We start from the raw sequence: 57,671 nt of genomic DNA, 5'->3' as shown, positions 1-57,671 counted from the left end.
TTTAACTTTATGTTGAGCCCACATTGGAATGACCATTAATATTACGAAATATATAATCATTGATATTAAAGACATTAAACTCACTCTCCTTTATTTTCATTTTACTGTCAAATTTATCTTTAATCAAATGTTTTAACTTTCAACCACTTTTGTAATTTTAAAAATAAAATATACGATATGATAGTGAGACTATAAGCCAACACCCCTACTTCAATTAAATGTTTGGCGATAAAATTATAGTATGGATATTGTCCGTATATGTAATCTATTACGTCATTGACAGTCACCCATATGAAAGTCATCAATCCAGCCAACTTAGATATTTTAAAACGAGGATAAAAATAGATAGCTTCTAACATCATAATTGCGTGAGATATGAGCAACATAAGTCCGTTTATAGCAACATCATTCATTTTTATGAACATCAAAATATTCATAATTACAGCCCAACTACCATATTTAAATAGAGTTATAAAAGCTAAAGCGTCAATCAGTGCATTACGCTTATTAAATAGTATGAGTAATAATGATAAACATAAAAATAATGTAGCAGTGGGACTATCTGGAACAAATAATATAAAATAATTTGGCGTGTTAGCTAATTGACTACTATACCAATGATAACCGTATATCGTACCAAATATATTGCAAACTAAAATAAAAGAAATCAACCATTTTTGATAAAGTGAAGTTTCCCAAAGCCATTGATTCATCTTAGTATGGGCTACCTATCATTTAAAGTTGATTGAATATCTTTTGATTTTAACACATTAAGTATTTGTGTGAGTTGATAAAAATAATCAGGTTCATTCATTTGTAAACTTAAATCAATATTATTTTGTAAGGTTTGAATAATAGTTGTTTGTTTTCTTTTATCCATAGAAATTGAATACAAGTCTTGTACATAAGATGAATAACTAGGTGAATGAATGAGCTGCATTAATATTAAATCATCTAAGCGAGGTTCTCGCGCGTGACAATGAGCAAAATGTATTTGTATATCTAATCTTAATGTATGATTTGCAATATAATTAAAAATTTGATTTGTATTAATATAAGCTTTATTATCCTTGCTCAATTGAATTGCAGAAGCAGTTGTATCCACTTCTGCAATTTCTAAGGTATAATGATTATTGATTTTACTATTTACGAAATGTACATTATTTAGCTTATCTTGATTTGCCTTTAAATAATTTAATACCCACACAGTAATTCTTGATTTAAAACGATAGTTAAACAGAATATATTCTATAAAATTTTGTTTGATACGAATAAGAGAATCATTCATTTAAGTCACCAACTTACATTTGCAATCTCATTGACTCATCATGCCAATTTTCATTGCTTGGATCAATTTCTAATAATTGATTTAAAATCAAAAGTGCTTTTTCTTTCTGACCAATTTCTAATAAATAGAAGTAATAATCGCTTAAAAATTCAACTTGAGTTTGTAATGTTGGATATGCTAATTCAAAGAAATGTTGCGCTTCTTTATCTCGTTCTTCTTGACCGTATGCATATGCTAAATGCCACATGAAAATAGGATCTAAATCTTCTTCGTCTACATAAGTCAACAATTGTATAATTGATTCATAGTCTTCTTCATTACGATATAAATCACTTAAAATCAACAATGGTTCATGATATGCATTATCGACCTCTAAGGCTTGTTTTAACAATTCTACACCTTCATTTGCATCTCCATGCTCTATTTCTAAGCTACCTGTAGAAACCATTAATTCTTTGTGAAACTGACTTAAACGTAATCCTTCCTTACCAGTTTCTATAGCATCAGGATAATTTTTTTCATTTTCAAATAGAGATTGAAGATAAAAATATCCTTGTATAAAATCAGGATCTTTTGAAAGTAATGTTTGCATAATTTTAATTGCTTCTTGCGTTAAATCGTTTTTTTCATAGGCAATTGATTTTTTAAAGTAATCTTCAGAATTCATCTCTTCTTCACTAATTTCATCAAATAAGCTAATAGCATCTGAATAATTACCACTTTGTAAACTACAATCTGCCATTCGCGAGAAAAGATTTACTCCATTCACTTCATATTCACCTGTTTCCAATACTGTTTCATACTCTCTTGTAGCTCGTAAGTATTGCCCATCGTAGTATAATAGCTCTGCTAAGGCGAAGTGAATAATTGGATCATTAGGTTCAAGATCTAATGCTTCTTGCAATTTGTCAATTGCTACTTCTAACATATTAATTTGTTGATATAAATCGGCTTCAAGCATCAATTTTTCGGTAGATGGTTCTACTTGTGCTAAATATTCAAGTGCTTCGTCAGTTTGATTTTCAGACATGAGACCTTCGATAAAGTAAATGAGTAACTCACTTTCATCTGGGTATTTATGATACAACGTTCTAAAAACTTCTAACCCTTGAGGTGTAAGACCGAAATTATATAAAGTTTCACCAAGTATAAATAGCGCATCATCATTGTTTGAACTCAATGCCTCATTTACTCGAGAATCTAAGTTTTCTATTTTTTGTAGATTGATATCGTCTATAAGTTTATAGATATCTTCCATTTTTTATTTTCCCTCATTTTCTAAAAGCTTTAGTTTAGGTAAAAAACCTGGGAAGGAAACATTAACAGCGTCAAATTGCTCTATTTTGAGTGGTTCTGAACTAAGTAGTGAAGCTACAGCTAACATCATTCCTATGCGATGATCTGTTTGACTATCTACAGTTGCATTTGATCTAAACTCTGATGGATGTATAATAAGTCCATCATGTGTGGGTTGTAAATTAAAACCAAGTAAATTTAGCATGTCTGCAGTAGTATCTATACGATTTGTTTCCTTCACTTTTAATTCTTCGGCGTCTTTGATAATACAAGAATTTGAAGCTTGTGTGCAAAGTAATGCAATAACTGGCAATTCATCGATAGCTCTTGGAACTAAGTCGCCTTTAATTGTAACAGCATTCAAGTTCGGTGTATATGTTACATGTATTGATGCAGTTGGTTCTGCACCTTTGCTTACATTACTTAATTCAATGTTTCCTCCCATTTGTTTAACGATGTCTATGATACCTGAACGAGTGGGATTAATGCCAACATTATGAATTGTAATGTCACTACCGGGCGTAATTAGAGCTGCGACTATGAAAAATGCAGCAGATGAGATATCTCCTGGAACATGAAAATCTCTAGGCTGTATACGTTCAATTGCATAAGGTATGGTTTGGATTGTGTTACCTTGAATTGATATAGGAATATTAAAGTGTTCAAACAATGTTTCTGTATGATTTCTACTAACATCAATTTCTGTAAGTGTCGTTGCTTCTTTTGAAAATAGGCTAGCAAGTAAAATAGCACTTTTAACTTGTGCACTTGCAACTTCCATTTGATAATTTATACCTTTAATGGTTGAAGGCTTAATAATAAGCGGTGTGTAATTATTATCAATTCCAGATATATTAGCGTTCATTTTCAGCAGAGGTTTCATCACTCTATCCATGGGTCTTTTGCCTATAGATACATCACCAGATAACACACTTTCAATACCTAATCCGCTTAAAAGACCAGCAAGTAATCGTGTAGTAGTACCAGAATTACCAGTATAGAGAACTTGGTGTGGTGTTGTGAAATTTCGATATCCTGGTGAATTGATTATGATAGAATTGTCCTGCTCTTCAATTGTTACACCCAATTGTTTAAAGATATCCATAGTACGTCGACAATCTTCTCCCAATAATGGTTCATAAATGGTTGATATACCTTTAGCTAATGAAGCTAACATAATAGCGCGGTGTGTCATCGATTTATCACCAGGTACTTCTATTTCACCTTTGAGTGGTCCATTAATATTAATTATTTCACTGTTATTCATTTGATTCACCTACTTAAAATAAGATTGTAATTCCTCGAAAGCTGATAAAAGCTTATCCTTATCAACATGAGTGACAACTGGTTTCCCTAAATTTTTAAGTAAGACCATTTGAATACCATTGTAATCATTTTTTTTATCTAGAAGCATAAAATGGTATGTATCTTCAAAATGAAGTTGTTTGATGATAGATAATGGATATTTAAGTTTTTTCATATAATTAATATAGTGTTGAATGTTATAATTTGACTCGAATAAGTGATTCGCAACAATAAATTGATAAAGAATACCAATCATAACTGCATGACCATGAGGAATTTTATGCTCATATTCAATTGCATGACCAAATGTATGACCAAGATTAAGAAACTTTCTTTTACCTTTTTCTTTCTCATCTTCAACAACAATATTTAGTTTTGTTTTTATACCCTCAAATAAATAATAATCTAGATTTTTTAACGCTTGTAAATTTTTATTTGAGGAAAAATTAGATTCGATATTTTTTGTTGAATCCTCGCCGTTTAATAAAGCGTGCTTATAGACCTCAGCATACCCACTTAGTATTTCAGAATATGGAAGAGTTTCTAAAAAATCTAAATCATAAATGACAGCTTTGGGTCGATAAAAAGCACCAATTAAATTTTTACCATGCTCAGAATTAATTCCAACTTTACCACCTACACTTGAATCGTGGGCTAAAATAGTTGTCGGTACTTGGACAAATGATACGCCTCTAAGTAAAGTTGCAGCAATAAACCCTGCGAAATCTCCTGTAGCACCACCACCAATGGCAACAATACACGTTTGACGTGTTAATTGATGGCTTAGTAAATATTCAATAGTACGATGATAATGTTCGAATGATTTTGACGTTTCTCCAGAAGGGATTACGATACATTTAGCATCAAGTTTTTGAGCCAAAGCTTCAAGTTTATCTACAAATAAATTATAGACTTGCTTATCGATAATGAAAAAACGTTGTTCTTCATTTTTAATATATCTTTCTAAAGAGTTAATTGCGTGATGTTCAACGATAATGGGATAATTATCACTTGCATATGATGTTTTAAGTTCCATGCTTTCACCTCAATCATTCTAGGGTAATTAAAATTCTATATTGAGTTGTCGACGCTCTTTAATTTGTGCTATGAGTTGGTCCATGTGGTTAGATTGAAACTCTTCGAGTACTGCTTTTGCTAATTCAAAAGCGACAACGTGTTCACATACTACGCTAGCTGCGGGCACTGCACAACTATCTGAGCGTTCAATAGTAGCTTTGAAGTCTTCTTTACTGTTAATATCAACTGAGTTTAGTGGCTTATATAAAGTAGGGATAGGCTTCATCACACCATTAACAATGATAGGCATCCCATTACTCATGCCTCCTTCAAATCCACCTAAGTGATTTGTAGCTCTAAAATAGCCTAAATCTTGATTATAATGAATTTCATCTTGAATTTCGCTACCAGGTTTTTCAGCTGCTTTAAATCCTTCACCAAAACTTACACCTTTGAATGCGTTGATACTCACAACACCCTGTGCAATGCGTCCATCTAATTTACGGTCATAATGTACATAACTTCCCACACCAATAGGCATGTTTTCAGCCATTACTTGAACTACGCCCCCGATTGAATCTCCGTCTTTTTTCGCTTCATCTATTTTATCTCTCATTTGTTGCGCAATATTTTCGTCAACTACACGTACATCATTTTTATCTACATTATTTTTGAACATATCTACATCATATAAACCTTTGTCTTTAATACCACCAATTTCGACTACACGGCTGTATAAGTGGATATCTAATTGTTCTAAAAGAATTTTTGAAACAGCACCCACAGCAACTCTTGCTGCTGTTTCTCTAGCAGATGAACGCTCGAGCACATTTCTTAAATCACGATGATTATATTTCATACCGCCTACAAGATCAGCATGGCCTGGTCTAGGTTTTGTAATGGTACGTTTCATATTTTCTCTTTCTTCATCGCTAATTGGTGCGACGCCCATTATTTTTCTCCAATGAGTGAAATCGTCGTTAGTAATTACTAAAGTTATTGGACTTCCCAAAGAAAAGCCATTTCTGACGCCTGACACAATTTCTATAGTATCTTTTTCAATTTGCATACGACGACCCCGACCATATCCCCCTTGACGTTTAAACATTTCCTTATTAATATCTTCAGCCGTAATTTCTAAATTAGCTGGAACACCTTCAATGATGACTGTAAGTTGTGGTCCATGTGATTCACCGGATGTGAGGTATCTCATGATCGCACGCCCCTTTCTATTCTTCAATACATTAAATTGTAATATGTTTAATATATTATCATATTCAATCAAACAACATAAGTCAGTTAGATAAACAAGAAGATTTTTATTTTAGCAGTGATAAATATTTTAGAAAGAATAGCACCAAGATGATTGTTATGTCGTAGTGATATTATATAAATTAAAAATCAGTCTACTGAAAAAATCAAAAGAGCTAAATCATTAGATACATGAATGAAATACTAAAAATACGTCATTACTTAATAATGAATACTCAATTGTCAAAAGATAAAAATTGCTACATAATCGAACTTTTTATGGTGTTACATCGTTTAATCCCTAGATAAAAAATTAAAAAGACTAATTCAATAAGTATTATTTTAAGCAAATGGCATTTGGTTAATCATAAAAAATGCCTGAGACACAAATGTGCGTCACAGACATTAACGGATAAAATGAATTTCATTATTTGATATTTTTATTATTCGTATAACCAATCTTCTCTAGGTTCTTTATAATCAGCAATTTCACTACTTGTAAACCATAATTTAACTTCACGTTGTGCTGATTCTGTTGAATCCGAACCATGTATAATATTACGACCTAGATTTAAACCATAGTCGCCTCGAATTGTACCAGGAGCTGCTTCACTTGGATTTGTACTTCCAATAATTTTACGAGATACAGCTACAGCATTTTCACCTTCTACTACCATAGCAAAAACGGGTGCAGAAGTAATGAATGAAATTAACTTGTCGTAGAACGGTTTTCCTTCATGTTCACTATAATGCTTTTCAGCTAGTTCCATAGGCACTTGCATAAACTTACCGCCAACAAGCTTAAGACCTTTCTTTTCAATGCGAGATATAATCTCACCAATTAAATTTCTTTGGACAGCGTCCGGTTTAATCATCAAAAATGTGCGTTCCACTTCGTGTGTCCCCCTGTGCATGTGTTTCATTCATTTTTATAAGTATGTAAAAAACTTAAAACATTGCAAGCTATAAAAATATCCTGCTACTTAGTATGGTAACAGGATAATGAAGCGCTTTCAACTTTTGTCACAAAACTTACTTATTTCGACTTCCCATTTTTTTAATGAGCTTTCTAAATAGTTCTTTATTAGGACCATCCTCTAATTCATCGATTAAATGGATTGCTTTATTTAAATACTTTTCACTTATTTGTTTTGACTGTTCTATGCTTTCGGACTGTCTAATTATTGTTATACAAGTTTCGAAAGCATGTTGAGGACTGTCAGGATTAAGTTGTGAAACTTTATCTTTAAAAGTCTTATTTTTTCGCATTTCTAATAGTACAGGTAATGTAATATGACCATTCATAAGATCACTACCAACCGGTTTACCAAGTTTCTTTTCAGAACTGGTAAAATCTAGCACATCATCTATAATTTGGAAACTCATACCTATATAATGTCCGATCATTTTTAATTTACGAATAACGTCATTTGACGCATTAGAAGTAATCGCACCAACTTGTGTAGACAGTTGAATAAGAAGTGCTGTTTTACGGTTGATACGACGTAAATAATTAGTAATTGTTTGATTGCTATTAAATTGATCTTGAAATTGGAATAGTTCTCCTCTACACACATCAACAATTGATTTAGAAATGGTCGTATGGACACGAGTATCACTGATTTCAGATAGATGCTTGAGTCCCATAGCAAGTAAGAAATTTCCTGTTAAAATAGCTGTACTTTGGTCCCATTTTTTTGAAATAGTGAGTCGACCTCTACGTTTATCACTTTTATCTATCACATCATCGTGGACTAAGGTAGCCATGTGAATTAATTCTAAAGCTACTGCTACACGATACGTGTCTTCTGAAGGTTTGTTGTTAGAGCCAAATTGACCACTTAAAATAACAAAAGCGGGTCTAACTCTTTTTCCACCTGAAGATAGTAAATGGAATGAGGCGTCTTGTAATGTTTGATCAGAACTTATAATTGCTTCTTCAAGTCGCTTTTCTACTTTCTTTATTTCGTTGTTAATGTTTAACTTTGCCACGTTAATCACCTTTGCTAGAACTGTTTTCTTTATAGCCAAGGTGCATTGCAGCAACGCCACCTGTAAAGCTACGTACAATGATATCGTTAAAACCTGCTTCAAAGAATAGGCCTTTCAATGTTTGTTTGTCAGGAAAATTAAATGTTGATTGTTGCAACCACTCATATTCCTCTTTAGACTTAGCAAACATCTTACCGAAAATTGGCATCACAAATTTAAAGTATAAACTATAGATTTGTTTGAATAATGGCAATGTCGGTTGGCTTGTTTCAAGACATACCACCATGCCTCCTGGTTTTAAAACTCGATGCATTTCTTTGAGTGCTGACAAATAATCCGGTACATTGCGTAAGCCAAAACCAATAGTAACATAATCAAATGAGTTATCATCAAATGGTAAATTCATAGCATCACCATGAACAAGCTGGATATTGTCCAATGAAGCAGTTTTCTGTTTACCTACCTCAAGCATATTTTCACTAAAATCAAGACCAGTTACTTGACCTTTTGAGCCTACTGCTTCGCTTAATGCAATAGTCCAATCAGCGGTACCACAACACACATCTAAAGCTTTACTACCTTTTTGTACATTCATAGTACTCATAACATGTTTTCTCCATACTTTATGTTGTTCGAAACTTATGATGTTGTTGAGTCGATCGTATTTTTGAGAAATATTTTGGAATACTGTATGAACTTGTTCTTTTTTAGCTTGATTTTCAGCCATTTTCATTACCTCTTCTTTTTATAACTTTTGCTAATTTCTTGAATATATTTATCTATTTCATGTCTGTTAAACTTACCCAGATACTCAGGATGGTAATCTTTATATTTAGAAGTCAATTCAGTGAATAATTTGATTTTATCAACAGAACTTCCAAAATGGTTAATTGTAAGATATGGAAATAGTATTTCGATATCTAGAATCGCATCTTTCAATTCTTCATCAGTGAGATCATTTTGATTAATTGATGATTTATCCTCATTGATTTTAACAATGGCCTTGCTCATTGTAAGTTGAAAAGTGGAATCTTGAATATTTGCTAATAGAGTATAGAAATGAGCACTTAATAGGTCCCCTATTAATATTGCTTTCTTAGATAGATGATTATCACCGATAGCATCCAAATGACGCATAGATGTATCAATTGTGAGGCAAGCAATCTTAGCTTCATCTGGGATAGAGTACATATCTAATAATTGACTTAAAGAGCTATTGATTTCAATAGACTCATACTCATTAATGCCCTTAAGCAGTTGTTCTACATGTTTGTTCAGTTTGCTTATTGTCGTTTCCATGTTCACACCTCACGATATTATCATTAACAATATTAACATTATATGTAAAAAAATAAAATCTATTGGATTAAGTCTTTTAAAATAAATAGTTATTCTATGCAAGTGGCTTGCGATTTGAGGAATAAAACTCATTTTACCAAAGATCTAGTAATTACTAATATGATAATAATTACTAGATGGCTTTATATAAATTTTTTAACTAGATGATTACTAGCTAGTATAGCTAGATAAACGAGCTTAATTAAATAGTAAATGAGTATATCAACCCAAACTCATTCCTAAATATATATGTAATTGATTGAAATGACGTAATTTATCAAATTTTAAGACTAAGACAGTCGATAATTTAAATATTTTAATATTGATACAAGTTATGAAGTGTTGAATCTACTTAAAAATAAAATACATAGAGCGATAGACCATTGATCTATAAGTTAAAAAGAAAAAGCCCTCAAAGGGGCTTTTTTAAGTAAATTATTTTACAGCATCTTTTAATGCTTTACCAGCTTTAAATGCTGGTACTTTACTTGCAGGGATGTCAATTTCTTTACCTGTTTGAGGGTTACGACCTTTACGAGCAGCGCGTTCACGTACTTCAAAGTTACCGAAACCGATTAATTGTACTTTTTCACCTTTAGCAAGTGAGTTTTGGATAGATTCAAATACAGCATCTACTGCTGAACCAGCTTCTTTTTTAGTTAAGTCAGCTTGTTCTGCAACTGCATTGATTAAATCAGTTTTATTCATTATGAATTCACCTCCTGAGGTTTTATAATGATATTCATTATATCATTATGTTTTGACTTTAACACAAGGGTTACTGTCATCGCAACGATTTATGCAATAGAAACGTTGGTTTTATGCGATTTATGACGAATTTTTTTAATATTCGCTCATAAAAAGTAATATTACACTATCTATTCTGCTTTTTTGTCTCTTTCCATAAGTGTTCTGACACTTTTACTTACAGGGACATCTTCAAATAAAACTTCATATAGTGCGTTGGTGATAGGCATTTCTACTCCTTCTTGTTGAGCAAGATGATATACTGACTTAGTTGTATAAATACCTTCAACTACCATTTTCATCTCTTTTAAAGCTTCTTCTGCTGTTTTGCCTTGCCCTAATTTAAATCCAAGTGTGTAATTTCGTGAATGTGTGGACGTACAAGTTACGATCAAGTCACCTATGCCACCTAGACCTAAGAAAGTCATTGGATCTGCTCCAAGTTTCTCACCAAGTCGACTGATTTCGGCTAAACCTCGTGTCATTAAAGCAGCCTTGGCATTATCACCGTAACCCATGCCGGCAACGATACCACTAGCTATAGCTATAATATTTTTTAAAGCACCACCTAGTTCTACACCTACTAAATCATTATTTGTGTAAACACGTAAATAGTCGTTCATAAATAAATCTTGAATAAGTTTGCTCACATTATTATCTTTAGATGATGCAGCTACAGTTGTAGGTTGTTTGATAACAACTTCTTCAGCATGACTTGGACCTGATAAGACACCGATTCCTCCATTATGTTCTGGCAAGATAGAATCCTCAATCATTTCAGATACGCGCTTAAATGTACCGTTTTCAATGCCTTTAGCAACATGAATAAAAGTCTTTTTAGATGTGAGTAATTGATCGATATCTTTTGATACTTCTCTTATTGCTTTTGTAGGTAGAGCCATAAGATAGATATCTGAAAATTGCACTGCGCTATTTAAATCTGCAGTTGCTTTTATAGATGAATCTAATTTAGCATCTTTAAGATAACTTTTGTTCATATGATGTGTGTTAAGTTCATCTACATTCTCTACATTTTTGCCCCACATTAAAACATCATGACCATTTTGAGCTAATACATTAGCTAATGCAGTACCAAAACTACCCATACCAAAAACTGTAATTTTTCTCATTATTGAATTCCCCTTTGTTTTTAATTTCTTTTTCTTGGAATAATATGAATAGGTGTTCCTTCAAAACCAAAAGCATTACGAATTTGGTTTTCTAAATATCTCCTATAAGAAAAATGCATTAATTCGACATCATTAACAAATACTACAAATGTCGGTGGTTCAATTGCAACCTGAGTTGTATAGAATACGTTAAGTCTTCTACCTTTGTCAGTAGGTGTTGGATTCATTGAGATGGCATCAGTAACAACTTCATTAAGTGTCGAACTTTGGACACGCTTTTTATGATTTTCACTGGCTTGATTGATATAAGGGAATAATGTTTTTAATCTTAGCCCTTCTTTTGCTGATACGAACGCAATTTGAGCATAATCTAAAAATTGAAATTCATTTCTAACATCATCAGTGAATTTTTTCATTGTCTTACTATCTTTTTCGACTGTATCCCATTTATTTACTACAATAACAATAGCTTTACCTTCCTCATGTGCATAGCCAGCTACACGTTTATCTTGTTCAATTATACCTTGTTCAGCATCAATAACTACTAATACTACTTCTGAACGCTCAATCGCTTTTAATGCACGTAATACAGAATATTTTTCAGTCGATTCATACACCTTACCCTTTTTTCTCATTCCAGCAGTATCAATCAATACATAATCTTGTCCATCATAAGAGTATTCGGTATCAATGGCATCTCGAGTTGTACCAGCAACATTAGACACAATAACACGTTCTTCGCCTAAAATAGCATTGACCAAGCTAGATTTACCAACATTAGGTCTACCTATGATGGAAAGACGTATCGTATCTTCGTCATAAGGATCTTCTGATTCTTTATTAAAGTTTTCAACGACAGCATCTAGTAAATCCCCAAGTCCTAATCCATGTGAACCAGAAATAGGATATGGATCTCCAAAGCCTAAAGAATAGAAATCATAGATATCATTACGCATTTCAAGATTATCAACTTTATTCACAGCTAATACAACAGGTTTCTTAGATTTATAAAGCATTTGTGCGACCATTTCATCACTTTGTGTAAGTCCTTCTCTAACATTGACCATAAAAATGATGACATCTGCTTCTTCAATTGCTATTTCTGCCTGTGCACGGATTTGAGTTTGAAAAGGAGCATCTCCAATTTCAATACCACCTGTATCAATGATGTTAAATTCATGAGTCAACCACTCGCCAGATGAATAAATACGATCACGAGTAACGCCTGGTGTATCTTCTACGATAGAAACACGTTCGCCGACAACTCTATTAAAAATTGTAGATTTCCCCACGTTTGGTTTTCCTACAATTGCTACTATAGGTTTAGTCATAGGATAAACTTCCTCTCTTTTTTAATCTACATAATTTTATCACAAGAGCAGATTTATTCAAAACTTGAATATGTTTATTTTACATGTTCGAAAAGATATATTTTGTACAGTATATCGTTTAAAAAAAGACTCCAATTATTACACGTAAATTTGATTTTAAGCTTACGCGTAAATTGGAGTCATTATATTTTATATCGCAAATGATTTTAGTTTAATTAAAATTTAAGATCTTTAAATTTGTCACCAAAAACGTCGCCTAATGTTGGTTTATCTTCATCATTATCATCTTCAAGATATGATTGAGTTGTGGATGCGTCACTTTCAATGACATTCTCTTTTGGTAATGTTGCTTTGATTGATAATGAAATTCTTTCATTATCTTCATCGATACCTAATATTTTTACATTAACTTGTTGTCCGGGTTCTAATACTTCGTTAGGAGAACCGATATGTTTATGATCGATTTCAGAAATATGCACTAAACCTTGGACGGATGGAGCAATTTCTACGAATGCACCAAAGTTCGCCAAACGTACTACAGTACCTTCAATAACATCATCTTCGTGAAATTTCCCTTTAATGTTTTCAAATGGTGTTGGTAAAGTGTCTTTAATAGATAAAGAAATACGTTCAGAATCTTTTTCTACAGATTTAACTTTAACTTTGACTGCTTCACCGACTGACACAACTTCTTCTGGTGTTTGAACATGTTCATGAGATAATTCAGATACATGAACTAAACCATCTACACCACCAATATCAATGAAAGCACCAAAGTTAGTTAATCGAGCAACTTTACCATCAATAACATCGCCTTCATTTAAAGAATCTAATATTGAAGCTTTTTTAGCATCGTTTTCTAACTGTTCCACAGCTTTACGGCTTAAAATGACTCTATTATTTTCAGGATCAAGTTCCTCCACTTTAATACGGATTGTTTGACCATCGAATACAGAAAAGTCTTCAATGAAATCAGTTGAAATTAGAGAAGCAGGTACAAACCCTCTTTGACCAACGTCAACGACTAAACCACCTTTAACTACTTCAGTAACTTCAGCTTCAATCACTTCATCGTTATTTAGTTTTTCTTGTAAATATTCATAAGATTTTTCAGTTTCAAGTTGTCTTTTTGATAAAATGTATGCCCCAGTATCGTTTTCTTCATCGAACTCGATTTTAGTGACGTACGCTTCAATTTCATCACCGACTTTTACAACTTCACTAGGGTTTTCGATATGATGTGTTGAAAGCTGGCTAATAGGAATAATTCCATTAAATTTGCCACCATTAATATGCACAACAACTTGTTTATCCTCTACTTGTTGAACTTCACCAGTGACTTTGTCACCTTCTTTAATATCATTAATCATTGATTCATTGAATTCTTCAGTCATCTTGTATGCCTCCTTATACACTACATAATTATAACATCTTATAAACAAGTAAAATTGTCAAGAGATACCACTTTATATGAATAGGTTGCATCTATCTTTAATTTATAACAAAAGTTTAACAGAGCACCTAGTTAAGTGATGGTCAATTTAGTTTGTAGTATATTTAATAACATTGTTATTTTTATTGTAACATAAATTTCATGGCAATTAATCCAAAGCTCATAATAATATGAGGAATAAAATTGAAAAAGATATATCAGAATTGGTAATAAACATTGTATTACTACTCTATCGAGGAGACTTGGTTAAAAATAAGATTATTTACATAGTTCTCAATGGTCAAAAATAAAAGCCAGAGACAGAGCGTCCGTGGCTTTTGTATAAATCAACACTAATAATTTTAATATGTTCTAGTCATTGATTATAAATTCTACTACACTTAAATGTTTACAATAAACAATATTAGGATTTTAATTTTAACATTTAAAGTAGAGACAATATTTCATTTGTTACCTCTTCTATAGATTTACCAGTAGTATCAAGTGTAATAGCATCTTCGGCTTTTTGTAATGGCGAAATTTCACGATTCATATCATAGTGATCTCGTGCTTCAATTTCGTCTTTTAATTGTTCTAAATTTGATTCAATGCCACGTTGTTCATTCTCTTTTTGTCGTCGTTCAGCGCGTTCAGCAACAGATGCAATCATATAAACTTTTAATTCGGCATCTGGTAATACAACTGTACCAATATCTCGGCCATCCATAACGATACCTTTTTTAGCAGCTAATTCTTTTTGTATTTTCACTGCAAAGGAACGCACTGGTTCTTTAGAAGCAACATAAGATACGTGATGTGTTACATCATTTTCTCTTAAATAATCAGTGACGTCTTGATTGTCTAGTATGATTCTTTGCCCTTTTGCTTCATCATAAGTAAGCTCAAGTTTAGTGTTATTAATTAGATAATCAAAATTTTCGGGTTTGCCATTTTGTAAATATTTATATGTAATGGCACGATACATTGCTCCTGTATCAACATATATCATAGATAGACAACTGGCTACACGTTTAGCAATAGTACTCTTACCTGCAGCAGCTGGGCCATCTAGTGCAATATTAATTGAACTCATTATTTGATAACCTTCCTTGTTGTTTTATAGATATTATTTTATCATAAAAAAGTAAAGAATAAATAGGAGGAATACGTAATGAAACGTCTACTTGTCATACACACTGGTGGCACAATAAGTATGTCACAAGATCAAACTAATAAAGTGATAACGAATGAAGAAAATCCAATATCTCAACATCAAAATATCATTAGTCAATATGCAAAGGTTGACGAAATCAATCTTCTAAATATACCCTCGCCGCATATGACAATTTCGAATGTTGTGCGATTAAGAGACAAAATCATTACATATTCTAAAGAAAATATATATGATGGATTTGTTATTACTCATGGAACAGATACACTTGAGGAAACAGCTTTTTTAATAGATTTATTAATTGATATTCAAGAGCCCATAGTAATTACTGGAGCAATGAGATCATCCAATGAAATTGGTTCCGATGGTCTCTATAATTTTATTTCTGCTATAAGGGTTGCTACTTCATCTGAGGCTAATCATAAAGGTGTAATGGTTGTATTTAATGATGAGATTCATACTGCTCGTAATGTGACAAAGACACATACTTCGAATATAAATACATTTCAAAGTCCTAATCAGGGGCCTCTAGGTGTACTTACCAAGAATCGAGTACAATTTTATCATCATCCCTACAGACAAACTACCTATCAATATATCGATGTAAATTTACGTGTTCCACTTGTAAAAGCATACATGGGTATGGAAGATGATGTACTATCATTTTATGCACAACAGCACGTTGATGGTATAGTCATCGAAGCACTAGGACAAGGTAATCTTCCAAAAAGTTGTCTTAATGGACTACAGCAATGTCTAAAGAATAAGATTCCTCTAGTTCTCGTATCTAGATCATTCAATGGCATTGTTAGTCCTGTATATGCTTATGAAGGTGGTGGCGCAGATTTAAAAAATAATGATGTTATTTTTTCGAATGGTTTAAATGGACCAAAGGCAAGGCTAAAATTACTAGTTGGTTTGAGTCAGGATATGAATCATAATCAATTAGAGCGATATTTCGAAGAGTAATTAAAAAGAGTGGGACAAAAATTCGTATCGAGTTCATTGTCACACTCCGATTTCTATTAGTTGCGTGCATTGTCTATGAAATTTCTTTAGTGCAATTATACTCTAATTAAGGATTACCTATCATTAATATGTGCATTTTAATTGAGTCATTGATTACCAATACATTAAGAAAGCTTGGGACATTGTTTAGTATCCCAAGCTTTTTGTAGGCTCTATGTTTCAAGTGGTGTTTGTTTTTTTGTCAAAATGCTTTGTGTAATGACACCACCATGGTATTTACCATTTTCGATAAAAATAGTATTTGCATCATTACCCGCAGCAATAACACCAGCTATATAACAATTTTCGACGTTTGTTTCAAATGTTTCTCGATTATAAACAGGAGCAGTACCATATTCATTGGTATGGATATCTATACCTATCGTTTTTAAGAAATCGTAATCTGGATGATAACCAATCATAGCAAAAACGTAGTCATTATCAATTTCTATAAGTTGACCATCTTTTTCATAAGTCACTGAATGATCGGTAATTTTGGTTACTGTCGCATTAAATTCCATCGTTATTTTTTCATGATTGACTAATGATTCGAAATTAGGTAATATCCATGGTTTAATTGCTTTAGGATACTGTTCACCACGATATAAAACAGTTACATTAGCACCAGCTTTTTCTAATTCTAACGCAGCATCAACAGCAGAGTTTTTGCCTCCAATAATAACAACATTTTGATTAAAATACGGATGTGCTTCTTTAAAGTAATGGAATACTTTAGGTAATTCTGCCCCTTCCGCTTCTAAAGTATTATGTTGACCATAATAACCCGTAGCAACAGTTAAATATTTACATTCATATACACCTTTTGTGGTTGTAATTGCAAATTTATTATTTATTTTTTTAACTGTTAAAACTTCTTCGAACGGATGTATGTTAAGTTGATGATGTTTAACGACTTCCCTATAGTATACAAGCGCTTGATTGCGTCTTGGCTTACTATCTTCAACAATAAAAGGAATATCTCCGATACTTAATTTATCACTTGATGAGAAAAAAGTCTGATGTGTTGGATAATTATAGATTGATTCAACAACATTACCTTTTTCAATTACTAATGTTTCAATACCTTTTTTCTTTTGTTCAATTGCTGCGCTTAATCCACATGGACCGCCACCTATAATGATGCTTTCAATAGTTTGCATACTTATCCTCCTTTAATCACCAAATAATTATATCAGTTATTCACTATTTTAGCTAAGACCTGAATTTTGAATTAAATAAAAATATAGCCCCAATATTGGTGTTTGTCACCAATACTGGGACTATTAATCATGTTATTGAGGAATAACTAGTGTTTGACCATTATGAATATTATTACTGCTTAATCCATTCGCACGTTTAATTTTATCTACGTTAGCTTGAGTTCCTTCTCCATAATATTGTATGGCGATACGATATAAGTTTTCTTGACCGTATACTGTATGTGATTGTTGTCCTTGAGTTGTCTGTTGATTATTGCTATTTTGATTTGCATTATCTTGTTGATTTTGGTTTGTATAATTTGAGTTATTATTAGATACATTATCGTTATTATTAGTTGAAGTAGCGTTAGGATTTGAGGAACTATTATCAGAGTCATCATTAGTGTTCTTATCAGAATCATCATTAGCATTCTTATCAGAATCAGATTTTTTGTCTTTTTTACTATCGTGATTTTTGTCTTTGTTATCTCCGGATTGCTCACCATCTTTTTTATCTGAGTCTTTCTTACTTTGATTCGCTATTTTTTGGTCATCACTTTTACTGTCGTTGTGATTATTTAGAGCCATACCACCGAATATTGCTATTGCACCTAGAATAAGAATGGCTGCTATGAGTGGTAACAAGATTTTCATGAAACCACCTTTTTTCTTATCATCTGAGTGATTATTGTACTGATTGTTTTGACTAGAATTTTTTTCCTCATTATGATGTTTATTTTGTTTGTTATGATGCGCAGCACCAGCCGCACCAACTCCTGCAGCTGCGCCAGCACCGACTGCTGCTTTCTTGCCTTTTTTAGATTGCTTTTTGTCATCATTTTTAACAGATTTTTCGTCATTCTCATGATTTGACTGTTTAGAATCTTGTTTATCTTTTTTATTATGATGGTGTTTGGATGTTTCTGCTGCACCAGCAACACCAGCTGCACCAGCTATTCCAGCTCCTGTAGCTACTTTTTTATCTTTGTTTGTTGAAGATTTTGATTGCGTACTTTCTGATTTATCCTTTTGTTGTTGAGCTTTAGGGCCGGGTCTATTTTGTGTTGATTTTGATTTATGTTCTGAAGACTCAGATTTTCCATTTACAATAGCTGCATCTTTTCCATCTATCATTCTACTATCTTGTGATTGTTTTTCAATTTTATTTTGCTGTTGCGAATTATCATGTTGTTGCTGTAACTGTGCTTCGTCATAACGGTCATCTAATGAACCTTCTGTAGTTTTAGCGTCACTATTTTTTTGATGCTTGTCGTCTTGATGTTTGCTTTGATTTGTAGCTGTCTCTCTGCGTCTTTTTCGTCGTTGTGCATTTCTTGGTGGAAATTGCTGATTTGAGTTATTAGATACACTGTTTTGAGAGTCTACTTCTTTATTATTTTCATTTGTTTTATCATCTTCTTTTAAATCTCTTTGATGCTCGTCTGGATTAATAGATTGACGATTCTTTTCAAAATCATCTTTAAAATTATTATTAGACACAACTATCATCCCTTCTATTTTGATTAATTACTCTATACCCAAGTTAAAATTAAATATGTAAAATAATTAAAAGTATTTAACACTGCTTAATTGGGTCTACATATTGATTATAGCTTGTTAAATTTCAGTAAGTAAAGCGATAGCTAGGTTTCGAACAAATTATATAATTTTTCATTAAAACTTAGTTTTCTTTTCACCTTTTTACGATTCAATATCTGAATAGATTCTAAGCTTGAATCTTGATCACAACATTGTTTTGGACTTTGAGGATGTTCACCAAAAAATTCCAGCAAGTATTTGCGTCTACATTGATCTAAATTTGTATACCCCATCATTCTCATATAACCTAGTCGCTTACGTTGATATGATTGATGAAATATATCTTTAAGTTGGCTAAATGTGAATTGTAAGTTTAAAGTACTTAAAATTTTTTCCTTTTCATCTGGTAAGTGGTTTCCCATCTCAAACATTGTGATATCGTCATCAGTGATCATATCAGTGAATAGTAATGTTTCTAGAATAAAACTATCATCAGGTTGAAATAAGCTAATGGCTTGACTTTGTTTACCATCTCTACCAGCACGACCAATTTCTTGTAAATAGTTAGATGGTGAAGATGATAAATGAAAATGTATGACTGTACGAATATCTTTTTTATTTATTCCCATTCCAAAAGCACTTGTTGCTACTATAACTGGTATGTCATTATTAAAAAACTGTTGTTGAACTGTTTGGCGTTCCTGATAACTTAAATCTCCATGATATATACCTGTTAGATATCCTGAATCATAAATCATTTGGGCTAGTTCTAAACATCTTTTTTTAGAAGAAACATATATAATTGTAGGCCCAGAATTAGATAAAAATGGTAACAGCCATTCAATCTTCCCCTCATCATCATTAAAATTAAAGTGCTGTAGGCTAATATTTTTTCGATTCATACTTTTTTGAACTACATTTAATTTGAGTGATAAAATGTGAGATAAATCAGTTTCTAATTGAGGTGGTGCTGTAGCTGTTAGTGCTAACACTGTTGCTGAATTAAAATGATGAATAATTTTACCAACTAAAGCATAGTGAGGTCTAAAATCATACCCCCACTCTGATAAACAGTGTGCTTCATCTAATACTATTAATCCAAAGTTGATATGAGCGATGTACTTAAAATTATGAGGTTGCAATATATATTCTGGACTTAAATAAATAAATCGACTTTTACTTAGCCGTTTAATATTGTCTCTTTTTTCTACTTCGTCCATGCCAGAATGGATACATGCAACATGTGTTTCACCTTTTAACTTCATTTGCATTACTTGATCATCCATAAGTGAAATGAGTGGTGATATAATTAATGTTGGTTTTTCTAATATATATGTTGGGAGTTGATAACATAAACTTTTACCACTACCAGTTGGTAAAATTCCAAGTGTATGCCTTCCATGAAGGACGCTATCAATAATTTCTTCTTGCCCCTCTTTAAATTCATCAAAACCAAACCATTTCTTTAAATTATCTTTCAGCAATTAAGTCACCTCTTTCTATTCCTACTATAACTAACTTAATTTGAAAGTAAGTCCAATCAGTAAAATGTTCTTTATGAAATTTTAATCGTTTACCTCGATGATTTTGATAGTAGTTTATAAATTCGAGAATATCTTTTTTATTTATAAATAATGTATAGTCAATCAGATAACCCTTAATATACATTTCTAGAACATGATCTTCAATTGTGTTAAGTTTTACATTTTGTAGTTGAGCAATTTCTTTTAAATTGAGCCCAGATTTTAACTTTTGATAGCTTAAGTATGTATTTGTTTGTAATGGTGAAAGAATGATAGCTTGAGAAAGTATTGGATATTTCGTTGAATCTTTTAATTGATTCAATAAGGCAATCAGTTCATTCATTTCTCGTTCAAATAGTTCTGATTGTGGTATACCCTCAATTAAACTTATTTGTTGTCTAGTATACATAGATTCCTCATATCCTTGTAAATAATAATGAAGAAATGTATGGTTGGCTTTATTATTTAAATTCTCAAATAATAAATATATTTCGTCTATAGTTTTTGATACTTGATTTGATTCAATGACCTGTTGATAAATTTGTTTGACCCTTTGTTGAACATAGGTATTTTGAACAATTGGAATAAATGTATTTGACTCCTTGCGTTTATGAGATAACGTTTGTATAAGTAATTGTATGCAACTAAACGTTTGAGTGAGACTATCATAAGTGTATTGTGGATGTATTTTTACTTGAATTGATTTTTCAAAATCATCCTTTTGGAGTATAAATTGCTCAAAAGTTGAATACTTCAAATTAGGTAAACTATGATATAATGACAAAAGTTGTTGGCTTGACGCATCAAAAAACGTTTGGTGTGACTTCTTGCCTATTAAAATATTATAGATACTTTTATTGGTTTTGTAGTTAAATGCATGACTCATGGCATATGATAGTATATTGTACAAATTAAACCCTCACTCTATAAAACGAATAAATTGAAATGTAATCTATCGATGTCTACAATTGTATTTACAATACTAGTGTAGCATTTTTATCAAAGGAGGCGAATAAATATGGCAAAATATACAATCGTTGATATGGATACATGTATAGCATGCGGTGCTTGCGGTGCAGCTGCTCCAGATATATATGATTACGATGATGAAGGTATTGCATACGTAATTCTCGACGATAACCAAGGTACTGCTGAAGTGCCTGAAGAGTTATATGAAGATATGGAAGATGCACTAGAAGGTTGTCCTACTGACTCAATCAAAATTGAAGACGAACCATTTGATGGTGACGCACTGAAGTTTGAATAATATATGATTCTTAGAATACATAAAAATTAATCTAAATAATTTATTACTATTTATAGTATATCAATTTGTATGAGAATTAATTGTTAAGTTAACTAGCTATAAACAATAAAATAATAAGCTATTAGATGAATTGATCCCCAAATGAATTGTTTAATATGATTCATTTGGGGTTGTTTATTAGTAATTATTGATAACATTTTATATGGCTCATTAAAATCAGTGTTCTATTTGATAAGAAGTTTAAAATCATAATATCTTAAAGCGTTACGCTCACTATTGTTAAATTGTTTATGAGTTACATTTTCTTTATATCTTTAGAAACAACATAAAGACAATGTCCACTTTTGAATATGAACATTGTCTTTATAATAGATAAATCAAAAAAGTTTAAAATGTTTTTTATTTAATGATATGTCTTAGTCTTCTAAATAACAACACAAATATAATGGAAATGATTATGCCTTTAATTAAATTAAAAGGTATGACTCCAGACACAATAACAATTTTTACGTTATTAAGCACATCACCTAAATTAAATATCATTCCATATAATGGAAGTAACACAAAATAATTTAAAATGCTCAAAACAATAGTCATAACGATTGTACCTGTAATTAATCCATAAATTAAAGAACGATTATTTCTTCTTTTTCTATAAACATAGTATGATGATAGCAAAAAACTGACGCCTGCTATAAAGTTAGCTACTGGTCCAACAGGATCCCCTATATTGAATAGAAAATTTAATATATTTTTGATGAGTGCAACGATAATCCCAGCAATAGGACTTAAGAGGAATGTTGCTAATAATGTCGGAACATCACTAAAATCGAGAGTTAGATACGGTGGAATAAATGGCAATGGAAACTTGATGAAAGTTAACACAAACGCTACCGCACTTAACATACTAATTGTAATCAAACGTTTGTTTTGTTGCATATATAATTTTCTCCTTCCATTCATCTTACTTAGAAAAGGAGGAAATTTGTACAACAAAAAACCTCCATCTTCTCCCATCCAGACTATACTGTCGGCTTCAGACTTTCACTGAATCAAGACAAAGCAAAAATTAATACGTTGTCGTCGCAGGCTTAAATTACTGCCGGTTGGGAATTACACCCTACCCCGAAGATGAATATATCAATTTTATTTTAAATTTATATTACATGATTAATTTTAAAAACTCAATATTTCTGCTTACTGTTAAAATAATTTTTAGACTTTAATAACAAAATATGAAGTCAATATATAACTTGGATTTAAGTTTTAACACATAAAATATTTACCAATAAATAGACTTTATTGATTCTGGAATGATATCTTTAAACTTGTAGAAGTTATTCAAATAAAATGATAATTAAATTTATGTTCAATTTAGTTATCAACTGAATATATACAAAATACGCCTGAGACATCACTCTGTGTCTCAGGCGTATTTCATATATTAATTTTGATGAGTAGCATTATAATTTCTCTGTTTTCAAAATGATTATTAAAACAGACAATTTATGAAACTTTTCGATTTCTAACTAATTTGCTTTGATTTAGGTAGTCTAATAATAAATGAAGTACCTTTGCCTAATTCGCTCTCAACATCAATACGTCCACCGTGTTCTTCAATAATCATTTTACAAATGAAAAGACCTAACCCAGTGCCTTGCTTACCTCTTTTTCGAGCAGCGTCTACTTTATAAAAACGGTCAAATACTTGTTTCAGATGTTCCGGCGCTATACCAGTACCTGTATCAGTTATTGTTAAAATATTGAAATCTGAATCTTCATCAATAGAAATCTTTATAGAATCACCAGCTTGCGTATATCTTGTTGCATTATCAATTAAATTAGTTAATACTTGGTCCATTCTATCCATATCATAGTTCCATAATTGTTCTTCATTATTAGAATCAAACGTCATTGTTAAACCTAACTCTTCACTTTGCATGCGATATTTAGACTCCATTTTATCAAGAAGATGCTGAATAGGTTGTAATTCCTTCTCAACTGATAATCCTTCAGCATCCATACGAGCTACATTTAGTAACTCATTGACTAAACGATTAAGTCTCTTAGATTCATCTAAAACGATTGCTAATGAGTCACGTATTTCATCTGGTTCGGTAACTATACCGTCTACTATGGACTCAGTGTAACCCTGTAATAAAGAGATTGGCGTACGTAATTCATGTGATACATTTGCTATAAAATCTTTTTTCATTTGATCAAGATTATGTTCGTTTGTCATATCACGGATGACCATGACAATACCACTTCTACCATTCGTTTGAATTCTATCTATATAACTGGAGATAAATACATAGTATCTTGTATTAATTTCTAATTCTAAATACTCATTCTCTTGTGATTCAAATGTTGCTTCAATTTGCTGTTCAATAGATTCTTTTGAAAAATCATCAATGTGACGCATAATATCATCAGCCATCTTGTTCGACAATATGATTTCACGTTGATTATTAATACCTAGAACGCCTTCTACCATAGAGTTTAATAATGTATCTCTTATATTCTTAGATGAAGAAATTGCTTTGATATGCTCTTGAATTTCAACGTTCATGTTGTTAAATGCACGTGATAAATCACCTATTTCATCTTTAGTAGCGACAGTTGAAATTTGACTATAATCCCCTTCAGAAACTTTTTGTGCTTGAGTTTTTAATTGACGTAAGGGTTTTGTTATTCTATTAGATAAAAAGAATGCAAATATTGTGCTTGCTATAGTAAATATAATAGCGGTTATTAAGATAATAATTGTAATAGCATTATTTGTATCTTCGATAGATTTCAAATCTTTATATATAAAAACACCACTATAATGGCTCTGAGCACCCTTTTGAGCTTTCATTGGGTATCCTAACAAAAGATAAGATTGAGAATTACCTTTATTTTTTATTGTAATATTTTGGGTTTCATACTCACCTTCTTTAAACACTTTTTTAAATTTAGTACTCTTTTTTATTTCATTGAACATTTGTTTTTTAGTGTCTTTATATGATGAGTCTGGTTTCTCGCTCATGTCGTTCATAATAATGAGACCACCCGGTCCATCAATGAGTGTTTGGCTATTTTGGATAGCTAACGTTTTGTTATGAGACTTCTCAACAAGTGAACTAATTCTTTTGGCATCTTCTTTAATTGCATATTCTGTTTCTTGCGTAAAGTAATATTGTATAAAAGTGATTAATGAAACACTTAATAAAATTAAAACTGTCGCTACTATTAAAATAATAGTTAACCACAGTTTTATAACAACACTATTTAGTCGGTTCATCACTAGGTTTTACCTCAAATTTATAACCGACACCCCACACAGTTTGTATCATTTGTGCAGCATCACTTGATACTCGATTTAACTTTTCTCTAAGTCTTTTGACATGAGTATCTACTGTACGCAAGTCCCCATAAAATTCGTAATGCCAAACCTCTTTAAGTAACTGTTCTCGATCAAATACTTTATTTGGAGTTTTAGCTAAATAGATGAGTAATTCATACTCTTTAGGTGTTAGATTCACTTGTTGATTATCCGCAAGGACCCGATGAGCGTCATTATCAATCACAAGATGACTAAATTCAATAATATCGCGTGCGTGCGGTTCGCTTTGCTCAGTGTTTGCAGTTTGTGTGCGTCTTAATAACGCCTTTACTCTCAATACTACTTCTCTTGGTGAGAAAGGCTTCACAATATAATCATCTGCTCCCGATTCAAATCCTTCAACACGATTTGTTTCTTCACCTTTTGCAGTAAGCATGATGATAGGTGTATCTTTATGTTCTCTAAGTTTAGAGGCAACTTCAATTCCATCCATTTCAGGAAGCATTAAATCTAAGAGGATGCACGCATAGTTGTTTTCAAGAGCAAGCTCGTAGGCTTCTTTACCATCTCTTGCTTCATGAATTTCAAAAGATTCTCTTTCTAAATATAATTTAAGTAATCTTCTAATTCTATCTTCATCATCAACGATTAAAATTTCGTTAGTCATACTTTTTACTACCTCCTACACTTGCTGTTAAATACATTTGTCATTATATCTTAAATACATTTGTCATTATATCATAGGTTAACGATGTTGAGTGACTCAAAGGTTAACCTTGTGAAAAAAATATCAATCTAAATGGTGATTACATCTTTTTAGTGTTTATTTACCGTTTTCAGCCAAATGTCTTAATGTTTTTACTTCATGTGGTGTAAGAACTCTTCCTTCACCGGCGTTCAAACCTTTTAAATCTATGGGACCAAATTGAATTCTTGCTAACTTATTAACTTGATGACCGAAATACTCAAACATACGTCTAACTTGTCTATTTCGCCCTTCACTAATTGTAATTTCAACTAAAGTCGTATTTTTCTCTTTATCTTGCTTTTTTATTTTAACTTGTGCTGGTTGTGTATATCCATCTTCTAATTCTATTCCTTTTTCAAGTTGCTTAATTTCCTCTCTCATTAAATAACCTTTTAATTTAGCGACGTATTTCTTTTTAATGTGATATCGAGGATGTGTCATCAAATTAGTAAATTCTCCATCATTAGTTAATAATAAAACTCCAGATGTGTCATAATCTAATCGTCCAACCGGATAAATACGTGATTCTAGATCATCAAAGTAATCCGTAACCACCCTACGTCCACGATCATCAGAAACACTCGTAATGACTTGAGTTGGTTTATAAAACAAAATATAAATTTTGTCTTCTTGTTCGATTTTAATACCATCAACTTCAACTAAATCTGATGGCATCACTTTGGACCCTAATTCTGTTACAGTTTGCCCATTGACTTTAACTCGTCCTTCAGTGATAAGTACTTCTGCTTTTCGACGAGATGTATACCCGCTTTTAGCGATTCTTTTTTGTAATCTTTCTTTTTCTTTACTCATTTGACTCTCCTTTTTGGTTAACTAAATTACTAAAGAATTCATCCATTTCTGCCTCATCTTCTTCTGTAGTAGGTAATGCATCTAAGTTTTCGATTCCAAACACATTTAGAAATAAATCTGTGGTTAGTAAATGATGGCTTCTAGAATGATCAACATCTTTTGCTTCTACTAATCCTCTAGCAATTAAAGTTTTTACAGCTCCATCCGAATTAATTCCTCTAATCATTTCTATATCTCCACGTGTCAGCGGTTGATTATATGCAATAATAGAGAGTGTTTCCATTGCTGCTTGGGATAATTTCATTTTAGACTTTTCTTTGACTAATTGTTCTATATATGTAGAAGTTTCTTTTTTTGTTGTAAGTACATAAGTTGACCCATATCTTTGAATTGTTAAGCCATGTGAATGATATCTACTAACTAAATCTTCTAATTGATTGAGGTTGATGTCTAATATGTCAATAATTTGTTTTTGCTCTAATCCTTCATCGCCGGAGGTATATAGTAATGCCTCAAGTATTGCAATATTATCCAATGCTATAGTTCACTCCTCTTATTATGTCAATATCATCAAATTGTTTTGTTTGTTTGATATTAACTATTCCTGATTTTGACATTTCTAAAATTGCCAAAAAATGAGTAACAACTTGTTCGACCGGTTCATGAAATGTAAATAAACTGAAAAAGTTAAACGATTCATGTTGTTTTAATCGTTCGGTAACCTGGGCTGTCGCTTGTTGAATCGTAAATGTTTCTTTTTTAATTTCTACAGATTTAGGAGTGTTAAGTTCAACCCGATTTTTAACTCTTTGATAAGCTACAATCAATTCAGTTAAATCAATCGTTTGATTAGGATCCCACGATTCATTTGTCTCTAAATGAGTAAGGTCCGTCGGATGTTTAGTAAAATAAAGATCGCGTTCTTCTTTCATAGTATTTAATATTTCAGTATATTCTTTATAGTTTTGATACTCAATAAGTCTTCCTACTAAGTCCTCACGAGGATCCTCTTCTATATCTTCTTCGATGCTCGATTGAGGCAATAGTAATTTACTTTTAATCATTAATAATTCTGATGCCATTACTAAATATTCACTAGCAACATTAATTTCTAGCTGATTCATCGCATGAACATATTGCATGTACTGTTCAGTTAAGGCTTTCATAGGGATATCATAAATATCAATTTCATATTTTTGAATTAGATGCAATAATAAGTCTAATGGACCATTAAATGCATCGAGTTTTACTTCATACATTACATCTACCTCTATATCAAATTGCGTCGTTAATGCATATTTCACTAAATTATTATAGCATGAATACATATAACTTTTAAATTATGGGTGAAATCTAATGGAACAATCATTAATGGATTATTATTATCAGTTTCATAAGCATCAACATTACTTTCTATGTCATGATATTTTAGAAGATGCTTGGAAATCACAAAATACTTTTTCAAAACATGATGCAGTGGTAAGTCTGATTTTGTTTGCAACAGCTAATTATCACTATCGACGTGGGAATTTAAAAGGCGCATTAAAATCTTTTGAAAAAGCGTTATTAACTATTAACCACGCTAAAGATGCGACTCAATTACACCTTAATATCAATGAATTTGAAGAACTTATTATGAAAAGGATTGAAGCAGTTAAATTACAAAAACACTTTACTCCGTTACAATTACCTATTGAACCAGAGTTTCGGACACTTATTAAACGTAAATATCCGGATTATTTATTTACTTCTCAAATAATTAAGGAACCTTATATTGTTGATCATCATATTAAACGTGACAGAACTGAAGTGATAAAAAATAGAGAACGTGCTTTATTCCATAGACAGTATCGAAATAAAAGTAATAAAAAAGACCAGTAGATTTATGGTTGGCTATTAAACATAAATTTACTGGTTACAAATTCCTATATTACTAAGCTCTTGGATGAAACTGCGTATACATTTTTCTGATTTGTGATTTGGATACATGTGTATAAAGTTGGGTTGTAGAAATGTCAGAGTGACCTAGCATTTCTTGTACCGCTCTTAAATCTGCACCATTTTCTAAGAGATGTGTTGCAAAAGAATGCCGTAATGTATGTGGTGTAAGCGTCTTATTGATATTAGCTTTCAAACCATATTGTTTAATGATTTTCCAAATGCCTTGTCTTGATAAAGATTTTCCGTGCATGTTAAGGAATAGCGCTTGGGTTGTGGTTTGTTTGAGTAATTGAGGTCTTACGGTTTCGATATACGTAGTTAAATATTCGATGACGGTATCTCCTAAGGGGACAATTCTTTCCTTGTTCCCTTTCCCGAACACTCGTACAAATCCCATCATTAAGTTTACGTCTTCAACATCCAATTGAATAATTTCAGTTACACGCATACCTGTGGCGTATAAAAGTTCCAACATCGTACGATCACGATATCCATTATTCTTGGCTAAATCAGGCGTTTCCAGTAATGCTATTACTTCGTCTATTTCAAGCACATCTGGCAGTTTCTTTTCATATTTGGGCGTTTCTATTAAAACAGTTGGGTCTTTGGCAGCATATTTTTCGCGTAATGCAAACTGATGAAAGCTTCTAATTGTAGAAATAAACCTTGCGAGAGATTTTGAAGATTGCCCCATATCTATAAGGTGGCCAAGACACTCTTGGATAATTTGTCTATCAATAAAATCGATATGTGAAATCTTGTTATCTTCAAGATAATCTTTATATTTTTTTAAATCTCTTCGATACGCCCCTATAGTATTGTTACTTAATCCTTTTTCAATTTGAATAAAATTTAAATATTCGTCAATGATATTATTCATGTTAGCACCCCTATTGAAGCGGTAACTTGTCTGTTGGCTAAGTTATTGCTTATTTTTGGCTTGGCATTCAGAACATACACCGTGAAACGTTAAACGGTGATCTAAAATCTTAAAATTAAACTCATTTTCAACACGATTTTCAACCTCAGGTAATAAGTCTTCTTCAATTTCTTCGACTTTACCACATTCCATACAAACAAGATGATGATGGAAATGCTTGGCACCTTCTTTTCTTAAATCAAAACGAGCTACACCATCACCAAAATTTATTTTATCTAGCACTTTTATTTCAGCTAGCAATTCTAAAGTTCTATAAACGGTTGCTAACCCTATTTCTGGAGCCTTATCTTTGACTTTTAAGTACACATCTTCTGCGCTAAGATGATCTTTCTCATTTTCAATTAATACTCTAACAGTTGCCTCTCTTTGTGGAGTCAATTTATATGATGATTGTTGTAATTGCTGCTTCACGCGATTTAATCGTTCTTCCACGGAAGCCTCACTCCTCTACTAAGAATTATAATCATTTTAATTTAATCCATGGTTCATTTAATAAAATACCAATATTGTCGGTAAAAAGCAAGAAGATTTGCTTATTATTTAGAATGATTATAATTTAATAATAGATGTTGCAACGCAATGATTGTTTTGGCATCCTCAATTTTATTATCTTTTAGCAATGAATCTATTTGATTTAAAGGTACTTTTTGAAGCTCGACAAATTCATCAGCATCTAAATTGGTTTCTCCAATCGTTAATTGGTCTGTAAAGTATATAGAAAGTTTTTCACTTGAAAATCCAGGAGACCCGTACATATTAGTGACAAATTGCAAATCTGAAGCAATATATCCTGTTTCTTCTTGTAGTTCTCTAATAGCCGCTTCTTTACGATCTTCACCCTGTTCTAATTTACCTGCAGGAATTTCCAAAAGTGGTTGATCTGCAGCCTTACGAAATTGTTTAACTAATAAAACTTCATTTTCAGGTGTTATTGCACACACTGCTACCGCACCATGATGAAACACAAGTTCACGTTTAGAAGTACTGCCATCGGGTAATTCAACATCATGTACTTCTAAATCAATAATACTACCATTGTAAATAACCGTTCTATCGATTGTTTTTTCGTTTAATCTCATATTTAAACACGTTCCTTTTAATTGTTTTTATAAATTGATAAACTGAATTCGTCAGTTAAAGTGTATCGAAAGGAGACTGGACATGCAAAAAAATATTCTAAAAAGTGGCATCGAAATTTCTGAACTTGGGTTAGGTTGCATGAGTTTAGGCACAGATTATAAAAAAGCCCAACCTATTATTGAAAGTGCAATTGATAATGGTATTACGTATTTTGATACTGCAGATATTTACGATCAAGGAGTTAATGAAGAAATTGTTGGTAAAGCATTAAAAAAATATCAAAATCGTGATGACATCGTTATCGGAACTAAAGTTGGAAATCGATTAACTGACGATGGACATATGACGTGGGATCCTTCGAAAAAACATATTAAAGAAAGTGTTAAAGGATCTTTGAAACGATTAGGATTAAACCATTTAGACTTATATCAATTACATGGCGGAACAATAGACGATCCTCTGGACGAAACTATTAGTGCATTTGATGAATTAAAGCAAGAAGGATATATTCGTGCATATGGAATTTCATCTATACGCCCTAACGTGATAGACTATTATCTTAAAAATAGTCAAATTGAAACACTTATGTCCCAGTTTAATTTAATAGATAATCGTCCTGAAAGTCTTATTAATGATGTTCATGATAAGCAAGTTAAAATTCTAGCACGTGGCCCTGTATTTAAAGGTTTATTAACTTCAAAAAGTGTTGATGTTATAGATGAAAAATTTGAAAACGGTGTGTTAGATTACACTCAAGACGAATTGGGTAGCACGATTGCTTCTATTAAAGAATTGGAAAGTAATTTAACCGCGTTATCATTTAAATATTTAACTTCTCATGATGCTATGGGGTCAATTATTGTAGGAGCTAGTAACGTTGAACAACTTGAAGAGAATGTCCGCAATTATTATAAAGAAATCAGTTTAGATCAAATCAAATCCGCACGTAATAGAGTAAAAGATATTGAATATACACAACATTTGAAATAAAAGGATATTAACCAACTTTTTAAATACCTAAATGACTATACTTAAATAAAGAGATCCAACAGATAAAACGGTTAAATGACGTCTGTAGGATTTCTTTATTTTAAGGCAATACTAATACCAAAAATCATATTGACAACGTTGATAAAATCCCAAGATGAGGTTTTGAAAGATCATTTGTAAAAATGTCCATTCAGTCAATGTTGTTTTTTTCCTTAAACTTTATTTTTAAATAGTTTTGGACAAAATTTTTCTAGTGTACGTGGACATAATTGATAAAATTTAAGCATTATTTGCATCCATGATGGTTGATTAATTTCAATTTTATTTAGTATTATTCCTTCCACTATTCGCTTGGCAAGTTGTTGTGGTTGCATCATCATGTGTCTATAATTTTTAAAATACTTAAGAGTAGGATTTGCGTTTTTATGGAATGGTGTATCTATTGGACCGAGCTGTGCATTGAGTACTTTTAATTCCGGTTGTTCTAATCTCAATGCATTAAGCACGGCGCTAAACCCTGCTTTCGATGCACCGTAATGGGCCGCATTAGCCTGAGAAACTAAAGCAGCTTGACTAGATATACCAACGATATATGCTGCTTTTACTAATTGGGGTTGAATCACTTTGTATAACAAATTAAAATTTGTAAGATTAACCTCGTAAGTTTCTAATATTTCACGAGTTGAATGTTCATTTATAGACTTAAAATATCCGACACCTGAACTATAGATGAAACCATTTATAGGTGTGGTTAAAAACGCTTGTAATGATTCAATATCTTTTCGTTGCATTAAATCACATTTAATCACATTGATATGTTCAGGTTTAAAATAGTTTTCTTTGATTCGATTGAACTTATCGATATTTCTTGCAAGTATAGTAACATGGGCGCCTCTTTGAAGTAATTCATTGGTTATTGCATACCCTAACCCACTCGTTGCTCCAGTTATAATAAAGTGTTTACCTATCACGTCGCTCCTCCTTTATGTATATTTTAATAACAAGCTTAATAAAGTGTGATAGCATTCAATTTTATTTGTGTGTAATATTACTTAACTATGATATATGATACTATATATGCATAACTTTAAGTCAATGAATAGTATTCAAAATTGAAGGAGTTGAGATGAATATGAAACTTGTATTTTATGGCGCTGGTAATATGGCGCAGGCAATTTTTACTGGAATTATTAATTCCAACAATTTAAATGCAAATGATATTTATTTAACTAATAAATCCAATGAACAAGCATTAAAAAGCTTTGCAGAAAAATTAGGGGTTAATTATAGTTATGATGATGAAGCATTACTCAAAGATGCCGATTATGTATTTTTAGGTACAAAGCCCCATGATTTTGAAAATTTAGCTAATCGTATTAGAGAACACATTACTAATGATAATAGGTTTATTTCTATAATGGCAGGTTTATCTATTGATTATATTCGTCAGCAACTTAATACCAATAATCCATTAGCTCGTATTATGCCAAATACAAATGCTCAAGTTGGACATTCGGTTACTGGAATAAGTTTTTCAAATAATTTTGATCCTAAATCTAAAAATGAAGTGGATGAATTAATCAATGCATTTGGATCAGTTATAGAAGTCTCCGAAGAACATCTACATCAAGTTACTGCAATTACAGGAAGTGGGCCGGCATTTTTATATCATGTATTTGAACAATATGTAAAAGCAGGTACTGAATTAGGTTTAGAACGAAATCAAGTCGAAGAATCTATACGCAATTTAATTATTGGAACAAGTAAAATGATTGAGCGTTCAGATTTAAGTATGTCTCAATTAAGAAAAAATATTACATCTAAAGGTGGTACTACACAAGCTGGACTTGATGCACTATCTCAATATGATATTGTGTCGATGTTTGAAGATTGTTTAGGTGCAGCTGTGAATAGAAGTATGGAATTATCACATAAAGAAGATGAATAAATAAAAACGCTTTTCTCCTAAGATAGTATTCTGAGAGAAAAGCGTTTTATTATATTTTGAAGGTATCGAAATCTTTAACGAAATAAAAATTTGGAGAAGTTTGATTAAGGGATAACTCATTGTATATTGATGTAACTTCATCAATGTTATATCTGTTACTGATATGAGTGATAAGACTTTTATTTACATTGGCTTGCTTAATTAGATTAAATACATCGTCTATATGACTATGATGGTAATTATTAGCAAGTTTCTTATCTCCTTCAATGTAAGTTGCTTCATGAATCATTAAATCAGAGTTGTTTGCTAATTTATATTCATTTTCACACGGTTTTGTATCACCAAATATACTGATAATTGGACCAGGTTTAGCTTTACCTTTAAAATCATCTGAATTGTAAATTAATCCTTTATATTCGAACGTTTCTTGTAATTTGACTTCCTGATATTTTGGACCAGGTTCTAGTCCAATATCTCTCAAGGCATCTACATTGATTGTACCAGGCGTGATTGGGGCTTCAATACGATATCCGAATGAAGGAATGCCATGGTTAAGCATTTCAGCTTGTACAGTAAAACCATTGTGGTGATACGCTAATTGTTGATTGATTTCGATATAGGTAATCGAATAATTCAAATGCGATTCAGAAAGTTGTAAAGATGTTTCGATGTAATTTTGAATCCCTTTAGGCCCTATAATAGTAAGGGGTTTATTTTCTCCACCTTGAAACGAACGACTTGTTAGTAGTCCAGGGAGACCAAAAATATGATCACCATGCATATGTGTTATAAAAATATGATCTATCTTCCCTAACTTAATAGAATGTCTTAAAATTTGATGTTGTGTTCCCTCGCCCACATCAAATAACCATATCGAATTTGAATATGGTTCTAGATTTAAAGCAATGGATTGTGTATTTCTCTCTTTCGTCGGTAACCCAGCACTTGTACCGAAAAATGTAACTTCCATGCTTCATCCTCCTCTTCTTAACTCATTTTATCATACGTAAGAATAATTTCTAAATCAAGAAATAAAATATAATTATAAACTATTATCGCATAATCATTTTTGATATTATTTTATTAAGCGCAAACTTGTGTCTCATATTTGTTAAAGTTGATTTTTAAGTCATAAAGCATTTTTCAATTTATTTTACTTAACTTTAAGCAAATATAATGACCTTACGTTGTGATTATCATATAATAAATTAATCTAGTATGTTTTGATATGAATTAAAATTACATTCTTATCAAATGAAATCCATAAGCATATTTAACTATGTGATTGATTTACTTTTAATACTACGCAATAAAAGTATCGTAACTAAAATTATGTTTAATCATAAAGTATATCATCTTTTATTATATTTATTTAAGAATTGAGGTTTTAATCTTGAGTACTAAACAAAAACACATTCCTTGTTTGATTACAATATTCGGTGCCACAGGAGATTTGAGTCATAGAAAGCTATTTCCTTCTATATTCCATTTATATCAACAAGATAATTTAGATGAACATATTGCTATTATTGGTATAGGACGTCGCGACTATAATAACGAACAATTTCGCGACCAAGTTAAAGCGTCAATTCAAACTTATGTTAAAGATACAGATAGAATTGATGAGTTTATGACGCATGTTTTTTATCATAAAACTGACGTGAGTGATAAAGATAGTTATCAGTCATTACTTCAATTTAGTGAGCGACTAGATTCAGAATTTGCTTTAGGTGGAAATCGTCTGTTTTACTTAGCGATGGCACCACAATTTTTTGGAGTGATCTCAGATTACCTTAAATCTTCTGGTCTTACTCAAACTAAGGGCTTTAAACGCTTAGTTATAGAGAAACCATTTGGCAGTGATCTTAAATCTGCTGAATCATTAAATAATCAAATAAGACGTTCGTTTAAAGAAGAAGAAATATATCGGATAGATCACTATCTTGGCAAAGATATGGTGCAAAATATAGAAGTATTACGATTCGCAAACGCAATGTTTGAACCTTTATGGAATAATAAATACATTTCAAATATTCAAGTTACATCATCAGAAGTATTAGGTGTCGAAGATCGTGGTGGGTATTATGAATCTAGTGGTGCACTTAAAGACATGGTACAAAATCACATGCTACAGATGGTTGCTTTACTTGCAATGGAAGCACCGATAAGTTTGAACAGTGAAGATATACGTGCAGAAAAAGTCAAAGTACTTAAATCTCTTAGACAATTAAAACCAGAAGAAGTTAAAAAGAATTTCGTGCGTGGTCAATATGATCAAGGCACTATAGATGGTAAACAGGTTAAGTCATATCGAGAAGAAGATCGTGTAGCAAAGGATTCGGTTACACCTACATTTGTATCGGGTAAATTAACAATTGACAACTTTAGATGGGCTGGAGTTCCTTTCTATATTAGAACAGGTAAACGCATGAAATCAAAAACGATACAAGTCGTAGTAGAATTTAAAGAAGTACCTATGAATTTATATTATGAAACTGACAATTTACTAGATTCCAATTTGCTAGTCATTAATATTCAACCAAATGAAGGAATTTCATTGCATTTAAATGCTAAAAAGAACATTCAAGGAATTGATACTGAGCCCGTGCAATTATCATACGCAATGAGTGCCCAAGATAAAATGAATACTGTAGATGCATATGAAAACTTATTGTTTGATTGTCTTAAAGGTGATGCGACTAATTTTACACATTGGGAAGAATTAAAATCTACTTGGAAATTTGTAGATGCAATCCAAGATCAATGGACAATGGTTGAACCATGTTTCCCTAACTATGAAGCGGGCACAAATGGCCCTCTTGAAAGTGATCTTTTATTAAGTCGCGATGGGAATCATTGGTGGGATGATATCCACTAATATGAATTTTATATAAATATAGATTAGTGTGAATGATGATATCTTAATTTACGCAACGTTCAAAAGAACTTGTAGTGATTTAGGACTATAATCATTCACATTTTTTATATTTTTGCAAAAAATTAATCTAGCTTTAAGATGTATAATATTTAAAAATAATGTACAATAAAGATTATGATTGAATTTAATTGGAGTGAAAGTTTTGGACGTTATCAAGCAAATACAACAAGCAATTGTATATATTGAGGATCGTTTGTTAGAGCCTTTTAATTTGCAAGAATTAAGTGATTACGTTGGTCTTTCGCCGTATCATTTGGATCAATCTTTTAAGATGATTGTTGGTCAGTCACCAGAGGAATATGCACGTGCACGTAAAATGACAATAGCAGCAAACGATGTAGTTAATGGAGCTAGTCGATTAATGGATGTTGCTAAGAAATATCGTTATGCGAATTCAAATGATTTCGCAAATGATTTTAGTGATTTTCATGGTATCTCACCTATTCAAGCTACAACAAAAAAAGATGAACTAAAAATACAGAAACGATTGTATATAAAATTATCAACGACTGAAAATGCACCCTATACATACAGGCTTCAAGAGACTGATGATATATCTTTAGTTGGCTATTCAAGATTTATTCCTACTAAGCAATTATCAAATCCATTTAATATCCCAGACTTTTTAGAGGATTTATTAGTAGATGGTTATATTAAAGAACTTAAACGTTATAATGATACGAGCCCGTATGAATTATTTGTAGTCAGTTGTCCTCTGGAACAAGGTTTAGAAATATTTGTTGGTGTTCCGAGTGAACGTTACCCTTCACACCTTGAAAGCAGATTTTTACCTGGTCGCCATTATGCATTGTTTAATTTACAAGGTGAAATTGATTATGCTACAAACGAGGCTTGGTATTATATTGAATCTAGCTTACAACTAACTTTACCCTATGAGCGAAATAGTTTATATGTTGAGATTTATCCACTTGATATTTCATTTAATGACCCGTTCACTAAGATTCAACTATGGTTACCTATTAAACAAGAAATCTATGATTTAGATGAGGATTATCAAAATTAAGATGTGACATAGAGTTATGAGGTTATCAGTATTATATGAATTGTGTTTTGAATTCCAACTCGATAGATTTGTTGAATTTTAGAATGAAATTCTTTGAGTTGTGTTCAACTAAATTTAGTCGGTACAAACTTAATATAAATGAGTTATGGACTACCAATGTATAGTGAACACGCCAGTGAGGTAATTAACGTCACTGGCGTGTTCATTATTAATTTCTGAATTATCGTCACGGTATTATATTTCAACGACGAATGCTTCATAAGGTTTAATATGGTCTAAATTTATATCATTTAAGTGATAATTATGCAATTTTATATCTACAGATGAAATATCTAATTCAAAAGGTAGGTTTAGTTCTGATACTTCATTTGTTAGATTAGCTACAATTAATACTGTATTGTTTTTAAATGAGCGTGTATAAGCAAAAATCTGCTCATTTTCTGCATCGACCATACTAAACTTACCGTAAGTGTAAATCAAATCAGATTTTTTAAGTTGAATTAACGCTTTATAATAAGAGAGTATCGAAAACTTATCATTTAGTTGTTGTTTAACATTAATTTCTGTATAGTTAGGGTTTACATGAAACCATGGCTTACCAGTAGTGAATCCACCATTGATTGAATTATTCCATTGCATTGGAGTCCTTGCATTGTCTCGGTTTTCCATTTTATATTTATCTAGTAATTGATTGACATCTCCACCTTCTTTTTTGACTATTTGATATTCAGTTTTAACTGCGACATCGTTGAAACTTTCAATGCTTTCAAATGGATAATTAGTCATACCTATTTCTTGACCTTGGTAAATAAAAGGTGTGCCCTGTTGTAAAAAGTAGGCAGTAGCGTGACTAGTTGCTGATTCATACCAATAATTTTTATCATCACCCCAGGTTGAAACACGACGTGGTTGATCATGGTTTTCGATAAATAAAGCATTCCAACCTACATTTTCTAGTTGCTTTTGCCAACGATTTAAGACTTGTTTATAGGATTTAACATCGAATTTCGTATCGCCAGTACTCCATAAACCGAGATGTTCAAACTGGAATATCATATTAAATTTCCCTTTTTCTTCTCCTACCCATTCTTCAGCATCATTAGGAGTGACACCATTAGCCTCGCCTACAGTCATAATGTCATACCGACTTAACGATTTATCTTTCATTTCTTGGAGCCATTCTTGTATTCCTGGCTGATTCATATCTACATCAAATGCTGGAGCAAATTTTTTGCCATCAGGTATAGGTAAATCTCCTGCTTCAAAATTCTTTTTAATATGAGTAATGGCGTCAACTCTAAATCCATCAATACCTTTTTCAAACCACCAATTCATCATATCAAACACAGCTTGTCTTACATCTGGATTTTCCCAATTTAAATCTGGCTGCTTTTTGCTAAATAAATGGAAATAGTATTGCTTAGTCGATTCGTCAAACTCCCAAGTTGAACCATTAAAGATACTTTCCCAGTTATTAGGTTCAGATCCATCCGGTTTAGGATCCGCCCAAATATACCAATCTCTTTTTGCACTTGCTTTACTAGATTTTGATTCAATAAACCATGGGTGTTCATCTGATGTGTGATTCACCACTAAGTCTAATATTAATTTCATTCCTCTTTGATGTATGCTTGATAACAATTGATCAAAATCGTCCATTGTACCAAATTCACTCATAATGCCTTTGTAGTCACTAATATCATATCCATTGTCATCGTTTGGTGATGGATACATTGGGCTTAACCAAATGACATCTATTCCTAAATTTTCTAGATAATCTAATTTTTCAATTAATCCAGGCAAATCACCTATTCCATCTCCATTACTATCATTAAAACTACGTGGATATACTTGATATGCAACAGCTTCTTTCCACCAATTTCTTTTCATAAAATCATCTCCTCTGTTTTTAAAAAACTAAATAATTAATATAAACAAAATTAATAAGTTAAAATAAAAGGACTCATTAATTTTGACAAAAACTATGCTGAGAGAAAACGTTTACATTACAATTTCAATAAAATCCCACCCAATTTAGAGTGAGATTTTTTATTTTAAATTATTCTTCTACCCATTGTGTATGGAAAATACCTTCACGGTCTTTACGTTCATAAGTATGTGCGCCAAAGTAATCACGTTGTGCTTGAATTAAATTTGCAGGTAAATCCTCTGAGCGATAACTATCATAGTAATTTATACTTGCTGAAAAACCAGGTGTTGGCACGCCATTGCATACACTAGTAGCTACTACTTCACGTAGTGCATCTTGATATTCCATAACAATGTTTTTGAAGTAAGGGTCTAATAATAAGTTTTGTAAGTTTTCATTATTATCGTAGGCATCTTTTATTTTTTGTAGGAATTGTGCACGAATAATACAACCTTCACGCCAAATCATTGCTAATTCGCCTAACTTCAAATTCCACTCATTATCTTCACTGGCTTTTCTCATTTGAGCAAAACCTTGAGCATATGAGCATATTTTACTCATATAAAGTGCCTTACGTATTTTTTCTAAGAATGCTTTTTTATCGCCTTCAAAATGTGCTTTAGGTCCTTTTAAAGATTTAGAAGCAGTAACACGTTCTTCTTTAATTGATGAGATGAATCTCGCAAATACAGACTCTGTAATGATTGTTAACGGAACACCTAATTCTAGTGCGTTAATTGAAGTCCATTTACCTGTGCCTTTTTGACCTGCAGTATCTAATATTTTTTCTACAAGGGCTTCATTGTCATCATCTAATTTATTGAAAATATCACCTGTAATCTCTATTAAATAACTTTCAAGTTCTCCAGCATTCCATTCTTTAAAAGTTTGAGAAATTTCTTTATGTGACATGCCTAATAAATCTTTCATCATTGCATAACTTTCAGCAATTAATTGCATATCAGCATATTCGATACCATTGTGTACCATCTTAACATAATGTCCTGCACCATTAGGGCCAATGTAAGTCACACATGAAGCACCATCTTGTGCTTTAGCAGCAATTGCGTCCAATATATCGCTGACTTTATTATAAGCATCTTTTTGACCACCTGGCATTAAAGAAGGTCCCGTGAGTGCGCCGATTTCTCCACCAGAAACTCCCATACCAATAAAGTTAATGCTACTTTCAGCTAAAGCTTTATTTCGACGAATCGTATCTTGGTAATTAGTATTACCACCATCAATTAAAATATCATCATCGTCTAATAAAGGTAATAAACCATCTATAGTGGCATCTGTTGCAGGTCCAGCTTTTACCATTAATAAAATCTTACGAGGTTTCTCTAAAGATTCTACAAATTCTTCTAAAGAGTATGTTGGGTGAATTTCTTTTCCAGGTGATTCTTTAACCATTTCATCAGTTTTTTGTCTTGATCGGTTAAAAACAGAAACACTATAACCACGTGATTCGATATTCCAAGCTAGGTTTTTCCCCATTACTGCTAAACCCACTACTCCAATTTGTTGTGTCATATTACTTACCTCTCTTGTTCAAAAATTTTCAATAATATTGTAACATAAATCGCTAATTAACAATCATGATATGCATGTTTTATTCAGCTACTAACTCAATAATTTTTATTATTTGTCTTGTGAGCATATACATATCTTTTATTGCTATTCTTTCTGAAGTAGTATGTATGTTTTCATATCCTACTCCTAAAATTACGGAAGGAATACTGTATTGATTCATGATGTTGCCATCTGAACCACCACCAGCAATACAGGTATCCCCTTTTAGCCCGAGCGCTAATGCACTAGATATAGCATATTGTGTTACTTTGTCAGTTTCATTAACTTCAAATCCAGGATAACTTTTTTCAACTAACACTTCAGCTTGACCACCTAATTCATTTGCTGTCGTTTCGAAAGTCTCTTTCATATGTTTCACTTGTTTATTAATGCTTTGATCATCATGTGACCGTGCCTCTGCCTCTAAAGTGACTTTATCAGCTATAATATTAGTTGCAGAGCCACCATGAAATTTACCGATATTGGCTGTTGTTAATGCATCTACTTGTCCTAATTTCATTCGACTGATTGCTTTTGATGCAATATTTATTGCACTAACACCTTTTTTAGGTGTGCTTGCATGGGCTGTTTTCCCTTTTATAGTTGTATAAATCTTTACTTGAGTTGGAGCACCGATAACAGTAGTTCCAACATCTTTACTTGCATCTACAGCATAGCCGAAATCTGCATCTAGAAGTCGAGTATCTATTGCTTTAGCACCTACTAATCCAGATTCCTCTCCCACGGTTATAATTATTTGAATCTGTCCATGTGGCAAATTTGATTCCTTAATTTGTTTAATCGCTTCTATTATTGCCGCAAGACCAGCTTTATCGTCTGCGCCGAGTATCGTAGTTCCATCGCTATAAACATATCCATCTTCTTTTACTACAGGTTGGATGTTTTTTCCTGGAACTACAGTATCCATGTGACTTGTAAAATAAATTTTCGGCACATTCTGATGACTTATATTACTTTTTAGCGTGCAAATAAGATTGTTAGCACCTAATCCATCATTTTTTGAAGCTTCATCTTCAATAACATTGAGCCCCATTTTTTTAAACGTATCTTTAAGATAAGGTTGAATTGTTTCTTCGTGTCCTGTTTCCGAATCAATTTGCACTAATTCTAGAAAACAATCTAATAAACGCTTTTGATTAATCATTTTTGGTCCCCCCTTTTTACTTGTATAAATATATTTTAACTGACATTATGAATTGTCAAAACTAATTTAACTCTTTACTAATGATTTAATTCTATGACATTTTACAACCTATAAGATAAAGTATATAATTTTATTATTATAAAGTTGAAATTTTACGAGTGAATGAATTATAGTTTATAGTGTCAATGACTCAATGGTTGAATATGACCTTATGATGCGGAGGATTAAAATTGAACAATAAAGTGTTACGTGTCATTATTGTTGTTATGTTAATTGCAGTAGTACTAGCATTACTATTAACTAGCATAGCTCCATTAATGAACTAATGAAAAAACGTTACATGACGTTAATTAATATTTCGTCATGTAACGTTTTTTTATATTTCACTATGCAATTTTAAAGAACCAAATTGAGATTTAATATTTAAGTATTCTTCTAGTTCATTTAGAATTTGAATAATATGTGCTCGGGAATTTAAAGTCTTATGAGTAGTCGGTAATGGTAAATCATCGAGAGATAAACGTATTTCATAAAGTGAATGTAGTCTTAGAGCCGTATAATCATTGCTATTTACGTTACTTCCAATTTCATACATTAATTGTGAAATCTTTTCAAGTATAGGATCATCTGTATTTATCTTTTCTAATAACGATGTCATACGTTTTAATAATTCAACTTGTTCTTCCCTCATATCGAAATAATGATAAAATGAATTTTCGTTTCGTACAAAGTGATTTTTAACATCTCTAAAAGCAAGTGATTTTGCTTTTTTAATATTTAAAAGTAATGAATCAAATTTAATATTTAAATGATCATTATGCATTGAGCAGGCTTGACTAAAAATATTAAATATTTCAGTTATTTGATTTTCGATATCCTGCTTAAAATGATTCAATTTCTTATCTAAACTAGGCATCATTAAGTTCATTAGAAATGCTATACCTAAGCCCACTATTAATAGCATTATTTCATTTAAAATAAGGTGCCCATTAATAGCCTTGGCGTTAAAGACATGTAATAATATGACACAACTAGTAATAACACCTTCTTGCACATTTAGAACAACAGTCAAAGGAATAAACAACAAAACAATTAAACCTAAAACAAATGCATGTTGTCCTAAAAGACTAAAAATTGCTGAACCTAAAAATAATATGAGTAAACATGAAACTAGTCGAGATAAAATTGCTTGTACTGAATGCATCTTAGTGTGCTTTATGCACAATACAACTAAAATAGCACTGGATGCATAATTATCTAAACCTAGAAGTTTACATATGATTACTCCTAAAGTCATTCCCACAGCAGTTTTGACAGTTCTAAATCCTATTTTATAGGGATTTAACTTAAGCATGGAACTAACCTTTTATCTTTCTTCACAATATTTATCAAATAAAGATTGCAACTGATTGATTACGTCCATTACATCATGACCTTCAATCTGATGTCGTTCAATCATTTCGGTGATTTTACCATCTTTAATCAAAGCAAAAGATGGACTTGAGGGTGCATATCCTTCAAAATATTCTCTGGCTTGTTGTGTTGCCTCTTTATCTTGCCCTGCAAATACTGTAACTAATCGTTGAGGTAATTTATCATAATGTAATGCATGTGCCGCAGCAGGACGTGCAATCCCACCTGCGCATCCGCATACGGAATTTACCATGACTAAAGATGTACCTTTTTGTTGTAAAACTTGATCAACATCCTCAGCAGAAGTTAATTGTTGATAACCAGCATGCTCAATTTCGTTTCGTGCTTGTTCAACAACATCATTCATATATAAATCAAAGTTTAAATCCATGATTTGTCACCTTCCATAATAAGTTAATTTTACTTATTTTATTCTACTAATTAACAGCACATTGTTCAACAGGATTAATTTATGATGATTGAAAAATTCTAGTTGAAATTTAAAACGAATACTGAAAAACGCTTTAAGAAGAAATTCTCCTCCTTAAAGCGTTCAACTATAATATGAAGTTTAATTGGTAATCAATGTTTGTAATTAATAAATAGATGTATTTTCAATAGAATATTGTTCTATTTTTTTCTTAACAAGATTCATAAATTTTCCCGTTTGAACACCGTCGAGAATACGATGATCGATTGAAATACACAAATTAACCATATTTCTAATTGCTATCATATCATCTATAACTACAGGTTTCTTTACGATGGATTCTACTTGTAAAATGGCAGCTTGTGGATGATTAATGATTCCCATTGAAGAAACAGAACCAAAGGAACCAGTATTATTAACCGTAAATGTACCGTTTTGCATATCATTTTGTGATAATTTTCCTAATCTCGCTTTAGTAGCTAAATCATTAATTTCACGTGCAATACCTTTAATTGACTTTTCATCTGCATTTTTAATGACTGGCACATACAATTTATCATCATCTGCAACAGCAATAGAGATATTAATATCTTTGTGGATAACAATTTCATCTCCTTGCCATGTACTATTGAGTAATGGATTTGCTTTTAAAGCCTCTGCAACAGCTTTTACAAAGAACGCAAAGAAAGTTAAATTGTACCCCTCGTTCTGTTTAAATTGAACTTTATGATGGTTTCTAGTCTGAACCAAATTCGTCGCATCGGCTTCAACCATCATCCAACCGTGAGGTATTTCGCTGACACTAGTAACCATATTTTGTGCGATAGCTTTTCTAATACCTTTAACTGGTACGACACGTTCATTTGATAATGGTGCGTTTTCATTTTTAGATGAGGATTGATGTAAAAAGTCACCATGGTTGATTGAATGATCTTTTTCATCTGTTTGTTTAAATTCTTTCTCTTTTTCTTGATTGTTTGGATTGTTAATAATATTTTGAATATCCTTCTTAGTAACACGACCTTCAAAACCAGTTCCTATGACTTGTGTTAAATCAATACCGTGTTCAGAAGCTAATTTAAAGACAACAGGCGAAAATCGTCCATTGTTATTTGCGCGACTTGAGGCTGTATGCTCCTCATTTTCGTGAGTTTTAGTATTATTTTCGAATTGTGACACCTTTACATTTGATTGAGAATGCTGATTTTGTTCTTCCTTAAAATCATTTGCCGATTCTGTTTGATTTTGATCATTTTCCGAATCGATTTTACAAATCACTGTGTTTATATTAACAGTTTGTCCTTCTTCAACCACTAATTCTGTTATTGTTCCTGAAATTGTTGAAGGCACTTCAGCTGTTACTTTATCTGTAATAACTTCACATAATGGTTCGTACTCATCTACATGATCTCCTACTGATACTAACCACTGTTCAATCGTACCTTCATGCACACTTTCACCAAGCTTAGGCATTTTTATATCCAATTGATACCCTCCTTAAAATTGTGCGAGTTCACGCATTTTTTCCTGTATCTTTTCTGGGTTCATCATAATTTCATTTTCTAATGTTGGTGAAAACGGCATAGATGGGACATCCGGTGCAGCTAGTCGCATGATTGGCGCATCTAAATCGAACAAACAGTTTTCAGCTATAATTGCAGATACTTCAGACATAATGCTCCCCTCTAGATTATCTTCAGTAACAAGGAGAACTTTACCAGTACGTTGAGAGCGTTCAATGATAGTTGCTTTATCTAGTGGATAAACAGTTCTTAAGTCGACTACTTCAACATCGATGCCGTCTGTTGCCAAAATATCTGCAGCTTGTAGACAGTAATTCACCATTAATCCGTAACAAAACACAGTGATGTCCTCGCCTGACCTTTTAACATCAGCTTTACCTAGAGGTACTGTATAATATGTTTCGGGAACTTCCTCTTTTAGAAAACGATATGCTTTTTTATGTTCGAAGTATAAGACTGGATCGTTAGACTCTATAGATGACAATAGAAGACCTTTAGCATCATAAGGTGATGAAGGAATAACAATAGTTAAACCAGGAGTTGAAGCAAAAATGCTTTCAACACTTTGCGAATGATATAATCCACCATGAACGCCACCACCAAATGGTGCTCTGATAGTCAGTGGGCAATTCCAGTCATTATTTGAACGGTATCTCATTTTAGCTGCTTCACTTATAATTTGATTTGTAGCAGGCAAAATGAAATCTGCAAATTGTATTTCGGCAATAGGTCTCTTACCTAGCATTGCTGCACCAATAGCAGTACCAATAATATTCGATTCCGCAAGAGGTGTATCAATTACACGTTCATCACCATACTTACTTTGTAATCCTTTAGTTGTGCCGAAAACGCCACCCTTTTTTCCTACATCTTCGCCAAGTATAAATGCATTACTAAAATGATTTAATGCTAAGTCTTGAGCATTTTGTATAGCTTCTAAGTATGATAATTTAGTCATTTTGTTGACCTCCCTCTTCATAAACATATGTCAAAGCTTCTTCTACTGAAGGGTATGGTGCTGCTTCAGCAGATTTAGTAGCTTCATTAATGAGTTCTTTATGTTCTGTTTCTAATTGACTCAACCAATTTTCGTTTATGATGCCTTGATCGAGTAAGGCCGTTTTAAATTTTATATTACAATCCTCTTGCTTCAATAGGTCTCTTTCTTCTTTTGTACGATATGTATCATCATCATCAGATGAATGTGGTGTCATACGTGAAGTGACTGCTTCTATCAATGTTGGACCTTCACCTGCTAGCGCTCGTTCTCTTGCTTCTTTCATTGCTTTGTATACTGCAATTGGATCATTTCCATCTACCTGGATTCCATGCATACCGTAACCTAATGCACGATCAGATAACTTTTCAGCAGCATATTGTAGTGAATCAGGTACAGATATCGCATATTTATTGTTAATTATTACACAGACGAAAGGTAATTTGTGAACTGCAGCAAAGTTCATACCTTCGTGAAAGTCACCTTGATTTGAACTGCCTTCTCCAACTGTCGCAGTAGCAATATTTGGCTTGTTATCCATTTTAAGTGCTAATGCAGCACCGACTGAATGTGGTATTTGAGTAGCTACTGGAGAACTTTGAGATAAAATGCCTTTTTCTTTGTGACTGAAATGAGAAGGCATTTGTTTACCGCCTGAGTTAATGTCATCACGTTTTCCAAAAGCTGATAACATGGTATCTAAAGGAGAAATTCCCATATAAGTAACAAATGCTAAATCACGATAATAAGGGGATGAGATATCACCTTTTTGCATTGCATATGCCATACCAATTTGAGTTGCTTCCTGACCTTGACCACTGACGACAAATGGAATTTTACCTGCACGATTGAGTAACCATAGCCTTTCGTCTGTTTTTCTTCCTAAGTCCATCCATTTATATATTTTTTTGAGGTCTTCTTCTGTAAGGCCTGCTGACTTGTAATCTATCATTTTTTTACCTCCAACTATACATGAATTGCTTGACCATTAGCTTTTAATCCTAATTCCATGACTACCTCAGATAATGAAGGATGTGCATGTGTTGTTAAACCAAGTTCTAAAGATGAGCCATTCATAAATTGTAACAATGAAATTTCATTTATTAATTCTGTAACATGTGGCCCTATCATATTAAGACCTATGATTTCATCGTCATCTTTGTTAACTACCATCTCGCAAAATCCTTTTGATTGGGTTACATCCTCAATCATTGCCTTTCCTATAGCTTTAAAAGGAACTTTGATACTTTTTGCTTTAAGGCCTGCTTTTTTTGCTTGTTCTAAATTTTTACCAATTGAAGCAATTTCTGGGTTTGTATAAACACATTTTGGTATCAGGTCATAATTGACAGGTATAGGTGAACAATCAAACATATGTTCAACTGCAACTATAGCTTCTTTTGAACCAACGTGTGCCAATTGCAATTGCCCTATACAATCTCCTGCTGCGTATATATGTTTATCTTCAGTTTGCTGATAAGCATTTGTTATAATATGACCAGCATCAGAAGTCTTTATTTTAGTGTTATTTAAACCAATATCATTTGTATTAGGCTTTCTACCAATTGCAATAAGTACTTTATCGAATTGGACGGGCTCATCTGAAATATTAATAGTTACACCCTTATCAGTTTGATTAAAATGCTCTTTGGTCAATTGAATATTTTCGTAAAATGTAACGCCTCGATCAGTTAATTCTTCTTTTAGTAATGAGGCAACTTGTGGACTCTCGGTAGGAAGAACTCTGTCGTTCGCTTCGATTACTACTACATCAGTACCTAAATCATTCATCAGAGATGCAAATTCTAAACCAATAACTCCTCCACCTATGATTGCTAATCTTTGTGGTAGTGTATTTAACCTTAGGATATCATCACTCGATAGTATTTGTTGATGGTCAAAGTTAATGAACGGAAGAGATCGTGGTGACGACCCAGTAGCTATAAGCACATTTTTATTAGGTAGTATATCTGATTCGCCGTCTTCATATTCAACAGAAATTGTACCGCTTTGAGGAGAAAATATAGATGTTCCCATAATTCGTCCAATACCATTGTAAATATCTATATGATGATGTTTCATCAGTTGATTGACGCCTTTATGCAACTGTTTAACAATCGCATCTTTACGTTCTAAAATTTTAGGGAAATTAATTTTAAAATGATTGACATCAATTCCAAATGTATGTGCGTTTTTAATAGTATGATTGACTTCAGCCGATTTTAAAAGTGCTTTAGTAGGTATACATCCTTTATGTAAACACGTACCACCTAAGAGTGATTTTTCTACTATCGCTACTTTTTTTCCTAATTGAGAAGCTCTGATGGCGGCTACATATCCTGCCGTACCACCACCTAACACGACTAAATCATATTGTTTTTCTGACATGGTCTAACTCCTTAAATTTATAGAAGACTAAAAATACAAATATAAACTCTGTATTTTAGTCCTCTAGAGGTTTATTTAATGTTCACGCTATTCATTAGATAAAAAGAATAAACAAGAGATGAAAATAATAGTAGTATTAACATTATTGATATTTCTAATTACAATCTTGTTTTCTTCAATTTTAAATAATACCTAACTATTTTACATCATTTGTAATTTTAATCAAAACCAAAATCATTGTGCTTGAATTTGGTAATCATAATTAAATATTGTGATTTTGCTTAATCATTTCTTTTGCATTTTCTCTTGTGAGCTCAGTCACACTTGCTCCTGAAATCATACGTGCTATTTCATCTATTTTATTTTCATCTTTCAATTCTTTGACTTGAGTTGTAGTTCTATCAGCATTGGATGCCTTGCTTATAAGTAGATGATGATCACTCATTGAAGCTACCTGAGGTAAGTGTGAAATACAAATAACTTGAATGTATTGAGCAATATCTCGCATTTTTTCAGCCATTTTTTGTGCTGCTTGACCAGATACACCCGAGTCAACTTCATCAAAAAGAATCGCTGTTTGGCCACGTGATTTAACAAATATACTTTTTAGAGCTAGCATAATTCTTGAAAGCTCACCACCTGAAGCGATTTTATTAAGACTTTTAAGTGGTTCACCACGATTTGGACTAATTAAAAATTCCACAAATTCAATACCTTCAATTGTAGGTTCATCTAATGGTTTAAACGAAATCTCAAGGTTAGCATCTTTCATTTGTAAATTTTGTATTTCAGAAACAATATGGTCCCTTAACTCTCTCGCTACACGCCTACGTTCTTGAGAAAGTTTTTTTCCTATATCTATCACTTCGTTATAAAGTGTTTTAATTTCTTCCCTCAATTGTGACGTACTTTGTTCATAGTTTTCTATTTTATCAATTTCATTTGCAAGTTTACTCTGATAACCAATAAGTTCAGTAATATCCTTACCATATTTACGTTTTAAATTATTAAGTAAATTCATTCTGGATTCATACTCATTTAAAACTTGCTCATCGAATTCAGTGTTAGCCATTTCGTCGTAAATTTCATGTTTAGCATCTTCTAGTATATAGTAAAATTGATCAATGTCCTCTTTTAATCTTACGAATTTTTCTGGAACGATATCATTAATCGTTTGCAAGTAGTTGCTTAATTCGTACAACCTATCGGGTATTGCATTTTCATTAGTTAGAACTTGATGTGCGTTGTTTAAAGCTAGATTTAATTTTTCAGAGTTTTGAATTCTTTTAATATCGGATTCAAGTTGATCCACTTCGCCTTCTTTCAGTGAAGCTTCGGTTAGTTCCTCTAATTGAAACTTCATTAAGTCTAATCGTTGTAATAAAGCTTGATCTGCAGATTCTAATTCCTCTAATTCTTTACGTTTATTTTTATATTGCTTATAAGAAAGTTGATATTGATTAAGTAAATCTGAATATTGATTGTCTGCATAATCATCTAATAGTTGAAGATGATATTTTTGCTTAAGTAAAGACTGTGTTTCATGTTGCCCATGAATATCAAGCAGTTCTTGCATCACTTTTCTTAAGTCCTGTAGAGTGACAGTTTGATTATTAATTCGACATATACTCTTGCCAGAACTGAATATTTCTCTTTTAACTAATAGAAAATCTTCATCAACATCTATAGCTAAAGATTCTAGTATTTTAATTGCATCTTTACTCTCGTCTATATCAAAGATACCTTCGATAATCGCTTTCTTTTCGCCATGTCTGACGTAATCAGAAGAAGCTCTCATACCGATTAACTGTCCAATGGCATCAATAATGATAGATTTTCCTGAGCCAGTTTCACCACTCATAACTGTTAGACCGTCAGAAAAGTTTATATCAAGTTCGTCAATAATGGCAAATTGTTTTATTGATAAGGTTTGTAACATAAATTCATCGCATCCTTATAATAAATTGAAAATTCGAGTTTTGATTTCTTCACTCGCTTCTTCGTCTCGACAAATAAGTAAGCATGTATCATCACCACAAATTGTACCAAGCACCTCATCCCAATCAATTTGATCAAGTATAGCACCAATGGATTGAGCATTACCAGGAAGCGTTTTAAGTACTAGTAGATTACCAGTGCCTTCAATATTTACAAATGAATCCATTAAATATCTACCCAACTTCTCTAATGGATGATATCTACGATCATTTGGTAAACTATAAACATATTGTCCTGTAGGTGCAGGAACTTTAATTAATTGCAATTCTTTAATATCTCGTGAAACAGTAGCTTGTGTAACATTTAAATCATACTCATTCAAACGTTTAACTAGTTCATCTTGTGTTTCTATTTGTTCATTTGAAATTATCTCTCTTATTTTTATGTGTCTCACTGACTTTTTTGGCACAATTAACACCTCAAATTACGAATATTTATACATTGATTTTAACACATGGCGTTCTGAACTACTACTAAACACTATTTTGAAATTGTGAAGTTAAAATATCTAGTGAGCACTATATCAGTATTTATTACAAAATCACTTTCATAATTAATAATACTAAAATAAGTGTTTAGAAATATAAATGTGAATAATTCTTGTATATAAATTGAAGAATTAAAAAAGATTGCCTCATAGATAAGCTATGAAGACAACCTACAGATATAAATGTGTTATAACGTTAAAGTAAACATTCTGACGATAGTATAAAATTTTGTTATAAATTAATGGTCTCTGTTATAGAATAAATCTACAATATCGCTTAATTCTGAAGTATCATATTGATCAGAAATTTGATTTAAGCAGTTCAAGGCAAGACATTGATGATTGTTTAACTTTTCTTCTGCTCCATCTTTTCCAAGTAAAGAAACATAAGTATTTTTATGATTTTCTATATCACTGCCTACTTTTTTGCCAAGTTTTGATTCATCACCATATACATCCAGCAAATCATCTTTAATTTGAAACATCATTCCTAAATGATGACTAAATTCATCTAGATTCTTAGCAATATTTTGTTCAACTTGAGCAATGTCTACCGCGGCCATAACTGAAAAATTTAGTAAAGCACCTGTCTTAGTTTTATGAATTGACTCTAAAGTTTCTAAACGAATTGACTTCCCTTCACTTTCCATATCAAGCGCTTGGCCACCTACCATTCCCAAATGTCCACTTGCTTTTGAAAGTCTTTGTATAATATTTACTTTCACACTATCTTCAATGGTAGTATCATTAGAAACTAATTCAAAAGCTTTTGTTAATAATGCATCACCAGCAAGAATGGCTTTCCATTCACCATATACTTTATGATTTGTTAACTCTCCTCTACGGTAATCGTCATTATCCATTGCTGGTAAATCATCATGAATTAAAGAATAAGTATGAATCATTTCCAATGCTAATGCACTATTTAGTCCTTGTTGATAATCTTTATTAAGCATTTTTAGTGTTAATAATAATATGACTGGTCTGATTCTTTTACCACCAGCATTTAATGAGTATTTCATACTTTCTTCTAAATTAGTCTTTAATGGTGATGATTGTATTGATTTATTCAGTGATGTATTAATTATATCTATTAATTTATTCATCTGCAGTTTCTTCATTGCCTTCATCACCAACTTCTTCTTGCATTAATTCATTCACTTTTTTCTCTGCTTCTTTTAAAGTTGAATCACAATTAGCAGATAGTTTCATACCACGTTGGTATAAATCGAGGGATTCTTCTAAAGAAACTGCTTCATTATCCAATTTTTGAACGATATTTTCAAGTTCTTTCATCATTTCTTCGAAACTTTGCTTTTCTTTACTCATCATTACACCTTACTTTCTTAACCATTGCATCGACACTTCCGTCTTTCATTGTTAAAGATATTTTGTCGTTTTCATTCAATTTATGTGTGCTTGTAATCACTTCATCGTCTTTGTTGACAATTGCGTATCCCCTAAGCATCGTATTGGTAGGGCTTAAATTATTGAGATTTTCTAATTTATTTTTTAGCACTGTTTTTAAATTAGTAATGTTATTGGACATTATTTTGGACAATCTAGAATGCAATTGATAAACAGATTGCTTTTCTTGAGTAATCTGCTGATTTAAATTTTTAAAATTAAAACTTTGTTGAAGTAACTTGAGGTGATGTTTTGACTTTTCAACTTTAGTATTTAATAGAAGATTTAACTGTCTTTCTAATTCATCACGTTTTTGAATTTGTTGATCGTACAATAAACTCGGTTGCTTAAATTTGTAATATGATGATATTTGATTAAGTTGTTTCTTCTGATGTTCGATATATTGTTTTATATATCTTGATAATGTATATTCATACTGTTTAATTTGTTGTAATAACTCATATTGATCAGGTGTTGCTATAACAGCAGCTTGAGTAGGTGTCGCAGCTCTAACATCTGCTACAAAATCGCTTAATGTAAAATCAGTCTCATGACCTACAGCTGATATAATAGGTGTTTGACAATTAAAGATGGCTTTAACAACATCTTCTTCATTAAAGTTCCACAAATCTTCAATTGAACCACCACCGCGTCCAACTATTATTGTATCAACATCTAATGAATCGGCATATTGAATCTTTTCTATTATATCTTGCCTAGCCTGCGTGCCTTGAACAAGGGTACTGATTTGAATTTGCTCGACCAAAGGGTAGCGATTATTAATCGTACTATGTATGTCTCTAATGGCTGCACCTGTACTCGCTGTTAAAACCGCTATTTTCTTTGGATACTTTGGTATAAGTTTTTTGTTACTTTGATCAAAATAGCCTTCTTTTTTCAATTTCTTTTTTAGTTGTTCAAGCTTTTGGTATAAATTACCAATACCATCGATTTGCATCTTATTAACATAAATTTGATAATTTCCTCGTCTTTCATAAACAGAAACGCGAGCTTCAATTAAAACCTCATCACCTTCTTTAGGCTCAAAGCCTAACTTAGAAGCATTTCCTTTAAACATCATTGCACTGATGACACTTTCTTTGTCCTTGACATTAAAATATAAATGTCCGCTTGAGTGCTTTTTAAAGTTAGATAATTCTCCTTTGATAAGAACTGATTGAAGATGAGGATCTTGGTCAAATTTATATTTTATATATTTAGTTAGTGCAGAAACACTTAAATATTCAGTCATAGTTATCACTCATTTTAATCATTTATATTACTTAAAACACCATTAACAAATTTATAATGATCATCATCACTAAACTGTTTTGTAAGTTCTACAGCTTCATTAACAACTACTTTTTTAGGTGTATCGCTGTGCAATATTTCAAACGTTGCCATTCTTAAAATAATACGATCTGATTTCAGTAAACGATCGATAGACCAGTCTTTTAAATGGGGTTTTATTGTGTCGTCTAAAACGATTTGATGATCTTTGACTCCAGTAACTAACCAGTATATAAAATCAAAGTCTAAATCAGAATGATCATCTTTAATAAATTCAATTGCTTCTTGAATTGTTAAATCCGTCTCTTTTATTTCAAGTTGAAATAAAGTTTGAAAAGCTTGTATTCTTGCATCTTTACGACTCATATTTTACTCCTTCAAATGTATTTATAAAATTATAGGTACAACTTTCTAGTTAAAGTGCACCTATAATTTAAATTATTTATTTTTCTGCTACGATACTTCTGATGTGAATATTAATTTGCTGTGGTTCAATAGCTGTCATTGTCGTAATTGAATTGAAAATCGCTGATTGAATTTGATTTGCAGTTTTAGAAATATTTACGCCATGTTTTAGAGAACAAAATACATCAATGTATATTCCGTCTTCTTTAGCTTCGATTTTTAAATCTCTGTTTAAATTTTTTCGACTAATCTTCTCTAGATTTGTTTTTTTTAATTCAGCAAAATGACCTGTAATGCCTTCTACTTCTGATGTCGCAATGGATGCGATAACAGATAATACTTCTGGTGCTATTTCAATTTTTCCTAAATTAGATTGAGAATAATCTGCTACATTGACCATCCTTTATCCTCCTATTGGTTATTATCGTCCATAATATTATACTTTTCTAGGAATTTTGTATTAAATTCCCCACTTCTAAAAATATGATTATTTAGAAGTCTTAAGTGGAATGGAATCGTAGTGTCGATACCTAAAACAAGATATTCACTTAAAGCACGAATGCCTGTCATAATTGATTCTTCACGTGTAGGTTCGTGAACTATAAGTTTTGCCACCATGGAGTCATAGTAAGGTGGTATCGTATAATTAGTATAACATGCTGATTCAATTCTCACTCCAAAACCGCCTGGGGCAAGATATTGGGTAATCTTGCCTGGTGAAGGCATAAAGTTTTTGTAAGGATTTTCAGCATTGATTCGAAATTCAATGGCATGACCGTTAATGGAAATATCTTCTTGTTTAAAAGGTAACGCTTCACCCATAGCAACTTTGAGTTGTAATTTTACTAAATCTACTCCTGTTACCATTTCAGTTACTGGGTGTTCGACTTGAATACGTGTATTCATTTCCATGAAATAAAATTGATTATCATCTAAATCATATATAAATTCAATTGTACCTGCGTTTTCATAATTTACAGCTTTTGCAGCTCTGATTGCAGCATTACCCATTTCTTGGCGTTTATCTTCACTTAATACTGGTGAAGGTGCTTCTTCAACGAGTTTTTGCATTCTTCTTTGAATTGTACAATCACGTTCACCTAAATGTATAACGTTTCCATAAGTATCGCCAATAATTTGAATCTCTATATGTCTAAAGTTTTCTATAAATTTTTCTAAGTATAAACCGCCATTTCCGAACGCTGTTTCAGCTTCTTGTTGTGTCATACGGTAACCAGTTTCAAGTTCTTTCTCATCACGAGCAACCCGAATACCTTTTCCACCACCACCTGCAGTGGCTTTGATGATAACTGGATAGCCAATTTTTTTAGCAGTTTTTTTAGCGTCATCTATACTTTGAATAAGCCCTTCACTTCCTGGTACTACAGGTACATTGGCTTTAATCATTTCAGCTTTAGCAATATCTTTTATTCCCATTTTTTGAATTGATTGATAGCTTGGCCCAATAAATTTTAATTGGCATGCTTCACACAATTCAGCAAAATCACCATTTTCAGCCAAAAAGCCGTATCCAGGATGAACACCATCACATCCTGTAGAAGTAGCGATAGATAAAATATTTGGTATATTTAAATAAGAATCTTTTGATAAAGTAGGACCGACGCAATATGCTTCATCAGCAATTTGAGTATGTAATGCATCTTTGTCACCTTCTGAGTATATAGCTACTGTTTGAATACCTAAATCGTGTGCCGCTCTTATTATTCTTACTGCGATTTCACCACGATTAGCGATTAGAATCTTCTTCATTATTTCACCTTAAATAACGGCTGGCCATACTCTACCATTTGTCCGTCTTCTACTAAAATTTCTACGATTTCACCTGTTGTTTCGGCTTGAATCTCATTAAATAATTTCATAGCTTCTAATATACAAACAGTACTGTCATTCGTAACTTTATCTCCTACTTGAACATATGCTTCTTCATCTGGTGAAGGTGATTTATAAAATGTACCAACCATTGGTGCATTAATGGTATTGTAATTATTATCACTACTTTGTTCATCATTATAGCTATCTGATGGTTTTTGTTGTGTTTCATTATCGATTTGCGCATGAGTTATCGGTTGAGTTGGTTGTTGAGTAACTTGTGGTGTAACTATTTCAGTCTCTTTTTCTTTTTTTAAATTAACTACGCTGCCTTTATTATCTTCAATATTTATTTCAGTTAAATTAGATTGGTCAAGAATTTCGATTAATTCTTTTATTTCTTTAAAGTTCATTTCTTACTGACTCCTTAGGTTTGTTTTCATCTACCCATCTATTTTACTTGAGTAAAAGATTCAATTCAAGCATGTTCATTAAACATCAAAACGTCGTTATTTATTTAAATATTTTAGAGATTGATTGAAGGCATAAAAAAGACACTCGTTTCGTTTTATTTTTTGTATTTTTAACGAAACGGTGTTTTAAAAGTTGCTTTGCTGAATTGTACACTCTGTATATCAACTCGATATTTTAGATAAGATACCATTTATAAATCAAATGATTTCAGTTAGTATTTCTATACCTTTTTCCAATTGTTTTTTAGTGATACTCAATGGAGGTAATAACCTAATCACATTTGTACCAGCTGTTAAAATGATTAACCCTCTACGTTTAGCTTCTCGCACGATTTGAATAGGATCATTATTGATCTCTATTCCTACCATTAAGCCTATACCACGGACTTCAATTACATTTCTTTTATTTGCTAAACCTTTTCTTAAGTTTTCAATAAGAAATTGACCCTTTGATTGAACATCATTCATCAAATCAGCATGATTAATGATAGTAAGCGTTTGTTTTGCAGCGGCTAATGATAATCTATTTCCTCCAAAAGTTGTGCCATGAGAACCATAGCCAAATGCATGACCTAAATTCTTTTTGCCTAACATTGCTCCAATAGGAAGGCCGTTACCTAACCCTTTAGCTAATGTGATGATATCTGGAGACAATTGATAATGTTCATGAGCATATAACTTACCAGTTCTACCTATGCCCGTTTGAACTTCGTCTACAATTATAAGAATATCTTTTTGTATACAATACTCATTTAATTGCTTCACAAATAAAGGGT

At 32.0% G+C, this 57,671-nt stretch carries 58 protein-coding genes and 1 riboswitch (2 of these 59 cut by a window edge); of the genes, 8 read left to right on the top strand and 50 right to left on the bottom strand.

Translation table 11 applies throughout. From position 1 onward, the window contains the following. The 16 genes from ACVBFA_RS00595 to cmk form a co-directional block, all read right to left on the bottom strand. Nucleotides 1–75, bottom strand: partial view of a zinc metallopeptidase gene (locus tag ACVBFA_RS00595; protein ID WP_002446466.1) — the start only. It extends 621 nt beyond the left edge of the window; 75 of the gene's 696 nt are visible here — the first part of the coding sequence; its start codon is at nt 73–75; its stop codon lies beyond the left edge, outside the window. Nucleotides 76–119: 44 nt separating this feature from the next. Then, entirely contained in the window at nt 120–713 is a 594-nt protein-coding gene (locus tag ACVBFA_RS00590; protein ID WP_002486980.1) for a DUF1405 domain-containing protein, read from the bottom strand. Between the two features lie 11 nt (nt 714–724). Next, a complete protein-coding gene (locus ACVBFA_RS00585; protein ID WP_002446468.1) occupies nt 725–1,288 on the bottom strand; it encodes a YpiB family protein in 564 nt (187 codons plus the stop codon). 13 nt (nt 1,289–1,301) lie between these two features. After that, nucleotides 1,302–2,546, bottom strand: coding sequence for a tetratricopeptide repeat protein (locus ACVBFA_RS00580; RefSeq protein WP_447158753.1), 1,245 nt, complete (start codon nt 2,544–2,546; stop codon nt 1,302–1,304). Nucleotides 2,547–2,549: 3 nt separating this feature from the next. Then, nucleotides 2,550–3,851, bottom strand: a complete 1,302-nt coding sequence (gene aroA / locus ACVBFA_RS00575; RefSeq protein WP_002486959.1) for a 3-phosphoshikimate 1-carboxyvinyltransferase — start codon at nt 3,849–3,851, stop codon at nt 2,550–2,552. Between the two features lie 9 nt (nt 3,852–3,860). Further along, nucleotides 3,861–4,925, bottom strand: coding sequence for a 3-dehydroquinate synthase (gene aroB, locus ACVBFA_RS00570; RefSeq protein WP_002487007.1), 1,065 nt, complete (start codon nt 4,923–4,925; stop codon nt 3,861–3,863). Between the two features lie 27 nt (nt 4,926–4,952). After that, the gene (gene aroC / locus ACVBFA_RS00565) at nt 4,953–6,119 is read right to left on the bottom strand and encodes a chorismate synthase (protein WP_002486957.1); all 1,167 of its coding nucleotides are present in this window, start codon (nt 6,117–6,119) and stop codon (nt 4,953–4,955) included. 481 nt (nt 6,120–6,600) lie between these two features. Next, on the bottom strand, nt 6,601–7,050 hold the full coding sequence (gene ndk, locus ACVBFA_RS00560; protein ID WP_001831235.1) for a nucleoside-diphosphate kinase: 450 nt from the start codon (nt 7,048–7,050) through the stop codon (nt 6,601–6,603). A 139-nt stretch (nt 7,051–7,189) separates the two neighbouring features. Further along, nucleotides 7,190–8,149: a polyprenyl synthetase family protein gene (locus tag ACVBFA_RS00555; protein ID WP_002489986.1), complete on the bottom strand. Its 960-nt coding sequence runs from the start codon at nt 8,147–8,149 to the stop codon at nt 7,190–7,192. A gap of 1 nt (nt 8,150) precedes the next feature. Further along, complete coding sequence (locus ACVBFA_RS00550; protein ID WP_002457688.1) at nt 8,151–8,876, bottom strand: demethylmenaquinone methyltransferase; 726 nt, start codon at nt 8,874–8,876, stop codon at nt 8,151–8,153. A gap of 5 nt (nt 8,877–8,881) precedes the next feature. After that, nucleotides 8,882–9,448, bottom strand: coding sequence for a hypothetical protein (locus ACVBFA_RS00545; protein WP_002446476.1), 567 nt, complete (start codon nt 9,446–9,448; stop codon nt 8,882–8,884). A 474-nt stretch (nt 9,449–9,922) separates the two neighbouring features. Then, nucleotides 9,923–10,195: an HU family DNA-binding protein gene (locus tag ACVBFA_RS00540; protein ID WP_001043863.1), complete on the bottom strand. Its 273-nt coding sequence runs from the start codon at nt 10,193–10,195 to the stop codon at nt 9,923–9,925. A 170-nt stretch (nt 10,196–10,365) separates the two neighbouring features. Beyond that, on the bottom strand, nt 10,366–11,364 hold the full coding sequence (locus ACVBFA_RS00535) for an NAD(P)H-dependent glycerol-3-phosphate dehydrogenase (RefSeq protein WP_002446477.1): 999 nt from the start codon (nt 11,362–11,364) through the stop codon (nt 10,366–10,368). A gap of 20 nt (nt 11,365–11,384) precedes the next feature. Next, nucleotides 11,385–12,695 (bottom strand): ribosome biogenesis GTPase Der, encoded by a 1,311-nt coding sequence (der, locus tag ACVBFA_RS00530; protein WP_002468415.1) that lies wholly within the window; start codon nt 12,693–12,695, stop codon nt 11,385–11,387. Nucleotides 12,696–12,910: 215 nt separating this feature from the next. Next, nucleotides 12,911–14,089 carry a 30S ribosomal protein S1 gene (rpsA, locus tag ACVBFA_RS00525; protein ID WP_002490023.1) on the bottom strand — a complete coding sequence of 393 codons (1,179 nt, stop codon included), beginning with the start codon at nt 14,087–14,089 and terminating at the stop codon, nt 12,911–12,913. Nucleotides 14,090–14,572: 483 nt separating this feature from the next. Then, complete coding sequence (gene cmk, locus ACVBFA_RS00520) at nt 14,573–15,220, bottom strand: (d)CMP kinase (protein ID WP_002489990.1); 648 nt, start codon at nt 15,218–15,220, stop codon at nt 14,573–14,575. A gap of 78 nt (nt 15,221–15,298) precedes the next feature. On the opposite strand from cmk, the gene ACVBFA_RS00515 reads away from it, so the two are divergent. After that, entirely contained in the window at nt 15,299–16,267 is a 969-nt protein-coding gene (locus tag ACVBFA_RS00515) for an asparaginase (RefSeq protein WP_002490001.1), read from the top strand. A 212-nt stretch (nt 16,268–16,479) separates the two neighbouring features. Here the strand turns inward: ACVBFA_RS00515 and ypdA are convergent, their stop codons facing one another. The 4 genes from ypdA to ACVBFA_RS00495 form a co-directional block, all read right to left on the bottom strand. Continuing rightward, a complete protein-coding gene (gene ypdA, locus ACVBFA_RS00510; protein ID WP_001831121.1) occupies nt 16,480–17,466 on the bottom strand; it encodes a bacillithiol disulfide reductase YpdA in 987 nt (328 codons plus the stop codon). A 132-nt stretch (nt 17,467–17,598) separates the two neighbouring features. Then, nucleotides 17,599–19,005, bottom strand: coding sequence for an elastin-binding protein EbpS (gene ebpS / locus ACVBFA_RS00505; RefSeq protein WP_002486973.1), 1,407 nt, complete (start codon nt 19,003–19,005; stop codon nt 17,599–17,601). Nucleotides 19,006–19,148: 143 nt separating this feature from the next. After that, nucleotides 19,149–20,528, bottom strand: a complete 1,380-nt coding sequence (locus ACVBFA_RS00500; protein ID WP_002487012.1) for a RecQ family ATP-dependent DNA helicase — start codon at nt 20,526–20,528, stop codon at nt 19,149–19,151. Beyond that, nucleotides 20,515–21,477 (bottom strand): helix-turn-helix domain-containing protein, encoded by a 963-nt coding sequence (locus ACVBFA_RS00495; RefSeq protein WP_046044240.1) that lies wholly within the window; start codon nt 21,475–21,477, stop codon nt 20,515–20,517. Before ACVBFA_RS00495 ends, ACVBFA_RS00500 begins: the two co-directional genes overlap by 14 nt. A gap of 108 nt (nt 21,478–21,585) precedes the next feature. Here ACVBFA_RS00495 and ACVBFA_RS00490 point away from each other — a divergent pair, with 108 nt between their 5' ends. Further along, on the top strand, nt 21,586–21,834 hold the full coding sequence (locus ACVBFA_RS00490; protein ID WP_001831262.1) for a ferredoxin: 249 nt from the start codon (nt 21,586–21,588) through the stop codon (nt 21,832–21,834). Between the two features lie 399 nt (nt 21,835–22,233). Here the strand turns inward: ACVBFA_RS00490 and ACVBFA_RS00485 are convergent, their stop codons facing one another. The 6 genes from ACVBFA_RS00485 to ACVBFA_RS00460 form a co-directional block, all read right to left on the bottom strand. Then, nucleotides 22,234–22,773 carry an ECF transporter S component gene (locus ACVBFA_RS00485; RefSeq protein ID WP_126122300.1) on the bottom strand — a complete coding sequence of 180 codons (540 nt, stop codon included), beginning with the start codon at nt 22,771–22,773 and terminating at the stop codon, nt 22,234–22,236. Between the two features lie 62 nt (nt 22,774–22,835). Further along, a riboswitch (FMN riboswitch) is annotated at nt 22,836–22,971 on the bottom strand. A 388-nt stretch (nt 22,972–23,359) separates the two neighbouring features. After that, nucleotides 23,360–25,120 (bottom strand): ATP-binding protein, encoded by a 1,761-nt coding sequence (locus ACVBFA_RS00480; protein WP_002457697.1) that lies wholly within the window; start codon nt 25,118–25,120, stop codon nt 23,360–23,362. Then, a complete protein-coding gene (locus ACVBFA_RS00475; protein ID WP_002446487.1) occupies nt 25,104–25,829 on the bottom strand; it encodes a response regulator transcription factor in 726 nt (241 codons plus the stop codon). The genes ACVBFA_RS00480 and ACVBFA_RS00475 overlap by 17 nt, the downstream gene beginning before the upstream one ends. Before the next feature lie 156 nt (nt 25,830–25,985). Continuing rightward, complete coding sequence (locus ACVBFA_RS00470; RefSeq protein WP_002457698.1) at nt 25,986–26,723, bottom strand: pseudouridine synthase; 738 nt, start codon at nt 26,721–26,723, stop codon at nt 25,986–25,988. Further along, the gene (scpB, locus tag ACVBFA_RS00465) at nt 26,716–27,258 is read right to left on the bottom strand and encodes an SMC-Scp complex subunit ScpB (protein WP_002446489.1); all 543 of its coding nucleotides are present in this window, start codon (nt 27,256–27,258) and stop codon (nt 26,716–26,718) included. The genes ACVBFA_RS00470 and scpB overlap by 8 nt, the downstream gene beginning before the upstream one ends. After that, nucleotides 27,251–27,982 carry a segregation and condensation protein A gene (locus tag ACVBFA_RS00460; RefSeq protein WP_002475227.1) on the bottom strand — a complete coding sequence of 244 codons (732 nt, stop codon included), beginning with the start codon at nt 27,980–27,982 and terminating at the stop codon, nt 27,251–27,253. Before ACVBFA_RS00460 ends, scpB begins: the two co-directional genes overlap by 8 nt. A 97-nt stretch (nt 27,983–28,079) precedes the next feature. On the opposite strand from ACVBFA_RS00460, the gene ACVBFA_RS00455 reads away from it, so the two are divergent. Then, nucleotides 28,080–28,604: a DUF309 domain-containing protein gene (locus ACVBFA_RS00455; RefSeq protein ID WP_002475229.1), complete on the top strand. Its 525-nt coding sequence runs from the start codon at nt 28,080–28,082 to the stop codon at nt 28,602–28,604. 52 nt (nt 28,605–28,656) lie between these two features. Here ACVBFA_RS00455 and xerD read toward each other — a convergent pair whose 3' ends face one another. From xerD to ACVBFA_RS00440, 3 genes are all read right to left on the bottom strand, one after another. Then, complete coding sequence (gene xerD, locus ACVBFA_RS00450) at nt 28,657–29,544, bottom strand: site-specific tyrosine recombinase XerD (RefSeq protein ID WP_002446492.1); 888 nt, start codon at nt 29,542–29,544, stop codon at nt 28,657–28,659. 42 nt (nt 29,545–29,586) lie between these two features. Next, nucleotides 29,587–30,036, bottom strand: a complete 450-nt coding sequence (fur, locus tag ACVBFA_RS00445) for a ferric iron uptake transcriptional regulator (RefSeq protein WP_001831103.1) — start codon at nt 30,034–30,036, stop codon at nt 29,587–29,589. A gap of 104 nt (nt 30,037–30,140) precedes the next feature. Further along, entirely contained in the window at nt 30,141–30,683 is a 543-nt protein-coding gene (locus ACVBFA_RS00440; RefSeq protein WP_002446494.1) for an NUDIX hydrolase, read from the bottom strand. 82 nt (nt 30,684–30,765) lie between these two features. On the opposite strand from ACVBFA_RS00440, the gene ACVBFA_RS00435 reads away from it, so the two are divergent. Beyond that, complete coding sequence (locus tag ACVBFA_RS00435; protein WP_002475220.1) at nt 30,766–31,674, top strand: aldo/keto reductase; 909 nt, start codon at nt 30,766–30,768, stop codon at nt 31,672–31,674. A gap of 212 nt (nt 31,675–31,886) precedes the next feature. Here the strand turns inward: ACVBFA_RS00435 and ACVBFA_RS00430 are convergent, their stop codons facing one another. Beyond that, a complete protein-coding gene (locus tag ACVBFA_RS00430; protein ID WP_126122301.1) occupies nt 31,887–32,645 on the bottom strand; it encodes an SDR family NAD(P)-dependent oxidoreductase in 759 nt (252 codons plus the stop codon). Between the two features lie 161 nt (nt 32,646–32,806). Here ACVBFA_RS00430 and proC point away from each other — a divergent pair, with 161 nt between their 5' ends. Next, on the top strand, nt 32,807–33,622 hold the full coding sequence (proC, locus tag ACVBFA_RS00425; RefSeq protein ID WP_001831307.1) for a pyrroline-5-carboxylate reductase: 816 nt from the start codon (nt 32,807–32,809) through the stop codon (nt 33,620–33,622). Between the two features lie 49 nt (nt 33,623–33,671). Here proC and rnz read toward each other — a convergent pair whose 3' ends face one another. Then, the gene (gene rnz / locus ACVBFA_RS00420; RefSeq protein WP_447158752.1) at nt 33,672–34,592 is read right to left on the bottom strand and encodes a ribonuclease Z; all 921 of its coding nucleotides are present in this window, start codon (nt 34,590–34,592) and stop codon (nt 33,672–33,674) included. Nucleotides 34,593–35,015: 423 nt separating this feature from the next. Here rnz and zwf point away from each other — a divergent pair, with 423 nt between their 5' ends. Both zwf and ACVBFA_RS00410 read left to right on the top strand, forming a co-directional pair. After that, nucleotides 35,016–36,500: a glucose-6-phosphate dehydrogenase gene (zwf, locus tag ACVBFA_RS00415; protein WP_002446498.1), complete on the top strand. Its 1,485-nt coding sequence runs from the start codon at nt 35,016–35,018 to the stop codon at nt 36,498–36,500. A 202-nt stretch (nt 36,501–36,702) separates the two neighbouring features. After that, nucleotides 36,703–37,584 carry an AraC family transcriptional regulator gene (locus ACVBFA_RS00410; protein ID WP_002457705.1) on the top strand — a complete coding sequence of 294 codons (882 nt, stop codon included), beginning with the start codon at nt 36,703–36,705 and terminating at the stop codon, nt 37,582–37,584. 234 nt (nt 37,585–37,818) lie between these two features. Here ACVBFA_RS00410 and ACVBFA_RS00405 read toward each other — a convergent pair whose 3' ends face one another. The 3 genes from ACVBFA_RS00405 to ACVBFA_RS00395 form a co-directional block, all read right to left on the bottom strand. After that, nucleotides 37,819–39,474, bottom strand: a complete 1,656-nt coding sequence (locus ACVBFA_RS00405; RefSeq protein ID WP_002505764.1) for a glycoside hydrolase family 13 protein — start codon at nt 39,472–39,474, stop codon at nt 37,819–37,821. Between the two features lie 169 nt (nt 39,475–39,643). Further along, a complete protein-coding gene (gene gndA / locus ACVBFA_RS00400; protein ID WP_002486984.1) occupies nt 39,644–41,050 on the bottom strand; it encodes an NADP-dependent phosphogluconate dehydrogenase in 1,407 nt (468 codons plus the stop codon). Between the two features lie 79 nt (nt 41,051–41,129). Then, nucleotides 41,130–42,254: a M20/M25/M40 family metallo-hydrolase gene (locus tag ACVBFA_RS00395; RefSeq protein ID WP_126122165.1), complete on the bottom strand. Its 1,125-nt coding sequence runs from the start codon at nt 42,252–42,254 to the stop codon at nt 41,130–41,132. 230 nt (nt 42,255–42,484) lie between these two features. Here ACVBFA_RS00395 and prli42 point away from each other — a divergent pair, with 230 nt between their 5' ends. After that, nucleotides 42,485–42,580, top strand: a complete 96-nt coding sequence (gene prli42 / locus ACVBFA_RS00390) for a stressosome-associated protein Prli42 (protein WP_002493579.1) — start codon at nt 42,485–42,487, stop codon at nt 42,578–42,580. A gap of 50 nt (nt 42,581–42,630) precedes the next feature. On the opposite strand, the gene ACVBFA_RS00385 is transcribed toward prli42, so the two are convergent. From ACVBFA_RS00385 to ACVBFA_RS00310, 16 genes are all read right to left on the bottom strand, one after another. Further along, nucleotides 42,631–43,608 carry an aromatic acid exporter family protein gene (locus ACVBFA_RS00385; protein ID WP_002457709.1) on the bottom strand — a complete coding sequence of 326 codons (978 nt, stop codon included), beginning with the start codon at nt 43,606–43,608 and terminating at the stop codon, nt 42,631–42,633. Between the two features lie 12 nt (nt 43,609–43,620). Next, on the bottom strand, nt 43,621–44,058 hold the full coding sequence (gene brxB, locus ACVBFA_RS00380) for a bacilliredoxin BrxB (RefSeq protein WP_002446504.1): 438 nt from the start codon (nt 44,056–44,058) through the stop codon (nt 43,621–43,623). Nucleotides 44,059–44,262: 204 nt separating this feature from the next. Further along, on the bottom strand, nt 44,263–45,582 hold the full coding sequence (locus tag ACVBFA_RS00375; RefSeq protein ID WP_002475203.1) for a dihydrolipoamide acetyltransferase family protein: 1,320 nt from the start codon (nt 45,580–45,582) through the stop codon (nt 44,263–44,265). A 12-nt stretch (nt 45,583–45,594) separates the two neighbouring features. Beyond that, on the bottom strand, nt 45,595–46,578 hold the full coding sequence (locus ACVBFA_RS00370) for an alpha-ketoacid dehydrogenase subunit beta (protein WP_126122163.1): 984 nt from the start codon (nt 46,576–46,578) through the stop codon (nt 45,595–45,597). After that, nucleotides 46,571–47,569: a thiamine pyrophosphate-dependent dehydrogenase E1 component subunit alpha gene (locus ACVBFA_RS00365; RefSeq protein ID WP_002490006.1), complete on the bottom strand. Its 999-nt coding sequence runs from the start codon at nt 47,567–47,569 to the stop codon at nt 46,571–46,573. The genes ACVBFA_RS00370 and ACVBFA_RS00365 overlap by 8 nt, the downstream gene beginning before the upstream one ends. A 14-nt stretch (nt 47,570–47,583) precedes the next feature. After that, nucleotides 47,584–49,005 carry a dihydrolipoyl dehydrogenase gene (gene lpdA, locus ACVBFA_RS00360; protein ID WP_002486947.1) on the bottom strand — a complete coding sequence of 474 codons (1,422 nt, stop codon included), beginning with the start codon at nt 49,003–49,005 and terminating at the stop codon, nt 47,584–47,586. Between the two features lie 262 nt (nt 49,006–49,267). Then, the gene (gene recN, locus ACVBFA_RS00355; RefSeq protein ID WP_126122162.1) at nt 49,268–50,944 is read right to left on the bottom strand and encodes a DNA repair protein RecN; all 1,677 of its coding nucleotides are present in this window, start codon (nt 50,942–50,944) and stop codon (nt 49,268–49,270) included. 15 nt (nt 50,945–50,959) lie between these two features. Continuing rightward, entirely contained in the window at nt 50,960–51,412 is a 453-nt protein-coding gene (ahrC, locus tag ACVBFA_RS00350) for a transcriptional regulator AhrC/ArgR (RefSeq protein ID WP_002456185.1), read from the bottom strand. A 317-nt stretch (nt 51,413–51,729) separates the two neighbouring features. Further along, on the bottom strand, nt 51,730–52,611 hold the full coding sequence (locus tag ACVBFA_RS00345) for a polyprenyl synthetase family protein (RefSeq protein WP_126122161.1): 882 nt from the start codon (nt 52,609–52,611) through the stop codon (nt 51,730–51,732). Further along, entirely contained in the window at nt 52,589–52,819 is a 231-nt protein-coding gene (locus ACVBFA_RS00340) for an exodeoxyribonuclease VII small subunit (protein ID WP_002495738.1), read from the bottom strand. Before ACVBFA_RS00340 ends, ACVBFA_RS00345 begins: the two co-directional genes overlap by 23 nt. Continuing rightward, nucleotides 52,812–54,149: an exodeoxyribonuclease VII large subunit gene (xseA, locus tag ACVBFA_RS00335; RefSeq protein WP_002486996.1), complete on the bottom strand. Its 1,338-nt coding sequence runs from the start codon at nt 54,147–54,149 to the stop codon at nt 52,812–52,814. Before xseA ends, ACVBFA_RS00340 begins: the two co-directional genes overlap by 8 nt. 14 nt (nt 54,150–54,163) lie before the next feature. Next, nucleotides 54,164–54,553, bottom strand: coding sequence for a transcription antitermination factor NusB (gene nusB, locus ACVBFA_RS00330; RefSeq protein WP_002446514.1), 390 nt, complete (start codon nt 54,551–54,553; stop codon nt 54,164–54,166). 76 nt (nt 54,554–54,629) lie between these two features. Continuing rightward, nucleotides 54,630–54,992, bottom strand: a complete 363-nt coding sequence (locus tag ACVBFA_RS00325; RefSeq protein WP_002440021.1) for an Asp23/Gls24 family envelope stress response protein — start codon at nt 54,990–54,992, stop codon at nt 54,630–54,632. Nucleotides 54,993–55,003: 11 nt separating this feature from the next. Next, nucleotides 55,004–56,362, bottom strand: a complete 1,359-nt coding sequence (gene accC, locus ACVBFA_RS00320; RefSeq protein WP_002446515.1) for an acetyl-CoA carboxylase biotin carboxylase subunit — start codon at nt 56,360–56,362, stop codon at nt 55,004–55,006. Next, nucleotides 56,362–56,835: an acetyl-CoA carboxylase biotin carboxyl carrier protein gene (gene accB, locus ACVBFA_RS00315; RefSeq protein WP_126122160.1), complete on the bottom strand. Its 474-nt coding sequence runs from the start codon at nt 56,833–56,835 to the stop codon at nt 56,362–56,364. The genes accC and accB overlap by 1 nt, the downstream gene beginning before the upstream one ends. A gap of 258 nt (nt 56,836–57,093) precedes the next feature. After that, nucleotides 57,094–57,671 carry the 3' portion of an acetylornithine transaminase gene (locus tag ACVBFA_RS00310; RefSeq protein WP_126122159.1) on the bottom strand. The gene runs 553 nt beyond the window's last position, so 578 of the gene's 1,131 nt are visible here — the last part of the coding sequence; the start codon falls outside the window, past its right edge; it ends in the stop codon at nt 57,094–57,096.

It is taken from the genome of Staphylococcus sp. MSU001 (assembly GCF_052976705.1).
This window is presented reverse-complemented; position numbering and strand designations above follow the sequence as displayed.

Coding starts and splice junctions, on each gene's coding strand:
- accB (WP_126122160.1), bottom strand. CDS start 56,835: ATGAACTTTAAAGAAATAAAAGAATTAATCGAAATTCTTGACCAATCT.
- cmk (WP_002489990.1), bottom strand. CDS start 15,220: ATGAGTTCAATTAATATTGCACTAGATGGCCCAGCTGCTGCAGGTAAG.
- ACVBFA_RS00475 (WP_002446487.1), bottom strand. CDS start 25,829: ATGACTAACGAAATTTTAATCGTTGATGATGAAGATAGAATTAGAAGA.
- aroC (WP_002486957.1), bottom strand. CDS start 6,119: ATGAGATACCTCACATCCGGTGAATCACATGGACCACAACTTACAGTC.
- ACVBFA_RS00440 (WP_002446494.1), bottom strand. CDS start 30,683: ATGAGATTAAACGAAAAAACAATCGATAGAACGGTTATTTACAATGGT.
- ACVBFA_RS00550 (WP_002457688.1), bottom strand. CDS start 8,876: ATGGCTGAAAATCAAGCTAAAAAAGAACAAGTTCATACAGTATTCCAA.
- der (WP_002468415.1), bottom strand. CDS start 12,695: ATGACTAAACCTATAGTAGCAATTGTAGGAAAACCAAACGTGGGGAAA.
- ACVBFA_RS00515 (WP_002490001.1), top strand. CDS start 15,299: ATGAAACGTCTACTTGTCATACACACTGGTGGCACAATAAGTATGTCA.
- ACVBFA_RS00480 (WP_002457697.1), bottom strand. CDS start 25,120: ATGAACCGACTAAATAGTGTTGTTATAAAACTGTGGTTAACTATTATT.
- brxB (WP_002446504.1), bottom strand. CDS start 44,058: ATGGATTTAAACTTTGATTTATATATGAATGATGTTGTTGAACAAGCA.
- ACVBFA_RS00490 (WP_001831262.1), top strand. CDS start 21,586: ATGGCAAAATATACAATCGTTGATATGGATACATGTATAGCATGCGGT.
- ACVBFA_RS00345 (WP_126122161.1), bottom strand. CDS start 52,611: ATGAAGAAACTGCAGATGAATAAATTAATAGATATAATTAATACATCA.
- aroA (WP_002486959.1), bottom strand. CDS start 3,851: ATGAATAACAGTGAAATAATTAATATTAATGGACCACTCAAAGGTGAA.
- ACVBFA_RS00545 (WP_002446476.1), bottom strand. CDS start 9,448: ATGGAAACGACAATAAGCAAACTGAACAAACATGTAGAACAACTGCTT.
- xseA (WP_002486996.1), bottom strand. CDS start 54,149: ATGACTGAATATTTAAGTGTTTCTGCACTAACTAAATATATAAAATAT.
- ACVBFA_RS00405 (WP_002505764.1), bottom strand. CDS start 39,474: ATGAAAAGAAATTGGTGGAAAGAAGCTGTTGCATATCAAGTATATCCA.
- ACVBFA_RS00470 (WP_002457698.1), bottom strand. CDS start 26,723: ATGAGTAAAGAAAAAGAAAGATTACAAAAAAGAATCGCTAAAAGCGGG.
- aroB (WP_002487007.1), bottom strand. CDS start 4,925: ATGGAACTTAAAACATCATATGCAAGTGATAATTATCCCATTATCGTT.
- proC (WP_001831307.1), top strand. CDS start 32,807: ATGAAACTTGTATTTTATGGCGCTGGTAATATGGCGCAGGCAATTTTT.
- lpdA (WP_002486947.1), bottom strand. CDS start 49,005: ATGTCAGAAAAACAATATGATTTAGTCGTGTTAGGTGGTGGTACGGCA.
- rpsA (WP_002490023.1), bottom strand. CDS start 14,089: ATGACTGAAGAATTCAATGAATCAATGATTAATGATATTAAAGAAGGT.
- ACVBFA_RS00485 (WP_126122300.1), bottom strand. CDS start 22,773: ATGCAACAAAACAAACGTTTGATTACAATTAGTATGTTAAGTGCGGTA.
- ACVBFA_RS00455 (WP_002475229.1), top strand. CDS start 28,080: ATGGAACAATCATTAATGGATTATTATTATCAGTTTCATAAGCATCAA.
- ACVBFA_RS00370 (WP_126122163.1), bottom strand. CDS start 46,578: ATGACTAAATTATCATACTTAGAAGCTATACAAAATGCTCAAGACTTA.
- ACVBFA_RS00585 (WP_002446468.1), bottom strand. CDS start 1,288: ATGAATGATTCTCTTATTCGTATCAAACAAAATTTTATAGAATATATT.
- gndA (WP_002486984.1), bottom strand. CDS start 41,050: ATGACACAACAAATTGGAGTAGTGGGTTTAGCAGTAATGGGGAAAAAC.
- xerD (WP_002446492.1), bottom strand. CDS start 29,544: ATGAATAATATCATTGACGAATATTTAAATTTTATTCAAATTGAAAAA.
- ACVBFA_RS00460 (WP_002475227.1), bottom strand. CDS start 27,982: ATGTATGAAGTAAAACTCGATGCATTTAATGGTCCATTAGACTTATTA.
- ACVBFA_RS00540 (WP_001043863.1), bottom strand. CDS start 10,195: ATGAATAAAACTGATTTAATCAATGCAGTTGCAGAACAAGCTGACTTA.
- nusB (WP_002446514.1), bottom strand. CDS start 54,553: ATGAGTCGTAAAGATGCAAGAATACAAGCTTTTCAAACTTTATTTCAA.
- ACVBFA_RS00325 (WP_002440021.1), bottom strand. CDS start 54,992: ATGGTCAATGTAGCAGATTATTCTCAATCTAATTTAGGAAAAATTGAA.
- ACVBFA_RS00365 (WP_002490006.1), bottom strand. CDS start 47,569: ATGATAGATTACAAGTCAGCAGGCCTTACAGAAGAAGACCTCAAAAAA.
- accC (WP_002446515.1), bottom strand. CDS start 56,362: ATGAAGAAGATTCTAATCGCTAATCGTGGTGAAATCGCAGTAAGAATA.
- ACVBFA_RS00395 (WP_126122165.1), bottom strand. CDS start 42,254: ATGATTAATCAAAAGCGTTTATTAGATTGTTTTCTAGAATTAGTGCAA.
- recN (WP_126122162.1), bottom strand. CDS start 50,944: ATGTTACAAACCTTATCAATAAAACAATTTGCCATTATTGACGAACTT.
- ACVBFA_RS00385 (WP_002457709.1), bottom strand. CDS start 43,608: ATGCTTAAGTTAAATCCCTATAAAATAGGATTTAGAACTGTCAAAACT.
- ACVBFA_RS00590 (WP_002486980.1), bottom strand. CDS start 713: ATGAATCAATGGCTTTGGGAAACTTCACTTTATCAAAAATGGTTGATT.
- ACVBFA_RS00435 (WP_002475220.1), top strand. CDS start 30,766: ATGCAAAAAAATATTCTAAAAAGTGGCATCGAAATTTCTGAACTTGGG.
- rnz (WP_447158752.1), bottom strand. CDS start 34,592: ATGGAAGTTACATTTTTCGGTACAAGTGCTGGGTTACCGACGAAAGAG.
- ACVBFA_RS00340 (WP_002495738.1), bottom strand. CDS start 52,819: ATGAGTAAAGAAAAGCAAAGTTTCGAAGAAATGATGAAAGAACTTGAA.
- ACVBFA_RS00535 (WP_002446477.1), bottom strand. CDS start 11,364: ATGAGAAAAATTACAGTTTTTGGTATGGGTAGTTTTGGTACTGCATTA.
- ACVBFA_RS00580 (WP_447158753.1), bottom strand. CDS start 2,546: ATGGAAGATATCTATAAACTTATAGACGATATCAATCTACAAAAAATA.
- ypdA (WP_001831121.1), bottom strand. CDS start 17,466: ATGCAAACTATTGAAAGCATCATTATAGGTGGCGGTCCATGTGGATTA.